Origin of the sequence: Streptomyces sp. NPDC094034 (genome assembly GCF_040303865.1) — a bacterium.
Lineage (GTDB): Bacteria > Actinomycetota > Actinomycetes > Streptomycetales > Streptomycetaceae > Streptomyces.
Genome location: NZ_JBEOUD010000038.1, coordinates 1 through 57493, shown reverse-complemented (window position 1 = coordinate 57493; position 57493 = coordinate 1). Strand labels below are relative to the sequence as shown.

General features: G+C 67.5%; 46 protein-coding genes and 7 pseudogenes. 32 read left to right on the top strand and 21 right to left on the bottom strand.

The genetic code is table 11. The features are described from left to right. Positions 1–125 precede the first annotated feature (125 nt). From ABTZ59_RS27970 to ABTZ59_RS27955, 4 genes and pseudogenes are all read left to right on the top strand, one after another. On the top strand, positions 126–953 hold the full coding sequence (locus tag ABTZ59_RS27970) for a helix-turn-helix transcriptional regulator (RefSeq protein ID WP_351419032.1): 828 nt from the start codon (positions 126–128) through the stop codon (positions 951–953). 229 nt (positions 954–1182) lie between these two features. Then, positions 1183–1314 (top strand): annotated as a pseudogene (locus tag ABTZ59_RS27965) (IS5/IS1182 family transposase); the annotation flags it as partial. A 400-nt stretch (positions 1315–1714) separates the two neighbouring features. After that, positions 1715–8959 carry a hypothetical protein gene (locus ABTZ59_RS27960; protein ID WP_351419029.1) on the top strand — a complete coding sequence of 2415 codons (7245 nt, stop codon included), beginning with the start codon at positions 1715–1717 and terminating at the stop codon, positions 8957–8959. Next, the gene (locus tag ABTZ59_RS27955) at positions 8956–9324 is read left to right on the top strand and encodes a DUF6086 family protein (RefSeq protein ID WP_351419027.1); all 369 of its coding nucleotides are present in this window, start codon (positions 8956–8958) and stop codon (positions 9322–9324) included. The genes ABTZ59_RS27960 and ABTZ59_RS27955 overlap by 4 nt, the downstream gene beginning before the upstream one ends. Positions 9325–9391: 67 nt before the next feature. On the opposite strand, the gene ABTZ59_RS27950 is transcribed toward ABTZ59_RS27955, so the two are convergent. Beyond that, entirely contained in the window at positions 9392–10123 is a 732-nt protein-coding gene (locus tag ABTZ59_RS27950; protein WP_351419023.1) for a hypothetical protein, read from the bottom strand. Between the two features lie 530 nt (positions 10124–10653). Between ABTZ59_RS27950 and ABTZ59_RS27945 the strand changes: the two are divergent. Further along, a pseudogene (locus ABTZ59_RS27945) lies at positions 10654–10722 on the top strand (transposase); the annotation flags it as partial. 34 nt (positions 10723–10756) lie between these two features. Here the strand turns inward: ABTZ59_RS27945 and ABTZ59_RS27940 are convergent. Further along, positions 10757–11629, bottom strand: coding sequence for an aldo/keto reductase family oxidoreductase (locus tag ABTZ59_RS27940; protein WP_351419101.1), 873 nt, complete (start codon positions 11627–11629; stop codon positions 10757–10759). A 130-nt stretch (positions 11630–11759) separates the two neighbouring features. On the opposite strand from ABTZ59_RS27940, the gene ABTZ59_RS27935 reads away from it, so the two are divergent. Further along, positions 11760–12194 (top strand): winged helix-turn-helix transcriptional regulator, encoded by a 435-nt coding sequence (locus ABTZ59_RS27935; RefSeq protein ID WP_351419021.1) that lies wholly within the window; start codon positions 11760–11762, stop codon positions 12192–12194. Positions 12195–12453: 259 nt separating this feature from the next. Here ABTZ59_RS27935 and ABTZ59_RS27930 read toward each other — a convergent pair whose 3' ends face one another. Then, positions 12454–12960, bottom strand: coding sequence for a DUF6624 domain-containing protein (locus ABTZ59_RS27930; RefSeq protein WP_351419019.1), 507 nt, complete (start codon positions 12958–12960; stop codon positions 12454–12456). 123 nt (positions 12961–13083) lie between these two features. After that, a pseudogene (locus ABTZ59_RS27925) lies at positions 13084–13613 on the bottom strand (IS5 family transposase); the annotation flags it as partial. Here ABTZ59_RS27925 and ABTZ59_RS27920 point away from each other — a divergent pair. Continuing rightward, entirely contained in the window at positions 13501–14010 is a 510-nt protein-coding gene (locus ABTZ59_RS27920) for a transposase (RefSeq protein WP_503003766.1), read from the top strand. The pseudogene ABTZ59_RS27925 and the gene ABTZ59_RS27920 overlap by 113 nt on opposite strands. Before the next feature lie 5 nt (positions 14011–14015). On the opposite strand, the gene ABTZ59_RS27915 is transcribed toward ABTZ59_RS27920, so the two are convergent. Next, positions 14016–14564: a DUF4262 domain-containing protein gene (locus ABTZ59_RS27915; RefSeq protein ID WP_351419015.1), complete on the bottom strand. Its 549-nt coding sequence runs from the start codon at positions 14562–14564 to the stop codon at positions 14016–14018. A gap of 210 nt (positions 14565–14774) precedes the next feature. Here ABTZ59_RS27915 and ABTZ59_RS27910 point away from each other — a divergent pair, with 210 nt between their 5' ends. Further along, positions 14775–15299 carry a P-loop nucleotide/nucleoside kinase family protein gene (locus tag ABTZ59_RS27910; RefSeq protein ID WP_351419012.1) on the top strand — a complete coding sequence of 175 codons (525 nt, stop codon included), beginning with the start codon at positions 14775–14777 and terminating at the stop codon, positions 15297–15299. Positions 15300–15344: 45 nt separating this feature from the next. Here the strand turns inward: ABTZ59_RS27910 and ABTZ59_RS27905 are convergent. The 3 genes and pseudogenes from ABTZ59_RS27905 to ABTZ59_RS27895 form a co-directional block, all read right to left on the bottom strand. Next, positions 15345–15649 (bottom strand): annotated as a pseudogene (locus ABTZ59_RS27905) (ATP-binding protein); the annotation flags it as partial. A 384-nt stretch (positions 15650–16033) separates the two neighbouring features. After that, on the bottom strand, positions 16034–17959 hold the full coding sequence (locus ABTZ59_RS27900) for an exo-alpha-sialidase (protein WP_351419009.1): 1926 nt from the start codon (positions 17957–17959) through the stop codon (positions 16034–16036). 152 nt (positions 17960–18111) lie between these two features. Next, positions 18112–18678 (bottom strand): TetR-like C-terminal domain-containing protein, encoded by a 567-nt coding sequence (locus ABTZ59_RS27895; RefSeq protein WP_351419007.1) that lies wholly within the window; start codon positions 18676–18678, stop codon positions 18112–18114. Positions 18679–18756: 78 nt separating this feature from the next. Here ABTZ59_RS27895 and ABTZ59_RS27890 point away from each other — a divergent pair. From ABTZ59_RS27890 to ABTZ59_RS27880, 3 genes and pseudogenes are all read left to right on the top strand, one after another. Then, positions 18757–19398: pseudogene (locus ABTZ59_RS27890) on the top strand (oxidoreductase); the annotation flags it as partial. 331 nt (positions 19399–19729) lie between these two features. Further along, positions 19730–20899, top strand: a complete 1170-nt coding sequence (locus tag ABTZ59_RS27885) for an MFS transporter (protein WP_351419003.1) — start codon at positions 19730–19732, stop codon at positions 20897–20899. Positions 20900–20971: 72 nt separating this feature from the next. After that, the gene (locus ABTZ59_RS27880; RefSeq protein ID WP_351419000.1) at positions 20972–21772 is read left to right on the top strand and encodes an alpha/beta fold hydrolase; all 801 of its coding nucleotides are present in this window, start codon (positions 20972–20974) and stop codon (positions 21770–21772) included. A 432-nt stretch (positions 21773–22204) separates the two neighbouring features. On the opposite strand, the gene ABTZ59_RS27875 is transcribed toward ABTZ59_RS27880, so the two are convergent. After that, on the bottom strand, positions 22205–23059 hold the full coding sequence (locus ABTZ59_RS27875; protein ID WP_351418997.1) for an alpha/beta hydrolase: 855 nt from the start codon (positions 23057–23059) through the stop codon (positions 22205–22207). 661 nt (positions 23060–23720) lie between these two features. On the opposite strand from ABTZ59_RS27875, the gene paaI reads away from it, so the two are divergent. Beyond that, positions 23721–24182: a hydroxyphenylacetyl-CoA thioesterase PaaI gene (gene paaI, locus ABTZ59_RS27870; protein ID WP_503003765.1), complete on the top strand. Its 462-nt coding sequence runs from the start codon at positions 23721–23723 to the stop codon at positions 24180–24182. A 173-nt stretch (positions 24183–24355) separates the two neighbouring features. Here paaI and ABTZ59_RS27865 read toward each other — a convergent pair whose 3' ends face one another. Continuing rightward, complete coding sequence (locus tag ABTZ59_RS27865; protein ID WP_351418993.1) at positions 24356–24928, bottom strand: hypothetical protein; 573 nt, start codon at positions 24926–24928, stop codon at positions 24356–24358. Between the two features lie 146 nt (positions 24929–25074). Here ABTZ59_RS27865 and ABTZ59_RS27860 point away from each other — a divergent pair, with 146 nt between their 5' ends. Further along, positions 25075–25662 carry a TetR/AcrR family transcriptional regulator gene (locus tag ABTZ59_RS27860; RefSeq protein ID WP_351418991.1) on the top strand — a complete coding sequence of 196 codons (588 nt, stop codon included), beginning with the start codon at positions 25075–25077 and terminating at the stop codon, positions 25660–25662. A 143-nt stretch (positions 25663–25805) separates the two neighbouring features. Then, positions 25806–26306 (top strand): GNAT family N-acetyltransferase, encoded by a 501-nt coding sequence (locus ABTZ59_RS27855; RefSeq protein WP_351418988.1) that lies wholly within the window; start codon positions 25806–25808, stop codon positions 26304–26306. A 375-nt stretch (positions 26307–26681) separates the two neighbouring features. Here ABTZ59_RS27855 and ABTZ59_RS27850 read toward each other — a convergent pair whose 3' ends face one another. Continuing rightward, complete coding sequence (locus ABTZ59_RS27850) at positions 26682–27104, bottom strand: hypothetical protein (protein ID WP_351419095.1); 423 nt, start codon at positions 27102–27104, stop codon at positions 26682–26684. Positions 27105–27346: 242 nt separating this feature from the next. On the opposite strand from ABTZ59_RS27850, the gene ABTZ59_RS27845 reads away from it, so the two are divergent. Together ABTZ59_RS27845 and ABTZ59_RS27840 are read left to right on the top strand one after the other, a co-directional pair. Beyond that, positions 27347–27754 carry a hypothetical protein gene (locus ABTZ59_RS27845; protein WP_351418985.1) on the top strand — a complete coding sequence of 136 codons (408 nt, stop codon included), beginning with the start codon at positions 27347–27349 and terminating at the stop codon, positions 27752–27754. A gap of 401 nt (positions 27755–28155) precedes the next feature. Continuing rightward, positions 28156–28591 (top strand): annotated as a pseudogene (locus ABTZ59_RS27840) (transposase); the annotation flags it as partial. 70 nt (positions 28592–28661) lie between these two features. Here the strand turns inward: ABTZ59_RS27840 and ABTZ59_RS27835 are convergent. Continuing rightward, entirely contained in the window at positions 28662–29054 is a 393-nt protein-coding gene (locus ABTZ59_RS27835; RefSeq protein ID WP_351418983.1) for a winged helix-turn-helix transcriptional regulator, read from the bottom strand. A 106-nt stretch (positions 29055–29160) separates the two neighbouring features. On the opposite strand from ABTZ59_RS27835, the gene ABTZ59_RS27830 reads away from it, so the two are divergent. Next, positions 29161–29994, top strand: coding sequence for an enoyl-CoA hydratase/isomerase family protein (locus tag ABTZ59_RS27830; protein ID WP_351418981.1), 834 nt, complete (start codon positions 29161–29163; stop codon positions 29992–29994). A 263-nt stretch (positions 29995–30257) separates the two neighbouring features. Here ABTZ59_RS27830 and ABTZ59_RS27825 read toward each other — a convergent pair. Then, positions 30258–30341 (bottom strand): annotated as a pseudogene (locus ABTZ59_RS27825) (IS21-like element helper ATPase IstB); the annotation flags it as partial. A gap of 334 nt (positions 30342–30675) precedes the next feature. Between ABTZ59_RS27825 and ABTZ59_RS27820 the strand changes: the two are divergent. Then, positions 30676–31059, top strand: a complete 384-nt coding sequence (locus tag ABTZ59_RS27820) for a DUF6188 family protein (RefSeq protein ID WP_351418977.1) — start codon at positions 30676–30678, stop codon at positions 31057–31059. A 1125-nt stretch (positions 31060–32184) separates the two neighbouring features. Here ABTZ59_RS27820 and ABTZ59_RS27815 read toward each other — a convergent pair. The 6 genes from ABTZ59_RS27815 to ABTZ59_RS27790 all read right to left on the bottom strand — a co-directional run bounded on the left by ABTZ59_RS27815 (position 32185) and on the right by ABTZ59_RS27790 (position 39459). Further along, on the bottom strand, positions 32185–33252 hold the full coding sequence (locus ABTZ59_RS27815) for a LacI family DNA-binding transcriptional regulator (RefSeq protein ID WP_351418974.1): 1068 nt from the start codon (positions 33250–33252) through the stop codon (positions 32185–32187). A gap of 4 nt (positions 33253–33256) precedes the next feature. Further along, positions 33257–34162 (bottom strand): glycerophosphodiester phosphodiesterase family protein, encoded by a 906-nt coding sequence (locus ABTZ59_RS27810; RefSeq protein ID WP_351418970.1) that lies wholly within the window; start codon positions 34160–34162, stop codon positions 33257–33259. 12 nt (positions 34163–34174) lie between these two features. Further along, positions 34175–35968 (bottom strand): ABC transporter permease, encoded by a 1794-nt coding sequence (locus tag ABTZ59_RS27805; protein WP_351418967.1) that lies wholly within the window; start codon positions 35966–35968, stop codon positions 34175–34177. Next, entirely contained in the window at positions 35965–36993 is a 1029-nt protein-coding gene (locus ABTZ59_RS27800; RefSeq protein ID WP_351418965.1) for an ABC transporter ATP-binding protein, read from the bottom strand. Before ABTZ59_RS27800 ends, ABTZ59_RS27805 begins: the two co-directional genes overlap by 4 nt. Positions 36994–37029: 36 nt before the next feature. Next, positions 37030–38100 (bottom strand): extracellular solute-binding protein, encoded by a 1071-nt coding sequence (locus ABTZ59_RS27795; protein WP_351418961.1) that lies wholly within the window; start codon positions 38098–38100, stop codon positions 37030–37032. Between the two features lie 834 nt (positions 38101–38934). Further along, complete coding sequence (locus tag ABTZ59_RS27790) at positions 38935–39459, bottom strand: S1 RNA-binding domain-containing protein (RefSeq protein ID WP_351418957.1); 525 nt, start codon at positions 39457–39459, stop codon at positions 38935–38937. Positions 39460–39585: 126 nt separating this feature from the next. On the opposite strand from ABTZ59_RS27790, the gene ABTZ59_RS27785 reads away from it, so the two are divergent. Next, positions 39586–40008, top strand: coding sequence for a MarR family winged helix-turn-helix transcriptional regulator (locus ABTZ59_RS27785; protein ID WP_351418954.1), 423 nt, complete (start codon positions 39586–39588; stop codon positions 40006–40008). Next, positions 40005–41306 (top strand): MFS transporter, encoded by a 1302-nt coding sequence (locus tag ABTZ59_RS27780; RefSeq protein ID WP_351418951.1) that lies wholly within the window; start codon positions 40005–40007, stop codon positions 41304–41306. Before ABTZ59_RS27785 ends, ABTZ59_RS27780 begins: the two co-directional genes overlap by 4 nt. 50 nt (positions 41307–41356) lie before the next feature. Here ABTZ59_RS27780 and ABTZ59_RS27775 read toward each other — a convergent pair whose 3' ends face one another. Continuing rightward, positions 41357–41713 (bottom strand): tyrosine-type recombinase/integrase, encoded by a 357-nt coding sequence (locus ABTZ59_RS27775; RefSeq protein ID WP_351418948.1) that lies wholly within the window; start codon positions 41711–41713, stop codon positions 41357–41359. A 253-nt stretch (positions 41714–41966) separates the two neighbouring features. Further along, complete coding sequence (locus tag ABTZ59_RS27770) at positions 41967–43172, bottom strand: glycoside hydrolase family 113 protein (RefSeq protein ID WP_351418946.1); 1206 nt, start codon at positions 43170–43172, stop codon at positions 41967–41969. 598 nt (positions 43173–43770) lie between these two features. Here ABTZ59_RS27770 and ABTZ59_RS27765 point away from each other — a divergent pair. The 12 genes from ABTZ59_RS27765 to ABTZ59_RS27710 all read left to right on the top strand — a co-directional run bounded on the left by ABTZ59_RS27765 (position 43771) and on the right by ABTZ59_RS27710 (position 57437). Continuing rightward, positions 43771–44553 (top strand): GntR family transcriptional regulator, encoded by a 783-nt coding sequence (locus ABTZ59_RS27765; RefSeq protein ID WP_351418943.1) that lies wholly within the window; start codon positions 43771–43773, stop codon positions 44551–44553. A 28-nt stretch (positions 44554–44581) separates the two neighbouring features. Next, positions 44582–45088, top strand: a complete 507-nt coding sequence (locus tag ABTZ59_RS27760) for a VOC family protein (protein WP_351418940.1) — start codon at positions 44582–44584, stop codon at positions 45086–45088. Between the two features lie 231 nt (positions 45089–45319). After that, complete coding sequence (locus ABTZ59_RS27755; RefSeq protein WP_351418936.1) at positions 45320–46390, top strand: glycoside hydrolase family 113 protein; 1071 nt, start codon at positions 45320–45322, stop codon at positions 46388–46390. Between the two features lie 51 nt (positions 46391–46441). Further along, on the top strand, positions 46442–47275 hold the full coding sequence (locus ABTZ59_RS27750; protein WP_351418934.1) for an SDR family NAD(P)-dependent oxidoreductase: 834 nt from the start codon (positions 46442–46444) through the stop codon (positions 47273–47275). A gap of 97 nt (positions 47276–47372) precedes the next feature. Further along, the gene (locus ABTZ59_RS27745) at positions 47373–48182 is read left to right on the top strand and encodes an SDR family NAD(P)-dependent oxidoreductase (RefSeq protein WP_351418932.1); all 810 of its coding nucleotides are present in this window, start codon (positions 47373–47375) and stop codon (positions 48180–48182) included. Between the two features lie 5 nt (positions 48183–48187). Beyond that, positions 48188–49285, top strand: a complete 1098-nt coding sequence (locus tag ABTZ59_RS27740; protein ID WP_351418929.1) for a glycoside hydrolase family 113 protein — start codon at positions 48188–48190, stop codon at positions 49283–49285. A gap of 74 nt (positions 49286–49359) precedes the next feature. Further along, a complete protein-coding gene (locus ABTZ59_RS27735; RefSeq protein WP_351418927.1) occupies positions 49360–50526 on the top strand; it encodes a mandelate racemase/muconate lactonizing enzyme family protein in 1167 nt (388 codons plus the stop codon). A 22-nt stretch (positions 50527–50548) separates the two neighbouring features. Next, complete coding sequence (locus ABTZ59_RS27730) at positions 50549–51010, top strand: VOC family protein (protein ID WP_351418924.1); 462 nt, start codon at positions 50549–50551, stop codon at positions 51008–51010. Positions 51011–51107: 97 nt separating this feature from the next. Then, positions 51108–51872: an IclR family transcriptional regulator gene (locus ABTZ59_RS27725; RefSeq protein ID WP_351418920.1), complete on the top strand. Its 765-nt coding sequence runs from the start codon at positions 51108–51110 to the stop codon at positions 51870–51872. A 561-nt stretch (positions 51873–52433) separates the two neighbouring features. Beyond that, positions 52434–54644: a glycoside hydrolase family 2 TIM barrel-domain containing protein gene (locus ABTZ59_RS27720; RefSeq protein ID WP_351418917.1), complete on the top strand. Its 2211-nt coding sequence runs from the start codon at positions 52434–52436 to the stop codon at positions 54642–54644. Positions 54645–54711: 67 nt separating this feature from the next. Then, the gene (locus ABTZ59_RS27715; RefSeq protein WP_351418914.1) at positions 54712–56751 is read left to right on the top strand and encodes an alpha-ketoacid dehydrogenase subunit alpha/beta; all 2040 of its coding nucleotides are present in this window, start codon (positions 54712–54714) and stop codon (positions 56749–56751) included. Beyond that, complete coding sequence (locus tag ABTZ59_RS27710) at positions 56748–57437, top strand: muconolactone Delta-isomerase family protein (protein ID WP_351418911.1); 690 nt, start codon at positions 56748–56750, stop codon at positions 57435–57437. The genes ABTZ59_RS27715 and ABTZ59_RS27710 overlap by 4 nt, the downstream gene beginning before the upstream one ends. Positions 57438–57493 lie beyond the last annotated feature (56 nt).

The window sequence follows — 57493 nt, the reverse complement described above, 5'->3', positions numbered from 1 at the left end:
CACGGCGGGCCATCGGGGTACGTGGCGGCCGCCGTGGCCCCGATCTTGGAGATGCGCACACGTCTGGGACCTGCACAGACGCCACACACGGGCAACAGGCCGGGTTGCGCAGTAAGCTCCTTTGCGTGTACCAGCTCACAGACTCCCTCGGTGCTTTCCTTCGCGCCAGTCGCTCACGGCTGGAACCGGCGGACGTGGGGCTCCCCGCCGGCGGGGGCACCCGACGTGTGAAGGGTCTGCGCCGCGAGGAGGTCGCGGTGCTGGCGGGCGTGAGCGCCGATTACTACATCCGCCTGGAGCAGGGGCGCGAGAGCAATCCGTCCCCGAAGGTCGTCGACGCTCTTGGCCGCGCGCTCCGGATGGACGCGGACGGACGTACCCACCTGTTCCGCCTGGCCGGCATCAGCCCGCCGACGGAGGCCGGCAGCCTGCGCAACCAGGTTCACCCGGAGTTGCTGCGGCTCCTCGACGCGTTTCCTGCTTCCGCCGCCTATGTGATGGGTCCCGCGTTCGACATCCTGGCGAGTAACGCCATCGCGGACGCCCTCCTGTCCCCGTTCGACGGCGAGACCAGCATGCCGCGAATCCTCTTCGAGCACCCGCGGGCCCGCGAGGTCTTCCCGGACTGGCAGCTGATCACCAGCGCTACCGTGTACGCGCTGCACCTGAACGCCATCCGGTTCAGGGACGTGCCCGAGATCGACTTGCTTGTGCAGGAGCTTCTGGACGCGTCAGCCGAGTTCAGAGCTCTGTGGAACGACCACAGCGTCAGGGCTCTCACCCGAGCCTTCAAAGTATTCCTGCACCCGGACGTGGGTCGCATAGAACTTACGTACCAGAGTTTCGACGTTCGCGATGCACCGGGGCAGGAGCTGCTCGTCGGCTCCGCCGAGCCGGGCAGCCGAAGTGAGGAGGCTCTCGCCAGTCTCCTCGCCGCGGTCGCCCGGGCGTGAGCGATGCGGCGAGACCGACCTCGATACCGGACTCGCCATCGAACAGGACTGGTTCGCAGGACTGTTCGCCACCGAGGACCGTGAACCGGGCATGCGGGCATGCGGGCATGCGGAGCTTCGTGAAGAAAGCCCGGGCAGAGCACGGTTCGTGAGAGACGAGCTGACACGCGCCCCGAGCTCCTGGAGCGCTTCTGCGGCCAGAGCGGCACCGCAAGGTTCCTGCCCACGTCGTAGCCGCGTCGAGCGCACCTTCGCTCGCAAGAAGAGCTGGAAGATCCTCCGCGACTGCCGCCTGAAGGGAGGCGGCGGTCATCACGCCATGCTCGGCATAGTTCGCGTTCACAGCCTCGCGTTCGCCGGACGGACCGGCCCGAGGCGGCCAACCTCAACGCCGACGTGGCGGCCCAATTATGTGTACTTGATGCGGCCGGCGTCACTGCGTCGTGATCTGGGCGCCGAGAACGTCGTAGGTGAGCCACTCCCAGAGCATCTTGCCGATGGCCAGCGTGTCGGCGCTCGTCATCAGCTGTAACAATGCGATTACGTGACGGATCGTTTTGTCCGCACTGGTGAGATTCTGTGTGTCCTTGGTGAAGATTATTTGATCTTCACTTGTCGGGTGGGGCGTGGCATTGTCGCGGCGTAGCGGCAGTGCCGACTCGTGGGGGGGCGAGCACGTCGGCACGTGTCGTGTCGGGGGTGTCTGCTGTCATGCCCATGATTTGTTACTGCCGGCCGATCGAGAGATTGCCGGGCAGACCATGTCATTGTTCAGAGACGTCGGCAGACGCCGACGCCGCATCCGGTCCACGTTGACCAGGGCCACCAGTGCGACGGCGCTCGCGACCGCGTCCGCCGTTCTGCTGGCGCTGATCCAGGCCGCACCCGCCGCGGCCGACCCGGTGCCCGAGGAGGACACCGGTTACGACCGGAACAGCATCGGCCAGCAGCGGCGCCTCGACCGCTGTCTGACCGGGGTCGCGCTGCACGTCGGCGGCCCCCAGATGAAGGCCAAAGCCATCGAGGGCCTGACCGGCACCGATCAGCAACTCCGAGACGTCGTCGGGGACATCGGCTGGATCGGCTTCGGCCCCCTCGGCCAGGCCGCCGACAGCGACGAGGAGGCCGGGAGCGAGTACGCCGACGCGGACAGGGCCCGCACCGAAGGCCTCGACGCGGCCAACAAGCGCTACCGCGAATCGGCTTGGGCCAGCGAAGACATGGAGTGGCACGCGCCCGAGTTCGGCGAGGACGTCACCCACTTCACCCTCGTCACCCAGAAGGAACTCGCCTGGCGCCTCGGCTGGGACGGCCACAGCAACGCCAGCTCCGAGGCCGTCGCCCGCGCCAGGGCAATCACCGAGGAGAACCGGGGCAAGGACACCTGGCACGACTGGTCCGCGGACGACATGCTGCGGGACAGCGAGATCAACAACACTCGCTACTCGCGCGGTACGACCTCCAGCGACATCGCGTCCTACCTGCGTCGCGGCGGCTTCGCGGCCGAGGCGCCCGCCAAGGACTCCGCCGAGTACCGCGTCGAGGTCGAGGACCTGAAGCAGGCCTGGGCCGCCTGCGACCACCAGAACCCGGTCGACCCGAGGCGCGCGCTCAATGAGCCGGTCATGACCGCGATGGTCGAATGGGAGCTGGAGTACGGCGGACAGGCCGCGCAACGCGCCACGATCATCCAGGCGGAGGCCGACGCCTACGCCGAGACGCGGGCCTCCGCCGACAATCTGGTCGAGGCCATCGGCCAGGCCTGGCTCGCCGAGCAGATCCTGACCTGGCAGAAGTACTGGCAGGACGAACTGGCGCAGGACCCGGACACCATCTTCGACAAACCCGACCAGGCGATGTACGACCAGGCCACGGCCGACCTCGCCCGCTACCGCTCCAACGTGGCGGCCCTGGTCACCTCGGCCAAGGGACACGCTGCCTCGGCCGCCACCGCGGCCCAGAAAGCCGCGACCGCCCAGCAGGAAGCGTGGGCAATCGCCGACGCCACCCATGTGCCGCGTGGCCGCGGTCTGATGTACGCCCAGCAGTCGGTCCAGGTCGCCCGCGCCTCCAGCGCGGCCGCCGCGGCCGCCGCGAAGGCGACCGAGACCGCGCTCTCCGCCGCCAACGCGACCATCGCCGACGCGGACGCGCTGCTCGCCAAGGCGCAGACCGATTCGCACGCGATCAACACGGAGTTCCGCCGTGTCGCCGCCGAGGAGGCCGCCTCCCAGGCGAAGGCCGCCGCCGACAGCGCCGAGGCCAACGCCACGGCCGCCGCCGGCAGCGCGACCACCGCCAAGGCCGCCCGTACGACGGCCGAGAAGCAGCGGGACAAGGCCGAGACCGGCGCCGCCACCGCCGCCACCGAGCGCGCCAAGGCCCAGGCAGAGCACGCCACCGCCGTCGCCTCCCGGGCCACGGCCGCCGCCGAGCGCGCCAAGGCGCAGGAGGCCGAGGAGCGGGCGGCGACGCAGCAGACCACGGCCAGGAACGCCGACAGAGCCGCGGAGACCGGGGCCACGGACGCCGCGGCGAAGCGCAAGACCGCCGACGAGAAGGCGAAGGCCGCCCAGAGCGCACGCGAGAAGGCGACCGCGGCCCTCCTGGACAAGCAGGCCACCGCGGCCCGCGCCGCCGCCCTCGAAGCCGCGGCCCGCGCCGCCGAGGGCAGCGGGGCCGCCACCGAGACCCGCGCCGCCGCCACCGCCGCCCGTACGTCCGCGAACGAGGCCGCTGAGGCCGCCACCGCGGCACAGACCGCTGCGGCCCAGGCCACCACGGCCGCCGTCGCCGCCCGCTCCGCCGCCACCACAGCGGAGGGCGCCGCCGAGCGCGCCCAGGCCAACGCGAGCAACGCGTGGTCGGCGTACCACTCCTCCAACAGCGCCGCCTCCACCGCGCGCGCCGCCGCGGCCACCGCCCTGGACGCGTCGCAGGACGCCGCGATCCGTGCGGACAACGCCGCCACGGCGTCGGAGAACGCGACCGAGCTGGCCAAGAAGGCCGAACAGGATGCCGTCACGGCAGAGACCGGTGCCGCCGAGGCGGTGAAGTCGGCCGGGACCGCGGTCGGCCGTGCCTACGCCGCAGGTCAGGCCGCGCTCGCCGCCCGCGACAGTGCCATGGAGGCGGTCGCCGTCGCCGGCGAGGCCATCGTCGTCGGCACTCCGTACCAGGAGAAGGACAGCGCCGCCGCGTTCGCCGTGCTCGTCGGCCAGTCGTCGAAGACGATCGCCCAGCAGCAGGCGGCTGCCGCCAAAGCCAAGGCCGTCGAGGCGGCGGCCGCCGCCGAGGCCGCGCAGCAGGCGGCCGCCCAGGCCCAGGGCGACGCGAAGCTCGCGGCCGAGGCCGCTGCCCGCGCCGCCGAGGACTCGGCCCGCGCCGTCGAGGCCGTGACCCGCGCCCAGGCGTCCGTTGCCGAGGCCGCCGACGCGCAGAAGGGCGCCAAGTCCGCCGCCGACACCGCTGACGACTACGCCCAACAGGCCGGGAACGACGCCGTCGGCGCCCGCCTCACCGCGGACGGGGTGAGCAGCGTCGCCCAGGAGGCAGACCGCGAGGCCACCGACGCGGAGCGGCACGCCGCCGAGGCGAACGAGAAGGCGGGCCGGGCCGGCGACGCGGCCAAGGACGCCGCGGACAAGGCGATTCAGGCAGAGCAGGACGCCAAGGCCGCCGAGGACAAGGCCACCGACGCGGAGGGCGACAGCACCAGAGCCGAGGAGGCCGCAGAGCAGGCCGAGCAGCAGCAGCGCGAGAAGAACGAGACCGCCCACGAGGACGCGCTCGCCGAGGGCACCACACCCATCAAGGGCGGGGCGAACAACTGGCCGAAGCTCGGCGAGCGCGAGGCGAAGATCCTCCTCGATGCCTGCGGTCAGACCTGCGTGGACGACTACCGGGAGGCTCTCGCCGCGGTCTCCGTGAACGTCGTCGAGTGGGCCACCGCCAACGGCGGGCAGATCCTCTTCGAACAGCTCGACGCCGCCGAGGCCAAGGAGTGCCTGGCCAAGTCCGACGTCGAGGAGTGCCTCTGGTCGCTGGTCGACATCCCCTCGTCCGCGGTGATCGTGGGCCGCATGCCCGCGCTCGCCCAGGCGATCGAGAAGGTCTCCACCGGCATGCGGAAGATTTTCACCGATGCCGACAACGCCCTGCGCCGGCTCAACGAGCTGACCGCTGTCATCAGTGACGTCCGCAGCACTCCGCGCCTCGACAGGTGCCTCGCCGGAGTCGCTCTGCACGCGGGCGGTGCCAAGATGAAGGCCAAGGCCATCGAGGGCCTGGCGGGCACCAACGACCAACTGCACGCCGTGATCGGCGATGTCGGCTGGATCGGGTTCATGCCCCTGGGGCAGGCCAGTGACCTGGACAAGCAGGCCGGTTACGCCTATAGGGACACCGTCGCGGCCCGTAAGGCGCTCCTGGAGGACGCCAACCGCCCGTACGCGATGAGCTCGTTCAGCGACAAGATCACGCTGCACGCACCGGAGTTCGGCGCCGACATCCTCGGCTACACCCTCTCCACGCAGGCGAAGCTGGCCGACCGCCTCGGATGGGACGCTCACACCAACGCCGGCCCGGAGGCGATCGCCAAGGCCCGTGAGCTGACCGAGCAGAACCGGGGCAAGGACGACTGGCACGACTGGTCCGCGGACATCATGCTGCGGGACTCCAGCCTGAACAACACCCGTTGGTCCGGCGGCACCACCTCTGCCGACATCGCCACCTACCTGCGGCACGGCGGCTTCCCCAACCAGAAGGTCACCGAGGGCACGGCGGCGTTCCGCGTCGAGGTCGAGAACCTCAAGCAGGCGTGGGCCTCGTGCAACCACCAGGACCCGGTGGACCCGCGCAACGCACTGAGCGAGGCCGTCTCCCAGGCCTCGGCCGAGTGGGAGGCGGAGTACGCCGCCCAGGCCGCCCCACGCGCCGTGATCATGCGGGCGGAAGCCGACGCCGCCGCCGCGACGCGCTCCGCCGCCGACACTATGGTCGAGGCCATCGGCCAGGCGTGGCTCGCCGATCAGATCCTGCTCTGGCAGCAGTACTGGCACGACGAACTCAAGACCGACCCGGACAGCATCCACAAACCGAAGCAGGCCCTGTTCGACAAGGCGAAGACGGACCTGGCGAAGGCCCGTGGCACAGTCCAGGCCCTGGTCACCACCGTCAACGAGCAGGCCGGCCTGGCCGCCGCCGCCGCACAGCGCGCGGCCACGGCCCAACAGGACGCCTGGGCCATCGCGGACGCGGCCGGGCTGCCGCGTGGCCGCGGTCTGATGTACGCCCAGCAGTCGGTCCAGGTCGCCCGCGCCTCGGGCGCGGCCGCCACGGCCGCCGCGAAGGCGACCGAGACGGCGCTGAACGCGACGAAGGCCACGGTCTCGACGTCCCAGACCCTGCTGGCCCTGGCTCAGACCCAGGCGCACGCGCTGAACACCGAGTTCCGCCGCATCGCCGCCCAGGAGGCCGCCTCCCAGGCGAAGGCCGCGGCGGACAGCGCCGATGAGCAGGCTGCCGAGGCCGAGGCGAATCTGAAGATCGCCAAGGCTGCTCAGAGCACCGCGGAGAAGGAGGAGCAGGAGGCCAGGACGGCCGCGGCCACGGCGCAGAGCCAGCGGGCCGTCGCCGAGTTGGAGCGCGCCAAGGCCGCGGCCGCTCGTTCGACCGCCGAGTCGGAGCGCGCCAAGGCGGGCGCCGCCGAGGACCGGGCCCAGAGCGAACGGACCCGCGCCGGCGACGCGCTGAACGACGCCAACGAGGCCGGCGGCACGGCGGCCTCGAAGCGGGCCGCGGCCGAGCGGGCCGAGTTGGACGCCGCGGACGCGCGGGACCGCGCGGTCGAGGCCGAGAACCACCAGCGCACCACGGAATCCAGGGCCGCGGCCCTGGAAGCGGCCGCGGCTGCGGCAGAGGGTACGCAGGCGGCCGGGGAGACCCGTGCGGCGGCCACCGAGGCCCGTACGGCGGCGAACGAAGCGGCGTCCGCGGCCAGGGGGGCTCGTACGGCGGCCAATGAGGCGTCTCAGGCGGCCGTCAACGCCCGGGCAGCGGCCACCGAGGCGAAGGTCGCCGCGGCCAACTCCAACGAGGCCGCGGACAAGGCGTGGTCCGCGTATTACACGGCCCAGGGGTCGGCGGCGTCCGCCCACTCCGCGGCGGCCGACGCCATCGACGCCTCTGCGGCCGCGGCACTGAACGCGAAGAAGGCCGAGGAGGACTCCAAGAAGGCGTCCGCCGCGGCGGACGTCGCGAAGAAGGAGGCGGCGGCGGCCCACACCGAGGCGGTCAAGACCGCCGAGTGGGCGGCCAAGACCGCCGGCTACGCCTACGCCACCGCCCAGGCGGCGAGCGCGGCACGGGACACCGCGACCCAGGTCGTCAAGCCGGCCCAGGAAGCCATCGGAGTCGGCACTCCGTACCAGGAGACCGACGCGGCGGCGGCCTTCGCGGTGCTCACCGGCCAGGGCGCGCTGACCCTCTCGCAGCAGCAGGCGGCGGCGGCCGAGGCCAAGGCGGTCCAGGCGGCCGCGTACTCGGCGACCGCCCAGCGCCTCGCCGAGCAGGCGGCGGCCGACGACAAGCTGGCGGCCGAGGCGGCTGCGGCGGCGGCCAAGGACGCGGAGCGCGCGGCACGCGCCGTGCAGCGCGCCCAAACCGCGGCGGCGGGGGCGGAGAAGGCGGCCCAGGCCGCTCAGGCCGCCGCCGAGCGGGCCGACGGCTATGCCATGCAGGCGGGTACGGACGCCGTGTACGCGTCGTTCGCCGCCGGCGAGGCGACCGCCGACGCGGCTGCGGCCGACCGGGAGGCCACCGAGGCGGAACGGGACGCGGTGAGCGCTCGTGCCGCGGCCGACGACGCCCAGACGGACGCCAGGACGGCCGGCCGCATCGCGACGGTCTCGGAGAACGACGCCGTCCGAGCGGAGACCGCGGCGGCCAACGCGCGGGAGTCCGCCGTCCAGGCGGACGCCGCGGCCGACCGGGCCGAGAAGGAGGAACGCGAGCGCCTGGCGGAAGAGCGCAAGCGGGCGGTGGAATTGGGTGACACAGGTGTTCTCTTCGACCCCGGTATCCCGCTGACCGCCGAGGAACAGGCCATCCTCATGGAGGCGTGCGGACAGCAGTGCGTCGACGACTACAAGGCCGCGTTCGCCGCGGTGTCGCAGACCGTCGTCGACTGGATCAAGGCCAACGGCGCCGATGTGCTCCTGGAGCTCATCGGGGTCAACGACCTCAAGCGCTGCTTCGGCGAGGGCGACGTCGAGAGCTGCCTGTGGACCCTGGTCAACGTCGCCAGCCTGGTCGTGGTCGTGGGCAAGCTGCCCGCGGTGGCCAAGGCGATCGCGACGGTGACCGCAGGGGTCTCGAAGTTCTTCTCGCGCGCCGAGTGGGGCAAGAAGACCATCGAGCGGCTCCGGAAGGTCATCGACAACTTCAAGAAGGAGCCGGAGGGCAAGCCGGACCGCACGCCGGACTGCCTCAGCCTCCCGGGCACCAGGTCCGCGGCCAGGTCGGGTGTCTCCGCGATGGGCTTCTCCGCCGCGACCTCGGCCGGCGATCCGATCGACTGCGACGAGATCGACGTTCTCGACGGGCACCTGGGGCGCAAGCGCCTCGGCTCCGACATGAGGTACCACCTGAAGGAGGGCGACACCGAGATCCAGATCGACAACCCCAACGACCTCTCCGACACGATCACGGACATCGATCTCGTACGTGGCAGCGTGCTCTGGGAGAACAAGACCGTGACCGCACGGAAACTGACGCAGGAACAACTGCAGAAGTGGGTGGACAAGCACGTCGGGAAGAAGATCGCCGGCTACAAGCGGGCACGCCCCTTCCTCAAGGGATACGAGGACGCGCCCGTCGGAATCCGGTTCGAGGACCCGGCGATCCTCCAGATCAACCCGGGCCTCAAGGATCTCGTGGCCCAGCGAATGAAGGAACTCAGAGCGATCCACCCGGACGTGGACATCCGTCTAGACTGGCCGTCATGAGCTACACCTTCGATATCGGCGACGACACGATCTGGGGCCCGGCCAATTCCGTCGCACGTATCTTCCTGGGAACAGTGAGGACGCTCTCGGAGGAATACCGAATCCCGTCCGGAGTCGGGGACGACCTCATGGGAATGGTGGAAATCGATCCCGCGGCGTTCCCCGCTTTCGTGCAGCGGGTTCTCACCGAACGGGCGCAGAGCCTGCACATGTACAAAAGCATGATGCTGGACGGAATTCTGCCGATCCTTATCGCCATGGCGGACCGAGGAAAGCTGGGACTCTCCGCCCGTACGCCCGAGGAGGGTGCCTACCTCGAAGAAGTGAGGGCACGGAAGCTGCCGATGCTCGCACCGTCCGACTAGCCGAAACCGCATGAGAACGCCCGGCCGGGGACCCCGGCCGGGCGTTCTCACGTGAGTGACGCGAAGGTCAACCCAACTGGTCCAACTGCGCCTTGACGACTGCCTCCGGGATCGCGCTCTTCTGCGGGTCCAGCATGTTGACGCCGTAGAAGACGGCGAGCACGCCGTCCTTGCGGACCACGGTGTACGTCATGGGGACACTCTGCTTGGCGACGACACTGGTGATGCGGTAGCCGAGGGACTCGTCGCCCAGGCCGGGCGCCTTCACCGGCTTGACCGCCGTGTAGCTCAGGCCCAGGGTCTTGAAGCCGCCGGGGCACTCCTCCAGGGAGGTCCGCAGGTCCGCCATGACTTTCTGGGCGTTCTTCTCCGAGTGGGCGGCGAGCCACATCGAGCCGATGGTGGCGTTCGTCGCCTCGGTGGGTTCGAGGGAGCGGTGTTCCACGCTCACCGCGGGTATGTGGGTGAATCCGCCGGCGAGACTCGCGAGTGGCTGGCACTCGGACTTGTCGGCCTTCATGTCCCGGCCCGCCTCGACTTCCGCCTCGGCGACCTTCTTGACCTCGAATCCGTTCTTCTTTCCTGAGAGCGTGGTCTTTTCGAGGGTCTGCGGGTCCATCGCGCCGATGCGCTTGGCCTCGGCGGCTGCCTCGCCGTCGGCGCCCGTCTCGCCGGGCGTGCTCTTCGCGCTTGCCGTCGGCTTCTTCTCGTCGGATTCTGCCGATTCACCGCTGCACGCGGATACCGCGAGCAGGGCCGGCAATACGGCGGCGATCGGAAGGACCCTACGCAGTCTCATGTTCTTTTTCTTTCCTGGCATCTCTCGCGGATAAAGAATGAGGAAAATGATCTTACCGGCGGCAGGGAGTATTCCTCATTACGTTTTGGTGTCGGTCGGTTCCGTTCGGTGCGCAGTCGAGCCGGAAAGCTCGGTCAACCCCGACCGCACGCCTTGTCGACCAGGACGCCCGTTCTGTCCTTGACGCGCACTCGGGCGGGGGCTGGTGCCGTGGATCGCAAGGCGGAGGAGGGAGCCGACGCGGAGCGTCGGCGACCGACGACAACGCGGCGAGGCGCGGTGCCGAGGCACGCGAGCCCGGCAAGATCCGAACGAAAGGCCCCAGGGCGGCGGGACGATGGAATGCGGCGTCGACCATGCCGGTCAGCTCGGCAACCGAGGCGCCGGCACGCAGTGTTCCGTCCTGGTCCAGGGCGGGGTTGCCAGACCTGTTCGGGCAGGGCCCGGACCGCGCGGCGGACTGGCCTGGTGACCGCGAGCGGATCTTCACCGCCCCGGTGGCCCAGGTCGACGCCGACGAGGACCTCAACTGGGCCGTCTCGGTGGACTCCACGATCGTACGTGCCCACCAGCACGCGGCCGGGGCCCGTAAAGAGGGCCCCGGCCGGCGAACCGGACGACCATCTGTGTTGTTCAGTGGGCGATGCCGTTCAGTTCGGCCACATCCTCGTCCGAGAGGGAGAGACCGGCGCCTGCGATGTTCTCGCGCAGGTGGGCGGTGGACGAAGTACCCGGGATGAGCAGGATGTTCGGCGAGCGCCGCATCAGCCAGGCCAGCGCGACCGACATGGGCGTCGCCGCCAGTCGGTTCGCGACCTGCGAGAGAGCCTCGGACTGTAGCGGCGTGAAGCCTCCCAGAGGGAAGAACGGCACGTAGGCGATGCCATCGGCGGCGAGGTGGTCTACGAGGTCGTCGTCGTGGCGGTGGGCGAGGTTGTACATGTTCTGCACGCACACGATCGGGGCGATGCTGCGCGCCTCGGCGACCTGCTCCCCGGTGACATTGCTGACGCCGAGGTGGCGGATCAGGCCCTCTTGCTGGAGGCCGACGAGCGTCTCGAATGCTTCGGTGATCGAGCCGGGCTCGGGACCCTGAGCGTCGCCCATGCGCATGTTGACCAGGTCGAGGGTCTCGACGCCGAGGGATTCGAGGTTCCCGTGGACCTGCTTGCGCAGGTCTTCGGGGCGCCGGGCCGTGGGCCAGCCGCCCTGCGCGTCGCGGGTCGCACCCACCTTGGTGGCGATGAACAGCGGCTCCGAGTAGGGGTGCAGCGCTTCACGGATCAGCTCATTCGTGATGCGCGGTCCGTAGGCGTCGCTGGTGTCGATGTGGCTGATCCCGAGGCTGACTGCCTCGCGCAGCACGGCCAGGGCGCCGTCACGGTCGGCGGGCGGCCCCATGACCCACGGGCCGGCGAGCTGCATCGCGCCGTAGCCGAACCGGGTGACGGACGCGTCACCCAGCGTCCAGGTTCCGCCGGGAAGAGGTGCGGAGGGCGTGTTCATCGTGATGCCTTTCACTTCATACCAGGGGTGGTGGATCCAGCCCCCTTGCACCAGTGTTGGAGAGTAACTTCCTGCCGGGAAGTAGGCACTCTGAAGTGCGTAACAACCCAGAAGGTGACAGGCGAGACCAGTGACGACGACGAAGGCCGACAAGAAGGCACAGGCCAAGGCGGAGTACAACGCGTTCCTGGCGGTGTGCCCCAGCCGTCAGCTCCTCGACCGGATCTCGGACAAGTGGGTCGTCCTGATCCTGTGCGCACTGGGCGGTGACACACCCGAACAGCCCGGCGCATCGCACGCCCCGAAGGCGATGCGCTACTCCGAGCTGGCCCGGCTGCTGGCCGGCGTCAGCCAGAAGATGTTGACCCAGACCCTACGGGCTCTCGAACGCGACGGCTTGCTCACCCGCACCGTGACACCCACAGTCCCTGTCACCGTCACGTACGAGCTGACTGACCTCGGCCTCTCACTCCACCACCTGACACGCGGGCTCAGACAGTGGGCCCAGACCCACATGGAACAAGTCCTCGCCAATCGCGAAGGGCACGACGCACGAACTTCCTAGCGTGGACGGCGTACTCCGTCTCTGCTACGGGCTGAGTTCTGCCTGCCATGAGTGACGTGCGGCGGACGCGGGGCAAGTCAAGCCCCTATTTCCGGACCGGGCGCCACGACCGGGCCTATGACCGGAACAACAAGCGGATGACCCAAACGAAACAGCCTGGGCGCAATGTCGTTCGGTTAGGGCGTGTCCGGCGGATCAATGCCCCACAGTAGGTGGGCCTTGGGCAATGATCCGACGACACACAACTGGCGACTGGTCGTCAGGTCATCGCGAACTTGGCAACGTACTCGTCGAAGGGCTCGATGCCGACTTCTGCACGGAGTTCGTCCATGCGCTCGGGCTCTTCGCAAGGCCACGGAACCGGTGATCCGTCCTTCACGCCGGCGATCTGAGTGCCGTAGACCTGCTTGCGGCCCTCATTGACCAGCGTGCGGTCGCGCAGAAAGGCCAGCTCGCGCGGGCTGGCCGAGCCGGCCGACACCGCCTGCTCCATCAGCTGGAGGGCGCGCCGCTGGACGTCGAGCTGCCGGTCGGCGTGCTGGGCGATAAGCCACGCCGCGCGGGCGGCTTCCTCGCCGACCAGTTCGGCAGTCGGCCAGCCGTACCGATCCATGATCTCGCCGAGTCGGTCGCCGTGCCGTGCGGTCAGCCATCGCCACGCCAACTGCTCGGCTGGGTCGTCGCTGTTCGCGCGGACTGAGGACTGGTGATCTGCCACGGCCATGTCGGTGAGTTCCACCGCCAGTGCGGCAACGTCGTGCGTCACTCTCGACTCCCTGGTTGCGTCGGTGCGTTGTGCTCGTCGACGGCAACCCTAAAGGCGCAAATCAGGTGTAAAGATCATTCCGGAGAACGGTGACAGGCACCTCTCCACACTCGGATAATGGATCTATGCCCAAAGCCAGAGCCGGACCGCTGCGACGGTCACGGTGCCCTGGAAGACGTAGGCACGCTTGTCGAATCTCGTGGCCACGGCCCGGAAGTTCTTGAGGGCGCTGATCGTCCGCTCCACTTCGTTCCTGTTCGTTCCTGTTCGTTCCTGGGCCTGTAGACCGCCTTGTCGAAGCCGGTGGGCCGCCCGCCATGGCTCCCGCGGCGCTTGCGGTTGGCCCGCTGGCTCTTCGGCTCGGGGATGGTGTGCTTGATCTGCCGTCGCCGCAGGTAGGGGCGGTTGCGGCGGGAGGAGTACGCCTTATCGCCGCCGAGATGGTCCGGCCGGGTGCGCGGGCGTCCACCGCCGAGCCGGCCGACCCGGATGCGTTCCATGACAGGGATGAGCTGCGGGGCATCGCCCCACTGGCCCAGGGTGATCCGCAGGGCCACCGGCCGGCGTCCGCCTTCCCCGGCAAGGTGGATCTTGCATATCAGGCCGCCCTGGGAGCGCCCCAGCCCCTCGCCGGGGCGGTGCTGCCGGGGCGTTCACCCCGCCACCCTGAGTGAGGAAGACCGCGTCGGCCTGAAGGACCTCCTGACCCGCTGTCCCGAACTGGACACGGCCGCGGGACACGTCCGCGACTTCGGCGAGATACTCACCGGCCGCCTCGGCGCCACGCTCCTTGCCTGGATCGACGCCGTCGACGCCAGCCAGCAGCCCGGGCTCACCGGATTCGCACTCCACCTGCTCCGAGACCTCAACGCCGTGACCGCCGGCCTCACCCTGGAGTGGAGCTCGGGCAGCATCGAAGGCGCCGTGAACCGCATCAAAAAAATCAAGAGACAGCTCTACGGCCGAGCCGGATTCGAACTCCTACGCAAGATGATCTTGCTTCAGCAGTGCATCGCCCCGGTGCCGGCTCGCCGCTTCCCAGCACCTTGAGATCATCAGAGTTCGGTCGTCCAGATTCCGACAGGATGGTCACTCGGAGGCAGCCACAACTGAGGCTGTGACTCGCGATGCCTCTCGTCAGCCTGCTCATCCCAGTGGAAACGGCCCTCGGCATCAGGCCACCCGACTTGCAGCACGGGGAGAGGCGGCCGCCGGTAGAACCCGATGGCCTGCCCGAAGAAGGTCCGGTACCAGCCGCGATCAACCTGCCTGAGCGCGACTCGATGACCGGCAACAACATCAGGATGGCGCTGGCCCTCCGCCAGCGCTTCACCCGCGGCAGACTTCTCTCCGAGCGTGTTGAGCATATGGTGCATGGCATGGACATCGTGCCCGAACATGACGAGTTCAGATCCGCCGTGAGTGTGCGCGAGGCCGATCGTGTAGGCGAATCCAGGACCGATCTCGTCTTCGGGAACCATCACGACGTGCCATCCGTGCTGCTGCACATGTTCGATGACCGTCAGATCCATGCGGTCCGCTTCGTCCCGATCGCCGTAGTCGTGGCAGAGGACACAGCGGCACCGGAACTGATCACCAGTCATGTGCGGAGGGTACGAGGCGAGCGTTCACGTCGAGCAACCGGGGTTTGGACCCCTCAATCGAACAGCGCCGTCACCCTCCGCGACATCTCCCCAAGATCTGTGCCAGAACCGAGTTTTGATGTCGCTCCGGCGGCGGCGCGGGTTCGGTTCAGGGGCTGTGTGAAGGGATGACCGGGAGCTGGGCAAGGCGATCCGCGTAGGGTTCGACGCGTGATTATCTGGCTGAATGGCACCTTCGGTGCGGGCAAGACCACGACCGCCAAGGAACTGACCTCGCGTATTCCGGACTCCAGGCTCTTCGACGCCGAGAAGGTCGGGGAGATGCTCTGGCACGTGCTCGGGGTTCCCGAACGTGACTTTCAGGATTTTCCGCCGTGGCGAGGGCTCGTGGTGGAGACCGCACGGCAGGTTCTCGACTACGTGGGTGGCACTCTGGTGGTCACCCAGACGGTACTGGTCGAGCAGTATTGGCGGGAGATTCATGGTGGTTTGACTGAAGCTGGCATTCCTGTGCACCACTTCCTGCTGGACACGGACCAGGACACGCTGGTTGAACGTATCGAGACTGACAGCAAGCCTGAGAGCATCAGTGCTCGCCAGTGGCGCCTTGATCACTTGGGCGAGTATGAGCGCGCCCTGTCCTGGCTCCGTCGGGAAGCGCAAGTGATCGACACCACTGATGTCGTTCCCTCCCGCGTCGCGGAGATCGTCATGAAGAGGTTTCAAGTCGGCTGACTGGTCCGGCGGGACATCGGGTGGCTTGTCCTGTGGAAGCCTGGCTCAGCCGGCTTCCGCTCGTTCCGCCTGGGCTTTGGTATGGGCGAGGCGGTAGGACTCGGTGCCGGTCTGGATGATGGCGCAGTTGAAGGTCAGCCAGTCGACGATGGCCGCACAGAGCCGCGGATCGGCGAACGTGCACGTCTTCGTCCACCCGCTGAGACTTTCGCTCGAAGCGACCAGGACGCTGTATCAATGCATAAAAGATCGACACGGCCGTAGCGGGCGATCGTCTTGGTCAGCTGCTTCTCGTCGGCGGCTTCGACCAGTTCGTTGACGAGTTTGGTAGCTGGCACGTAGCGGACGCGTCCAGGTCAGCCCGCAGCATCCCGTCGATCAGCGACTTGTAGGGATCGAGCCGGGACTCCTTGCGCCGCTGCTTCTTCCGCGGCTCGGGCCACTGCCCGTCCAGAGGCCGCCGGACCGTCCTCCAGGTCACGTTGTGCGTGCGCCGAAGCGCACGCAGCGCCGTTCCCATCCGTTGATCCCGGCGGAACGCCGCGTACAACTCGCCCTTCGACTGCGAGTTACCCATGAGGCCCCCAGCCGGAGAAGCACACCTCACAGTCCCACCGCAAGCCCCCAAGTGACGTCAAACCAAACTGACATCGCAAACTCGGTCAGACGGTGGCTCCCACAGTCACATCGAAACGGCTCCCGCAGTCACGCGCATAACCACGATGGCCACGCCGTTACCAGAGACTGCTGAACGCGAGCCGGACACGTTCCTCGTTGTTGGCCACGTCGAGAGCGCCGCCGCGTACTTGGGCTGTCTCATCGGCAGTCAGTCCGCGGCCGAACACGCGAACATCGTCCAAACCGCCCTTGAACAACTGAGTTATGCCGACCGGCTGGTCCGGGAAGTCGGGGCGCGCTCCTACATAGACACTGAAGGGGCCGGACGGGGTGATGTCACCGGCGGGTGCGGACGAAGTGGAGTCGGGTCCGCCGTCCACCGACAGACGCAGCTGCCCGTGCTGGCGCGTGAACACCACGTGGTGCCAGGCACCGTCGCCGTACGAGGAGGGGGTTCGTACCTCGGCGTATTCCGTGCCCGTGTCGATCGCTGCCCGGACGAAGCCGCTGCCCGGCTCTGCCCGGAGCCAGAACTGCCGTTCGCCCGCTCCCATGCCGTACCCCCACAGGATCGGCAGTGGGCCGGTGGGGGCCGAGTACCTGAACCAGGCGGTTACCGTGAAGTCCGACGCGCCGAGCCGTAGGGACGGCCCGCAGTTCACGAGCCGCAGGTAGTCGTCCCGCCCGTCGAAGTCCAGCGCTTTGCCGGAGCCCCTGGTGCCGAGTTGGGCATCGCCGTGGACGACGGCGTGGTTGGTGTTGCCGCTGGTGTCGCTGGTGCGGGGGAGGCGCAGTTCGGTCTGGGCGGCGTCCAGTTCGGGCTCGGTGAACGCGGTGAAGGCGACCGTGCCGTGCGGGGTGGTCGTGGCCGTCTCGTAGACCATGCCGATGGTGCCCGTCGGCAACAACGTGAGGTCGGAGTATCCGGCCCGGCCCGGGACCACCAGGGTGCCGACGGTCTGCCAGGTTCGGCCTTCGTCGTAGGAGGAGCGGATGGCCAACTCCCGGCGGTCCTCCAAGACGGAAGCGCCCAGGCGAGCCGGGGCCGAGAGCAGGATCCGGTCCCGGCCGGCTCCCTCGTCGGTGGCGCTGAGCCGGAGCAGCGAGCCGAAGACCGGCGGCGCGTCCAGGCCGGTCACCGGCACGAACGCGGAGGAGAAGGTCGCGCCCGCGTCCTCACTGGTGGCGGCCAGCCGGTGCGCGTTGGTCTCGCACGTCTGCGAACTCCGCGCGTTCACATGGAGAGTGCCGTCCGTCCGCTCCAGCACCGAGAGTTCGCCGGGACGGGCAGTGCCCACATCCGCCTCCGAGTGGGCACCGAGGGCCCAGGTGAGGCCTCCGTCGTCGCTGTAGTAAAGCTGTCCGCCACCTTGTCCCTGCGTGGTCGTGTGATCCCCCGGTACCACGAGCCGCCCCGCGTGCGCGCCTCGGGTCAACTGGATCCCGTGGCCCGGGCCGACGGACACCCACCTCCATCCTGCGGGCTTCAGGTGTGCCAGCCCGGCTCCTTGCTGCCAGGTCGCCCCGTCGTCCAGGCTGTGCAGCACGCGCAGTTCGCGGGCGCCCCTGCTGCGAGTGCCGTCGGCGTTCTGGGTCCAGTCGCTGGTGGCGTACAGCAGGGAGATGCGGCCGGTTCGAGCGTCCACGACGGGGGCGGGATTACCGTACGCCCATTCATCGTCCGCACCCGCGAGGACAGTCAGTGGGCCCCAGGTCCGCCCGCCGTCAGTCGACCGCTTCATGACCAGGTCGATGTGTCCCACGTCACTGCAGTCGGTCACTCTGCCCTCGGCGAAGGCCAGCAGCGCACCGGAGCGATCGGTGACCAGCGCGGGAATGCGGAAACAGGAGTAACCCTCGCTGCGAACCGCGAAGGGCGTGGACAGCTTCGCCGGAAATGCGGCGGCAGCCGCGGGCGGTAGTGGCACGAGGGCCACCGCCATGAGCACGACCAGCATGAGGAAGGCGAGAACCGGACGGCGTGGCGGCGCACCGGCCAGCGCGCGTGGCGCTGTCCGTAGGCGCGAATGACCATGTGACATGGCACGAATCATGCCAGCAGCCAGTCCGTCCGAGCTTGTTTCCTTCCCCAATGCCAAGAAACCAAGGGCGAGTTGCCGGCGCAGCGCGGCAGCCGACGGATCGGATCAGCCGACCACTGGATGGCAGGGCGGCATCGGCGATCGGCGCCGTGTCAGTCGGGCAGCAGGTGAGACACGAGGCCGTCTGTCCATTCCGAGGTGAGGGGTTCGTTTGTGAAGACGGCCCGGTAGTAAAGCGGAGCCAGTATGGCGTCCGTAGTCCGTTCCAGGGTCGGGCACTGGTGACCTCGGGCCTGCGCGTGCTCCAGGATGGCCTCAAGCTGTCGCTGCCGCTCGCCCCGGCATGCGGCCGCGCCCGCTTCTCCGCCCGTGCCGACAGTGGCGCGCACCAGGGCCAGGGTGTCCGGGTCGCTGAGGTCCTTGGCGAGGTCGGACGCGTACCGCTCAAGGTCCCCGCGCAGACTTCCGGTGTCCGGCACCACGATGTCGCCGGAGAAGCGACTGGACGCGACATCGGCGAACAGTTCGCTGATCGCCCCCCAGCGTCGATAGACCGTGGTGGCGTGCACACCGGCGCGAGCGGCCACGACCGGGATCGTCAGTTCGGTGGCTTCGTCTCTCAGCAGTTCCGTGACGGCCTGGTGGACGGCCGCACGGACCCGGGCAGAGCGGCCGCCAGGGCGGCTCTCGGTGCGGCGCGGGGTGGTCGTAGTTGGCATGTGACCAGTATTGCATTGGACGCTGCTTTTTTATCGCACACTTCGCTGCGTTTGTGGTACGTTCGGCCCGTTAACGCAATGACCACTGCGAGGCGTGGGCCTCAGGAAGTGAGTCCAACCGTGTCCAGCACAGCGTTCAGGGGCTTGGAGATGGAGCCCCTGCAACTGCGGGAAGTCACGGTGCCCAACCGTGTGTGGATGTCCCCGATGGCCCAGTACTCCGCGGCCGCGGACGGCAAGCCGACCGATTGGCACCTCGTGCACTACGGTGCGCGAGCAGTCGGCGGCGCCGGGCTGATCATGATCGAGGCCACAGCTGTTGGCCCGTCCCACCGATGCACCGCGGCTGACCTCGGGCTTTGGAATGAAGAGCAGGCCACCGCACACCGGCGCCTGACCTCATTCATCTCCGAGCAGGGCACCGTCCCGGCCATTCAGCTCCAGGCTGCCGGCAGAAAGGGATCCCACAAGCTTCCCTGGGACGGGCTGGGGCAGAACGACCCCGTCCATGTGACGGATGGCGGATGGAATACGAAGGCACCGTCGGCCGTCCCCTTCGGTGACCTGAGCCTTCCACAGGAAGCAAGCCACGCCGACATCGACGAGGTTGTCGCGGACTTCGCCCACTCGGCCAAGATGGCTCACCTGGCGGGTTACCAGGCGGTCGAGATTCAGGCGTCTCACGGGTACATCCTTCACGCGTTCCTGTCACCCTTGTCCAATCACCGGACGGACACACACGGCGGAAGCCTTCAGCACCGGATGCGCTTCCCCCTGCGCGGTGTTCTTGGGGCGCGCTCTGCTGCGCGATCCCTACATCGTCCTGTACCACCGCCGCGACGACCCCTCGTCCTGGCCGAACCAGTACTACCGAGCCCTGTGAGATCAGAGCAGCGGCCGGAGAAGTGAGAAGGAAAGTCCCATGGTGACCAGACACCGCGCTGCCGCGGGCCCCAAGACTTGGAGGTCTGAGGGCACAGGTCCACAACACACGCCTTCCGATCACGGTTCGCATCGTGATCGGAGTGTGAGGAAGGGCGGCTTCGCTGCTGTGGGCGCCGTTTTCATCCTCTTCCTCGCCGCGTCCAGCGCGCCGTCTCCGCTCTACGTGATCTATCAGCAGCAGTGGCATTTTGCCGCGTGGGCGCTGACTGTCGTCTTCGCCCTCTACGTACTCGGCATGCTGGGCTCGCTGCTGGTCCTCGGGGGGCTGTCGGACCATCTCGGCCGCCGGCCGGTGCTCGCGACCGCGATCGCGCTGGAAGTGGTCGCCCTGGTCCTCTTTCTGGTCGCGGGGAACGTGTTCGTCCTGTCCGCCGCGCGCGTATTGCAGGGCATCGCGACCGGTGCCGCGACTACAACTTTGAGCGCCATGCTCGTCGATCTCGAACCAGCGCGCGGCCGGGCCGGCGTTGTTACCTCCATAGCGCCCTTGAGCGGACTGGCGGTCGGCGCTTTGGGCAGCGGCGCGCTCGTGGAGTTCGCTCCCGCACCGACCAAGCTGGTCTACGCACTGCTGCTCGCCGGAATGGCGGCGGCAGCGGTAGTGGTCGCACTCACTCCCGAGACCTCGCCCCGCCGCCGCGGCGCCGCCGCGTCGCTGCGCCCGCGGATCGCAATGCCCGCCTACCTGCGCGCGGATCTCGTGCCACTGGTACCCGCGGGAATCGCGGCCTGGGCCCTCGCCGGGATGTACCTCTCCCTCGGCCCATCCGTCGCGGCGCAGTTGCTGGGACTGCACAGCCACCTGATCGGCGGCGTCGTCGTGACCCTCCTGGCCGGCACCGGAGCAGTCGCGATCGCCCTGCTGCGTACCCGGCCGGCGTCCTCGCTGCTCGTTCCCTCGTCCACTCTGCTCGGGGTCGGTACCCTGATATCACTCGTCGGAGTAGCTCAGGACCTCGCCTGGCTTGCCGCCGTCGGCACAGTCATCGCGGGAATCGGCTTCGGCGCGTCAGCGCTGGCAACCTTCGGCACCTTGGCCCGCGTCGCCAGGCCGGACGAGCGCGGCGCCGTGTTCGCCCTGGCGAACGTCATCAACTATCTGGGAAACAGCGTGCCCGCCGTACTCGGCGGAATCGCCACCACCAGCATCGGACTGAGGCCGGCCGCCGGCATCTACGCACTCGCCATCGTAGCCATCACCTTCTCCGCCCTCGTCCTGCGCCTCAACCAGGTACGAAGAGAACGCCACACAGCCACCACCCCCCTCAGCAGCTGAGACACCCCACAGCAAAACCACACTCACCAGTACAGCTATTCAACAAATTTCAGCACCGAAGAAGGAAACAACGTGACCACCACCAGGCCCAAGAAGAACCTTGAGGTTCAGCGGGGCGACCACACGACCATCCGGTACACGGCCAGTGGCCCCACCACAGGGCCGACCCTCGTGCTCATCCATGGATGGGGCGTCAACCGAACCGACTTCGACGCGATCACCGATCATCTGCCCGACAATGTTCGCGTCCTCGCCATCGACCTGGCCGAGCACGGCGAGTCGCGGTCGACGCGAAACGTCTGGACGATCGAGGAATTCGCCCTCGACGTGGCCGCCGTGCTGGAAGCCGAGTCGACGGACACAGCGACCGTGGCCGGCCACTCGCTCGGCGGCGCGGTCGCCGTCGAAGCCGCTCGGCTGCTCCCTGACACGATTTCACACGTGGTCGCCCTCGACGCGCTGCACTACCTGGGCCTGTTCCCGGCGCAGAGCGCGGAAGCAGTCGCGGCAATGAGGAACCTGTTCCGTGAAAACTTCGCCGAAGGCGTGCGCGGCCTGGTCGAGGGTGGATCGCCGGCCGGTACCGACGAGACCGTCAAGGATGCCTACTTCAAGAGGATGGTCGCCGTGCGTCAGCCCGCCGGCCTGCACGCCATCGAAGGCCTGGTGGACTGGGACATGGACGCCGTGCTGCGGGAGACCAAGCAGCCCATCACAGTTTTCGCGGTACGAGAACTGACTGATCAGGAAGCAATCGACCGATACGGAGACCGCTTCAACATCGTGCTCATCGACCTTGGCAGCCACCACTTCCAGGTTGAGTCACCCGAAGGAACGGCAAAGCTCCTGACGGGCGTTGTGGAATCGAGGTGACGTAGGGCGCGTCAAAACCGCTGCCTCGTGTGAGGTGGCGGTCTTGGCGTATCTACGAATGTCCACCGAGCCAATCCGCGACCGCCTCGGGCCTTTCGTTTGGATCTTGCCGGGCTCGCGTGCCCTGGCACCGCGCCTCGCCGCGTTGTCGTCAGTCTTCCCCGAGGTCTCGGCTTCGCTCGACCAGGGGAGACCCCACCCGCTCCGCGTGGGCTCCCTCCTCCGCCTTGCGATCCACGGCACCAACGGCGACATCAGCCGCTGACGCGGCGGGCGCTCCCTGATCCGGCCTGATCCAAACGAAAGGCCCTAGGCCTCGACGAGCCTGTGCCGGTCAGTACGGCGAGCAGTGCCGCAGGCACCAAATCGCGGCACTGACCAGGAGTGCCGTCTCCCCTCGCGGCGGTTGGGCAGAGGCGCGGTGTTCGGCGCTTACTGGGGACGGCAGGTCCTGAGGTAGCTGAGGAACGATGCCTGCAGCCCGGTCACGTGCGTTTCGTGCATGACTGCGCTGGTGACGGCTCCGCCGTGTGAGGTGAGGCGGTGAAGGAAGGTGGCCGTGTTCTTTGTGAGGTTCTGGTAGATCTCCATGTCCCCCAGAAGCTCTCGTTCGTTGAAGGTCACGTGAAGCTTGGCGGCGGGCCGGTTGTCACCCAGCGCTTGGAGGTGGGCGAAGACCTGGCTGTCTTCACTGGCGACGCCGGGGCTGCCCGCTCCGATGCTTTCGAAGAGCGTGCCGCCGGTGAGCCAGGTGTAGAGGCTGAAGAGTCCGGCGTAGGAATAGCCGAAGAGGCCGTGACCGCTCGGGGCTGTGCTGTAGTCGCGTTCGATCCGCGGGTGCAGTTCCGCGGTCAGGAAGTTCAGGAACGCGTCGGCGCGGCTGTCGCTCAATTCAGCGAGGTAGGCGTCGGCTTGCTCGCGAGTCATCGTGCCCGCTTGGACTCCCATCTCCACGGCATCGATGAACTCCTTGGTGATGGGTTCGCCGGGGGGCACGAGGTCGCGGTTGCGCAACCGTTCCCAGTGCGCTGCCTCTTCGCCTGCGTAACCCACACTGACTTGGATGTAGGGCTGGATCCGTTGCATGGGATCCATCTGGGTGATGATGAGGGGGGCGGTCATGCCGACGGCCCAGTTGCCGTCGAGTACGTACACGACCGGCGCTTGCGCAGCGGCGGGGTCGTAGCCCGGTGGCGTGGTGACCCAGATGCCATAGTCGTGCCCACCGCTGGAACGCGTCTCGAAGTAGTCGGTGTTGGCGAGGCAGCCCTGCCACATGGTGCTCATCGGAGGTCCTTAGCAATTCGGCCGGCCTGGATAACAAGGACGGCGTTGGTGGGGTCAGCGAACGGTTCCGGGGCTTCGAGCGAGTTGCCGTTCCAGAGCAACAAGATCTGCCTGCGCGCCGGCATCGAGCGTCGCGCTTGCCGTGGCTACCGTCACCATTGCCGCAATACGCGGCCTACTCCTGCAGGAAGTCCTGATTCCGGCAATCTGCCCACAGGACGCGGTCACCTTGATCCTGCGCATGAGCAAGGGGCAATCCGCCCGGTAGTTCCGAACCGGACGGCCGCATTCTCGTCGAGGCGCGCGGCTTCCGTGCTGTTGTCCTGCCTGACAGATCCGTCAGGCAGGACAACAACCGTTGCCCGCCGCGCCGTCGCGTTCGGGTTTCACGGGCGTGCGCCGCGCCCGCGCCCCACCGTCAACTCCTCGCTGCCGCCAGCTTCGACGGCATCACAAAGGCCCCGGCCCGGCGCAGGGCTCACCGTGACCACAACACGCGTCAACATAGTCCCGCCTGGCGGCTTTTGGACCTCCACCGGCGCTCCCCAGTGGCACTCCGAGGCGCACATTTCACTCTTGACAGGCAGCCATGCGGCTTGATTGGTTGACTTCCACTACACGGTGACCGACTGTTCGGTCGGTATGCGAGGTGGTGGAATGTGTGAACCAGGCCACTGACCGGGACGCCAGACCGGCGCGGGTGATGTTCGCCGCGGACCAGGCCTCCCGCAGCCTCGGCATGGAACTCGTGGACGACGGCGACGGGTCTGCCACCCTGCGGATGACCGTGACAGAGTCGATGATCAACGGGCACGGAATCGCCCACGGCGGTTACCTGTTCCTGCTCGCCGACACCGCGTTTGCCTGTGCCTGCAACAGCCGCGGCCACGTCACCGTCGCGGCGGCGGTCGCCATCGACTTCATCACTCCGGCCTACGAGGGCGACGTCCTGCTCGCAACCGCGCGCGAGCGCACACGATTTGGCCGCAGCGGCATCTACGACATCAGCATCCTTCGCGGCGACGAAGTGATCGCGGAGGTCCGCGGGCGCAGCCGCAGCATCCGGAACGCGGCGAACTCCTCGACCTCGACCGATTCCGAGGAATCGTCACTGGACAGGTGACGCGGCGGCCCCGAGGTTCCAGTGGTCGCTTCAGCGGGTGGCCGCAAGGGCGAGACCGCAGACTGCGGAGCATGGGGCACGCGTCCCCGCCCCCCTGAGGGGTGGCGGGGACGGGGCAGTCCGCTGGCGATAAACGGGGCAGTGCCTCCGGGCCTGGCCTTTTTGGGACCAGGTCAAGCTGACATCTTCCGGCCGGCCGACCCAAGGCGGAGCGCGGAGACGAGGAAGAAGACGCCACCGAGGAAGGCGTAGCCGGCAAGAGTGGCGAGAGTGGCACCGTCCTTGCCGCTCTGGGCGATGAAGCTCGCGCCGGCGAGGGTGGAGATGGCGCCGCTGGCGATCATGGCCCACTGCCCGCTCGTCCGGCGCCGGGCGACTCCCATGGCGAGCTGGAGGATGCCGGCAGCGATGGCCCAGGCACCCCAGATGCGCAGGACAGCCGGGATTCCGGAGGCGACGGCGAGAGCGACGCCCGTGCTGACGCTGAGCGCGATGTTCGCGTACAGCCTCTTCGCGGCGCCGCCGTCGGCCCCGGCCGACCGCAGGTCGCCCACCGCGCAGGCCGCGTCGAACAGCGGGTAGAGCACCAGGAGCGTCACACTGAGCGGTCCCAATGTGTCGGCTGCCACGAAGAGGAGGGCCGTCCAGACGGCGGCGAACGCGAAGCGCAGGAGATACAGCTTGCGCAGGGCCATCGCGGGGGCGAGGGAGACGGCGTCGGTGTTGTTGTCGACGAAGGTGTCCATGGCGAGTCCGGCTTCCGTGAGTCCTGATCGAGGGCAGTGTGATACCAAACGAGCGAGGGAGAACGTTCGGTCTCATCCACTATCGACTGCCCTGCGCCTGCCGTCAAGACCGAACGTTCTCCCTCACCTTTGGTAGGCTGCGCCCCATGAGTCGGAGTACAAAAGGTGACGCCCCGTCCGAGGCCCGTACGAGGCTGCTCAACACAGCGACCAGGATTTTCTACTCGGAGGGCATCCACTCCGTCGGTGTTGACCGGATCATCGAGGAAGCCCAGGTCACCCGAGCCACGCTGTACCGGCACTTCTCGGGCAAGGAAGATCTTGTCCTCGCCTATCTCGACCAGGCGGACCAAGGCATCAGGGCCCAACTGACGGCCGCCCAGGACAACGGCCAGAACGCGAGCGACAAAGTACGCGCCGTCGCCCGTTCTATCGCCGACGGCATCCGGTCCGCGGGCTTCCGTGGCTGCGCCTTTCTCAATGCCGTGACCGAGTATCCCGACCCGGAACACCCGATCCACCAGGCCGTCCTGGCGCATCGGCAGTGGTTCCTGGACACCGTCACAGATCTGCTGGCGCACATCGGTGACACACCCGCCGAAGCGGCGGGCCGGCACTTCGCCATGCTCCGGGACGGAGCAATGGCCGCGGGTTGCCTCTTCGATTCCGAACTGATCACCGAGACTTTCTTGGAGGGCGTCGAAGGGATCGTGCAGGCGCGCTCTGCGGCCTGAGTAGGTGCTTTTGATCCTGCGTCGAGAAGCGATCCTGGAGAGGGACACCGCTCGGGATCGGTGATCTTGTGCAGGTTGAAGACTGCCAGCAGGATGGGCCTTGAGCGTTCAGCGGAAGGCAGGCAGTTGTGGCTGGTCATTGGGTGAAACTCGAACTTGACGTTGCCGAATTCGACCAGGACTGCTTCGAGCGGTATGTGGCGAAGTGTCAGTCCCAGGGTTTGCGCTTCATGACTCTCGCGGATCTGGGAGACACGCCGGAGCATCGCAGGGCCCTGTATGAGCTCAACAAGGAGTGCTCTGGCGACATACCGGAAAGAGGAGATTTCTACACTTTTGATGAGTATGTCGAGCGGCGCTTTGAGGCGGCATCCTACGATCCGCGCGGTGTCGTGATCGCCTTGGACGGCGAAGCCTGGGTCGGCATGGCGGCGACGTCGAGACATGAGGACTTCATGTTCAACGAGATGACTGGTGTGAGAGCCGGGTATCGAGGTCGGGGTATCTCGATTGCCATGAAGACGTTCGGGATGGCTTTCGTAGAGGAGTGCGGAGCGAGCAGGGTCCGCACCTTTCATCATCCGGCCAACACGAGCGCGATTGCCATGAATCGGAAGATGGGCTTCGTCGACGCGGTCGACTGAGCGGTGCCTCCTCGGCTTCGGTCACCCAGACTTCGTCCACTGGCTCGTTCGGGGGTTCTTGCGGGTGAGGCGTCGGTCATCATGGTGATGAGTGCCCAGTTCAGGTGTGCTTCGGAGTGCTGGGGAAGTCGTACAGAGTCGCGTGCGTTGCGGCGGGCGTGCAGGCGCCAGCCGATCGTGCGCTCGACTTTCCAGCGGCGGGGCAGGACGGCGAAGCCCTTGGTGCCCTTGGGGCGGGAGACGGCGCGCAGGGCGAGCCAGAGGCGGTCGCGGGCCCAGTCCACGTGGTCGTCGGCGTAGCCGCGGTCGCCCCAGACCTAACGAGCTCGTGCACGGTGAGCGGTGAGACGACGCGAACTTCAGTGTGACTTGGGTTCACGTCTGCTGTGTCGGGTTGAGGTCCACGGTCTGCTGGTGACAGCAGGCCCGCGATCGCAGGTCCGTCGGATAGGAGCCTGACCAGCGCAAATTGGCGTGCTTAGGTGATGACCGCACAGCTTGCGGGCCGTGCTGGGCTGCACCACAACACGCGGCCTTCGCCGTCCGTGACCACCATGAACTTGACAGCGTTCTGCTTGTTCTTGCCAGGGATGAACTTGTCGCGGTCCTTGCGTCCGGCGGGGGCCGGCGGACGCGGATCTCGGTGCTGTCGATGATGCCGGTCGTGCCACTCGTGCCCAGATGGTCGATGACCTCGGCCAGAGATCGCAGTCGCACGTCGGGGCTGACGGTGCAGCCTCGCTCGGCGAGCAGGGGCCGCACTTCACCGATGGCCCGGGTGATGGTGGAGCGGTCCACTCCGAACCCGCAGGCCAGCACGTTATGGGTAGCCACCGTGAGAGCCTGTTTTGAAGCCCGTAGCAGCAGGTCAAAGGATGTCAGTCCGGAATGGGAGCTTTGCGTAAGCGTTCGGGGAACGGTCACGGTGATAGCTCCCCGAACGGAAGATCTGAGCCTGGTGTGACGGGAGAGGAAGGGGCTGCTGACGACGTGGTGGTGGGGCCGGATCCCGCATGGCGCGGGGGTGGAAAGATGCGCTCATGGAGTTGGCGGACAGTGGCCGTGAGGTCGTGTACTACGTGCGGTTCCAGTCGCCGCACCGAAACAGACGGGGGTACTTCACCGGCGTCTTCGGGCTCATCAACACCCTGGCGCGGGAGGGGAAGCTCACGGCGGAGCAGGAAGCCTTCCGCCGGGGCAACAACAGCTGGTACAACGCCGCGTACACCGACCCCTCGACTGTCGACGCCACTGTCTACGACCACGAGATCAACCCCGGTGCCGCAGCATGGTTCAAGCCGTCGGCCACGCATTTGCTTGAGCGGGTTCCGGGCTACCTCCAAGTTTTGGCCGCCCACGGCGTCGAATGCCAGCTCGTGCGCTCCGCAGATCCAGGGCGGATCATCTATGAAGACGACTTCCAGGTCGTGGTCATACCCCACCCCTGACCTCCCACCGTTAGTACCTGTGTTCGATCCCCGGTTCTGAGTAGCTTTGGGCCCTAGGCTGGCTTGGTGCCCAAGGACGCCGAGGAGGCCGGAGAACGGGTGTGGGCCGAAAAGCTGAACCGGGGCATGCAGCAGATCCATTCCTGGCGGGTGGACATGCTGACCCGAGCGCCCGTGTCTCTGAGGCGGTCTTCGAGTGACCACCCAACCGAGGACGGCGGGGCCGGCAAGCACTCCGACCTGGGCATTTCCCGTCGATCTTGCCTTCTACGACCGTCGCGGCCTGCTCACTGAGGCTGAAGCAGAAGCACTCGCTGCGCTTGGGATTGACCAGCTCCGGCGCGATGGCCTCAACCCCGACGCGGCGTCTCTTCGGACGATCGCGCGGTTGGTGCGGCCCTAACAGCCGCAAGCGACACCTGGTCGTGGACACCAAGGGCCTGCCGCTGTTCGTCATGGTCACCCCAGCCGACATGACCGACCGCAACGCGGCCAAGGAAGTTCTCTTCCGACTCCGCCTGACGCACGCCGAGATCACCATCGTCTGGGCCGATTCCGCCTATGCCGGAAAGCTCGTCGACTGGGCGAAACAGCGCCTCAACCTCACGATCAAGCCCGTCAGCCGTCCCAAGGACGCCTCCGGCTTCGTCGTGCTGCCCCGGCCGCTGGGTCGTTGAAAGGTCGCTCGCCTGGATGATACAAGCCCGCCGCCACGCGAGAGACTACGAACGGCTCATCCAGCACTCCGAGACCCTGATCACCTGGGCCGCCATCACCCTCATGACCAGGCGCCTCGCCCGCAACGGCGCCACCCCCAGATGGACAAGGAAGCCGAAGCAGGCAAGCTGAGCCCTGCTCGTTTATGGCACTGCGGTCCACCCGCACATCGACATCACTGAACAGGAAATTAAACGTCAGCCCTGGTGTCATACGCCCGCTGGCAGTCCTGGATCTCTCCGCTGTGCTCGACGGTCCAGTCGTAGAGCCGGCCGAACGGCTCGCGCAGGGACTGGCCCAGAGGTGTGAGCGAGTATTCGACGCCGACCGGTGAGGTCGGCAGCACCGTGCGCTGAATCATGCCGTTGCGCTCGAGACGGCGCAGTGTCTGGGTGAGGACACGTTGCGTGACGCCCTCCAGACCTCGCTTCAGTTCATTGAACCGGGTGGGCCGCTCCAGCAGCGCCATCACCATCATCGACCACTTGTCCGCTATCTGGTCGAGGATCGGTCGGCTGGGGCAGTCCCCCCGGAAAACCGTCCGTGTTTCGGCGTCAACGCCGTGCAGACCGGTGTCCTTCATGATCCTAGGTGCTCCCAAAGTGCGTTCTTGACCATCTAGGCGTCGTCGCCGACGGTAGGTATGCATCGCAAACCTACATGCCCAACGGTAACCAACGGAGAACCTCATGACGAACGATGCCTACTCGACCCTGCGCGTGAGCAGCGAACACGGCGTCGCCCGGATCGTCCTCGACAATCCCCCAGTGAACGCGCTCGGAACGACGATGATGAGCGAGCTGCGGACAGTACTGACGGGCCTCAAGGACGACTCTTCCGTCCGCGTGATCGTCTTCTCGAGCGCCGACCCGGAATTCTTCATTGCTCACGTGGACATGCACATCGGGGAAGAGATGGACGTCCTCCAGGAACTCGCCGCATCCGCGCCAGCGGACGTCAACGCCTTCCAGGCGATGGGTGAGCTGATCCGCCACCAGCCCCAGGTGACCATCGTGAAGCTCGCCGGGAAGGCCCGCGGAGGCGGAGCGGAATTCGTGGCCGCAGCGGACATGACATTCGCCGCCATCGAGACCGCTGGACTCGGTCAGATCGAAGCGCTCATGGGCATCATCCCCGGCGGAGGCGGAACGCAGTACCTCCGGGACCGCGTGGGTCGCAACCGCGCGCTGGAAGTGATCCTCACCGCAGACTTGTTCGATGCCGAGACCGCAGCGTCCTACGGATGGATTAACCGGGCCCTGCCGGCCGACGAGCTCGACGAGTACGTCGACCGTATCGCCCGTAACATCGCCGCGCTGCCCGACGGTGTCATCGCAGCAGCCAAGCACTCGCTGCCCGCCGACGACTTCACGGAAGGACTCCTCCGTGAGAACGACGCCTGGGCTTCTACGTTCAGTCTGCCAGCCGCTCAGCACCTGATCAGCGGGGGCCTGCAGGACGGGGCACAAACACCGGCCGGCGAACGCGACCTTGAGGGACTGATGCCTGGCGTCGCGCGCTGACTGCCGGACGGGCACATGACACATCGCTGAACAGCGCCACTGCCGTCCTGTTCCTCCATCAAGCCATTGAGCTTCCCATTCGGGTCCGGAAACACGCACTTACCAGCTCACCCATGTCGCCGAGGATGTCGCCACCGCGGTCGACTACGTCATCACTGCGGCCGAGATATGGCACGGCCGACTCTCTTCGTCGTCTCCGCAAGGTCGAACCCGTGGAGGTTCGCCGCCACCTCGGTACGGGTTCGCCGGAACAAGTGCGCTTTGCCGAAGGATTCGTTGGAGGCGATGGTGACGCTGTTCTTCTCCTCGCGTTCGGTCGGGGCCTGGAAGAGGAGTTCGGCGGGCCTGGGAGGAACCAAGTGGCTTCCCACGTTGGGAGCAGCCCCGGAACGTGTCCCCAGTCGCCCAGGTACGTGATCCGCATCGGCGTGAGACCGCCAGGTGCCTCAGGGACCTTCAGAGGCGAACTCTGGGGCGGGCTGGGATCCTTACCGTATGGCCGTCGTCCGGCAAGAGCACCGACCTGTCCGTCCACACCCGCGAGCGCCTGAACGCCGCCGCCAAACTGAATGCAAGACGCTCGGCTGTGAAACGCCAGCCGAGCGCCTGTCTACACTGCTCAAGACTCACGGGAGCGACGACACTCGGCAAATCTGCGGCAGGGGGGCAGTGAAAGTACCCGTGGAGCTGGTCGGCACTCGTGTCACGCGCACGGCCTTCGATCACCAGGTCCGGATCAGCTTCTCTGATCAGGCCCCAGACGGGGGCATCCGCGTCGATGGTGAGCTCGTCATCGAGGCACCGCTCACCCTCACAGACGCCTCGGGCCACCAGGCCCTTCTGACGCCGGCCACCGGGCCGTCCTTGGCACCGCTGCTCGCCCTGTTCGCCAGGGTCGTCACCGAAATCGCGGTCACCGGGCAGGGCACCCTGTCGCTCCGCTTCGATGACGGTACTCGGCTCAGCGTCGAGCCGGACCCCGACTACGAGTCGTGGAACCTCACCGGCTCGGGAATCGATCCCGTCCTGGTAGGCCCAGGCGGTGAAGTCGGCTGGTCACACTGATTACCGCCGCGACCGGCACCGTCGCGGCCCCTGCCGAAGAACCGTCGGCTGGACCGCGTCGAGTCCACCCGCATCACTGCGGCCGCCGCCCCCCCCAGTCGACTTGTCGGCAGGAACAGTGGGAGAGCTTCCTGCGCCGCCGGGGCTGCGGATGGGCTGGGCGGGGGAATCGGCACGCTTCGTATGACGCGGCCCGGCGGTCGAAGTCACTGTCCGCACTGGGTGGCCCTGCGGGCGTCCTGCCGCACCGCCTGCCCGGCGCGCGGCTTTGGCGATGTGACGACCGCAGCTGACCGCCAGGTATCAGAACGCTACGACTGCTGAAGCGGAGTCGTCGTTGAGGAGCCGGCGGGCAGTGCGAACAGGGGCCAGATGCCCGCCGGGCCGGGAGCCGACGCGTTGCTGGCCTCCTTCCACGCCGTCGGGCACGAACTGGCCGACGGCGAGCCGGGCCCGGCGAACGTGGTCACCGACCGGCAGATCGGGCTGTAACTGAAGAGGAAGGCGTCGGTGCTGCACTGGACGGTGTAGTTCCCGGAATCGCACATCTTCCGCGTGAGCTGTACGCGCAGAGGACTCAGTTTGGGCTTATGTCCGTCGGCACGCCCACGGGGGGGTTGCGCGGCTTCCAGGCCATCCATCGTTCTCACTGATGTGAGGGCGTGCCCGAACTCGGCGATCGCCCCGAGATCGGATCGTTTGTGCACTACCACGGTTGGCCTGAGACCCATCAGCCCCCAGATCAGCCCCCAGACCGAATCGCTCTGGCCCTTCTGCCGGCTTGCCCTCGTCTTCCAGATACTCGCCACGCACAAACCACAGATTGCGCAGGTTCCGGGTGTCCCCGGCGGCCTCGGCCCGCCGGGCGAGTCGCTCCGCGCCCCCCAATCCCCGACTCTCTCGCGCAGCCGCACCAGGTGCCTCATGGCTTCGGTGTCTCCGGTATCAACGGCCCGCCAGTACAGGCTGGCTGCGATGCGGTAACGCTCCCAACTACTGGCCGCGCCTGCCACCGCGTTGAGGCCTGCCGTGTTGGCGGCGTGGTCGCGGACGGCGATCCGGAAGGATTCTGGCGGGACGGCGCCGCCGCAGGCGGTGCGGGCCCACCGGCCTCCTGGCGGGCGGTCAGCTCGGGGGGCCGTGTCCCAGGGTGCGTCCTGGCACCAGCGTGCCGGGCAGCAACTCGTGTGTGATCTCCGTCCGGCCCGGATTGTCCAGCGTGGACTTCATGACCGTCACGGCGCGTTGGGCCGCCCGTTCCACCGGGATGCGCAGGGTGGTGAAGCCCAGGAGGTCGATGCCCTGCATGATTCCGTCGCATCCCGTGAGCGACAGGTCGTCAGGCACCCGCACGCCGGCCGCCTGGGCGTGGGGCAGGAAGGCGATCAGCCGCCAGTCCGAAGGGAACATGGCGGCGGTGATCCGTCCCGAGCGCCGCAGGGCGATGATCTCCTGCACGCCTTCGTCCCTCCGCCCGAAGGTGGGGGCGGGGATCGCGTGCACCTGGATCCCGCGGTTCCGCAGCCGGCGGGCCATCGCGACGCCACGCCGGTTCTCGGTTACGGAGTTCTCGGCGCTGGGTGTCACCACCGCCACCGCCCGGTGTCCGTGCTCCGCGACGGCGTCCGCGAGCTGGATCGCGTTGTCCTCCTCGTCGTAGGACACGCTGTTGATCCCGGGGTGCGCTTCCGGCCGTCCGACGACGACGACCGGTACCACGTCGAGGAACGGCACCAGCATCTCGGCGCGGATGACGCCGGTCGCCACGAACATTCCGCCGACGCGCAGCCCGAGGAGGCGGTTGAGCGCCTGGCGTTCGAAGTGGGCTCCCTCGGTCCGTGATGGGGCGACCGTCACCATCTGTAGTCCGGCCCGGCTGATATGGGACTGCAACTCGCTGAAGAGCAGGCCGTACGCGGGGTTCGTGGGGTCCCGCAGCAGCAGGCCGAGGATGTCGGAGCCGTGGGCGGCCAGGGATCGCGCCATCACGTTCGGTACGTAGCCGAGCTTCTCCGCCGCGGCGTAGACCGCGTCCCGGGTCCGCGGGGACACCGGCGTTGATCCGTAGAACACGCGGGACGCGGTGGCCCGCGACACGCCCGCCGCCGTGGCGACCGCTTCCATCGTGACGTTCAGGGGCGACGTCGAGTGGGACGTGTCCGGGGGGCCTTCGGCGCCTTCGTTTGCTCGCACCCGGTCACCTTATCCACCGCGGGCCGAGGGCCGGTTCGTAGCGAGGACCGTGGCGTCGGGGGGAGACCCCGCGCACCTGCTGCCGGTACTGGCAGAGCGGTCCCGGCCAGTCGGTCTGGATGATGTCGGCGCCGTGTTCCATGAGCCGTCCCCAGCCGTCGGCCGGGTCTTCGAAGAGGGAGGTGTTGTCGTCGTGGCCGGCGAAGAGCGGGACGCCGTTCGTGAGGTTGATGGCATTGAGCAGGCAGGCCAGCCCGGCCTCGTGCATCCGCGCGACGACCTCGGGCCCGGCCAGTTCGTCCTCGTGGCCCACGGCGATGAGTTCGACCCCGACCAGGTTGATGTCCGGATCACCGACTACGGCGTCGATGTCGGCGAGGGAGCGCACCATCGGGATGAACGGGTACTTGACCGGATGCCGCCGCAGCTTCTCCAGCCAGACCGCCTCGGCCGGACTCTTGAAGACCAACTGGGGCGCCACGTCGTAGCGGTCGACAAAAGGCAGCAGGTCATCCCAGTACCACCACGACCGGTCCACGTTGAACAGCACATCGCCGTGGAAGCGTTCGAGCACCGTGTCGAGTCCCGTCACGGGGGCGTCGTGCCCGACCCATCGATACCTCAGGGCGCGGATCGCCTCGGTCGTCATCGCGCGGATGTCGATGTCGCGGTCGAACGCCTGCCGCTCGCAGCCGTCGTGAAAGAGGAAGAAGTCCCCGTCCGTCGACTCCACGATGTCGATCTCGACCATGTCGGCGCCCTGCAGTAGGGCGGCCTGGACGGCTCTGTCGGTGTTCTCCGGTACGTCACCGAGGCCCGTGCCACGGTGCACGGCGACCAGCGGGGTGCGCTCGGCGAGGTGGGTGTTCAAAAGGGAGTTGATGTCCCGGTACTGCGCCTGCCCGAACATGGGTTCCTTCCGTCAGACGAGGGATGTGTCGTGTGTGTGTTGTGAGGGCGGGGCGACGGGCGTCACCGTCGCCTCCGGCCGGCGCCGCTCCCGCTTGCGGCGCGGCCCCGTCCCGCTGCCGCGGCCGTACACGAACCAGATGGCAAGGGTGGATATGATCATGAGCAGCACGGTGTAGACGAAGGTCAGCGCCGTGGCGTCGCTGTTCCCCTGGTTCTGGGTGGCGTTCTGGATGGCGATCCCGAGCGGTTGGTACAGCGGGTGGGCGAGGAACACCGCCGTGTCGTACTCGTCAAGCAGGCCGTTGAAGTTGAGCGCCGTGACGGCGGCGGCCGCCGGGAGCACGAGGGGCAGCAGCACCCGCCGGTACGTGTGGAACGTGTTCGCGCCGAGAATGGTCGCCGCCTCTTCGAGCGAGTCGGGGACGCCCGCGTACGCCGCCTTGAGCATGCGCAGCGTGAACGGGATCTTCGCGGTGATGTAGGCGATCACCAGTAGGCCGAGTGTGCCGGACAGGACGGCGCCGCCCACGAGGGCCTGCGGCACGGAGTATGTGATGATCAGCCCCAGGGCCATGAGTGTGCTCGGCAGCACCCACGGAATGTGCAGCAGGTACTCGACGGTGACTGTCACGACATTGACGAACTTCTGCAGGATCCTGGCGACGAACAGCATCGCGACGATGACGACGGTCGCGGTCACCGCCGCGTATCCGACGCTGACCACGAACGGCCACGAGGCCGACGCGTCCGTCAGCACCCGCTGGTAGTTGGCGAGCGTGAAGCTGCTCACGTCCGGCCGGCCTGACGCGATCGCCGCGGCGTCCGTGAACGAGAAGAATACGATGAGGAGCGGCGGGATCAGATAGAGGAGGAAGAGCGCGTAAGCGAGCACGTGCACAACGGCGTTCGCCACGGGATGGTCGATGCGCTGCTTCTTCAGAGCGGAGGGAACCTTAGAGACCGAGAAGTATGTTCCCCCGGCCTGTAGGCGGTTGAGGATCCCGAGCAGCAGCAGGGAGGCGGCGCCGAGGATGAGGGCGAGGGTGGCAGCGAGGTCGCGCGACGTGGGTATCCCGGAGAATGTGAGGATCATGGGGGTGATCGTCTGGAACTCCCGTCCACCGAGGACTTGGGGCGCCGCGAAGGCGCCGAGGCCGCCGAGGAAGGTCAGGATGGTGACGGCGAACAGCGTGGGCTTGAGTACGGGCAGCACGATCTGCCGCAGGATCCGCCAGGAGGAAGCGCCCATCTGACGTGCGGCCTCGACGGTCTGCTGGTCGATCCTCGCCATGGCGGACGAGAGGAAGAGCAGATGATGACCGGTACCGGTCAGGGTCATGACGACCACAACCGCGAGCATCCCCGAGAACCACGCCGGGTCCGTACCCGGCAAGACCGACGTCAGCAGCCGTGTGACGAAACCGTTCTCGCCGTAGACGAACGAGTAGCCCGAGACGGCCATCACGCCGCCATAGACGAGCGTCGTGGCGTACCCGAGCCACAGGAAGCGGGCGCCGCGGATGGTGAAGTAGCGCGTGACGAGCACGATGAAGACGCCGACGACGTTCACCGTGACAGAGAGGACGGCGGCCAGCAGGAAGCTGTTGCGCAGGGAGTCGAGCGCACGCTGTGAGGTCCAGAGCTTCTCGAAGGCGCGGGTGCTCAGGGAGCCCTCGGGGAAGAAGATCTGCCGCAGTGTGACGACGTTCGGGTAGATCAGGAACGTGCTGACGAACCACAGCAGCGCCACACCGATGACGATGACCAAGGGGGAGCGGAACATGGTCCGTGGTGAGCCGCTCATCGCGCGGCTCCGGCGTACTGCATGACGGATGCCGGGTCGAAGACGGCCTCGACCTCCTGCCCGGTCCGCAGCCGTGGCCCGTCACCCTCCTTCAGCACGATCCGGAAGCTGTCGTGCTCGGTCCGGAGGCGATACATGCTGTGCAGTCCGTGGTAGGTGCGTGAGGTGACCGTCCCTCGGACGGGGACGCCGGTCGTCGGCCGGCCCTCGTGCGCAAGGCCGATCTTCTCGATGCGTACGTAGGAGGGCTTGGCCGGGTCGAGCCCCGAGGCACCCTGTGCGGCCAGCGATCCCACGAGTTGGGGACTGAGCTTGTTCACCTCGCCGATGAACGTGCAGACGAACTCGCTCGCGGAGCGGTTGTAGACCTCCTCGGGCGTACCCACCTGCTCGATACGCCCGCGGTTGAGCACCGCGATGCGGTCACTCATCGACAGGGCTTCCTCCTGGTCGTGAGTGACGTAGACGGTGGTGATGCCGAACTGGCTCTGCAATTCCTTGAGCTGGAAGCGCAGTTGCTGACGCAGCTTCGCGTCGAGGTTCGACAGGGGCTCGTCGAGCAGCAGGACCTTGGGACGCAGGACGAGAGCGCGTGCTATGGCGACGCGCTGCTGCTGACCGCCGGAGAGTTCTGCCACGCCCTTGGCGAGTTGCTCCCGCGAGAGGCCGACTTGCTCGGCGATCTCGTCGACGCGACGGTCGACCTCCTGCGGGGGACGTTTGCGTACCCGCATGCCGAACGCGATGTTCTCGCGCGCGCTCATGCCGGGAAACAGGGCGTAGTTCTGGAAGACCATCCCCACCTCGCGCCTGCCGCTCGGAAGGTGGGTGATCTTCTGGCCGGCGAGGAGGATGTCGCCGGCGGTGAGCTCGACGAACCCGGCGAGTGCGCGGAGCGCGGTGGTCTTACCGCAGCCCGAGGGTCCGAGAAGGGTGAAGAACTCCCCCTCCTCGACCTGGAGGGAGAAGGAGGGCAGCGCCTCGAAGCCCTGGAACCTCACCGTGACGCGGTCAAAGGTGATCATGTCGTTCCTTGGTTGAGCGGGGGTGGACGGTGCGGATCACTTGGCGAGGTACTCAAGCTCGATCTTCTCGATCCACCGGTCGAGATTGCGCGCCACGAACGACCAGTCGATCTCCTGCGCGGTGAACGAATCGGTCGCCTTGATCGCTTCAGGGTTCGCTTTCGCCAGCGCTTCCTTGTCGGTGGGAGCGGTGAAGAACTTCTGCGACCAGGCGGCCTGGACGTCGGTGCCGCCGAACCAGTCGATGAACTTCTTCGCGGCGGCGGCCTTCTTCGTACCCTTCACGAGGCCGACCTGCTGAACGACCATCGGGACACCCGTTCGCGGCCGCACGGCCTCGGTTCGGATCTTGTACTGCTGCTCCCGGGTGGCCTTGCCGGACAGCCACATCTGGCCCGCGTCGACCTTGCCGGCGGCCATCCGCGCGTAGAGGTCGGTGCCCGTCACCGCGGGCGTGCCGTTGGCGAAGTAGTCCTTCACCGCCTCCCAGCCGGCCTGGCTGACGCCGAGGTCGCCCTTGTCGTCGCGGTAGCGGCTGAGGATGCCCGCGAGCACCATCTGGGTGGTGCCACCGCCGAGTTCGGCGGGGACCTCGTACTTCTTCTTGAACTGCTCCTTGGCCCACAGGTCCGACCAGTCGGCGGGGGCCTGGCTCTGGTCCGGGTAGGCCGCCTTGTTGTAGACGAGCATGACCGGTTCACGCACGATGGGCCAGAACTGCTTCCCGGTCGCATCGCCCAGCGAGGGGTCGACGTGGCCGGACCACGAGGGTGTGTAGCTGTCGAGGACCCGCGCCTCCTTCAGTTTCTCGAAGTAGACGTTGTTGAGGCCGAACGTGACGTCCGCCACCGGGTTGCTCTTCTCGGCGAGCAGCCGGTTCTGGACGTCACCGCCACCGAGATCGACGAGCTGCACGTCGAAGCCGGCCTTCTTCGCCTCGGCCTTGAGCCAGTCGCCCCGCCCGTCGGACACGGAGTTGCTGTAGACGACGAGGCTCTGCGAGCCACCGGACCCACCGGACCCACCGGAGGAGACCGGTGAGGAGCATCCGCTGATGATCAGGGCGGTGGCGAGCACGGCCACGGTGGCCGGGATTGTCTTACGCATCGATTCATTTCCGTTCCGGCCCTGTCGGCGTAGCACGGCGGGCCCTAGGTGACGCACACGCGATGAACGCGCGTTCATATGGATTGAACGCGCGTTCATTGGCGTGCGGCGGTCTGGAAGGTGAACTTCGGGCAGTCGACCGTCGAAGAGTGACGTGCGGCGCCGCCGTATCCGGAAGCGGAATGAGCTCCGTACGTCCACCGTGGGAGTACGGATTCAAGCCGGCACGGAGGGGCCAGGGAGGCCGAGGCGGCCGACGCCGGGCTGCGCTGCCTGGTGACGGGGGGCGACGCCGGGGGCAGCTTCGAGGAACTCGTTGCGGCCCGCGAGCCTGGTGTCGTCGTCGGCCAGGACAACAACAGGTGCGTCGTCCGCGCGATCTCACCTCGCCTGTCCGCCGCACTCGCCGAGGCCGAGCACTCCCAGTCGCGGGATGTCGCTGTCTCGTGGGCCGCGCGGCACGCGGAGGACCGGCGCGTCCATCGGCATGGAGATCGCCGACGTGATCCTTTGATCAGGCACGGCGGACAGCGGCCGTCCGAGCTCAGGTGGAGCTAATGCTGTGGCCGGAAAGGTTTGCCGGGGGCTCGCGGCGTCCGGTGCGGCGCATCGCAAGGCGGAGGATCGCGCTGGTACTGGGCGTACTCGCGCGACTCCGACAACAAGGCGGCGAGGTGCCGTGCCGGGCGTCGCGAGCCGGTGAACGTTTCCGGTCACGGCACTACTAGTGCTCTGACCGCATAGAGCACTGGGTTGAGGCGGATGCCTCTCTTTCACCGAGCAGGAGCTTCGAGATGCTCGGTGCAAGGGAACCGTCGTGGAAGCACGGAGGAGTCACTGGGGCCGGGAAGGGCTTTGCCGTCGGGAGAGCCCCAGCCTGCGCCGCTCTCGGTCGAGCTCGGTGACGACGACCGTGACCTCGTCGCCGACCTGGACGGCATCTGCCGGAGTTTGAACGGGTGACCGGGCGAGTTCTCGCAGATGGACCAGTCCTTCGATTCCGTCGGCGACCTGGACGAAGACGCCGAACGGGATCAGTTTGGTGACCCGGCCAGACAGTCTCTGCCCCACCGCGATGGTGTCGGCGAATACCTGAAAGGGGTCTGGCTGCGTGGCTTTCAAGGACAGTCTTGCCTCCAGGTTCCACGTGTCGAACTGGAGGAACTCGCATGAGGCGCGCTGTCCGACCCGCACGACGTCGGAGGCTGCCTCGAAACGTCGCCAGGACAGTTCAGCGAAGGAGATAAACCCGACGCCGGGGAAGACCGGATGGTCGGGTCCGTCGTCCAGCGCAACGAACACGCCGGGCGATCGCCGGCGCTGACCGCGGGCAGGGCGTCTTCCCGGTATTGGGGCCATTGATGCAGCCGTTGGCGCTGAGCGGTTGATCGCGACTGAATTACCGCAGCGCTGTTATATTAGCGCTGTGACATCTTCACAGCGCTACCCGACCCATGGCACTCCCTGCATGAGCTTCTGGCAGTCATGGATGCCGAGATCGAGCGGGTATACGTCGAGCGTGGCATCGAGGGGGTGCGGCCGCGGTTCGCCTATCCGCTGATCCGGCTCGCCCACACCGGACCGCTGACCATTCGCGAGCTTGCGAAGTCGCTGGACCGCTCGCACTCCGCGATCAGCCAGACCATCGCCGCCATGCGCAAGGAGGATCTGGTCACCTCCGAGCCGGGGCCTGACGCCCGCACCCGGCGGATCGACCTGACAGAGCGCGGCCGGTCGCTGGTGCCGTTCCTGGAGGCAGAGTGGCGCGCCACCCACGAGACTGTCGCCGAGTTGGACAGCGAGATCCCCCACGCGATGACCACCGTCGTCGAAGAGGTTCGGCGGGCGCTGGAACGCCGGTCGATGCGGCAGCGGATCCTCCACCACCTTGTCGAGCCACCGCGATGAGGGGGCGTGTCAGTCTCCGGCTCCTTGACACCCGCCCGCTGCGTGGCAGTCAGCCGTTTCGCGACCTGTGGATCGGCACCTCGGTCTCTCAAGTCGGTGGGCAGATAGCCAACGTGGCGGTGCTGGCCCAGGTCTGGGACCTGACCGGCAGCCCGGTAGGCACCGGTGCCATCGGGCTCGCCACCGGCCTGCCGATGGTGCTGTTCGGGCTGCTCGGCGGCACGTTGGCCGATACCGTTGACCGCCGTGCGGTGGTGCGGGCCACCACCGCAGGCCAACTGCTGGCCGCCGCCGCGCTGTGTGCCCAGGCCCTGGCGGACAACCGAAACGTGCTACTGCTGCTCGCCCTGGTCGCCGTGGGGACGAGTTGCAGTGCTCTCGGAGCTCCTGCCCGCCGTACCTTCCCGGTCCGGCTGTTGCCGGGCGACCAGGTCGCGGCCGGTCTTGCGTTGACCAACGTCTCCTTCCAGGCAGCGATGCTGGCCGGGCCCGCGATGGCTGGGCTGATCATCGCCCGCTGGGATCTCTCTGCCGCATACGCAGCCCAGGCCGGGGCCATGGTCGTCTCGCTGCTCGCGGTGATCCGCCTGCCTGTCATGCGGCCCGAAGGTGCCGACGCGGCGGGCGGCAGGCGCCGGCCGGAGCGCGGCGGTTGGCGGATCGTCCTGCGTCGCCCGACGCTGTGTGGCTCGATGGCCACTGACCTGTCCGCAACGCTGCTCGCCATGCCCATCGCGCTCTTCCCGCTGGTCAACGAGATCCGCTTCGGGGGTAACCCGCAGACCCTCGGCCTGTTCCTCTCGGCCGTCGCGGTCGGGGGGATCACGGCCGGTCTGCTCTCCGGTACGGTGACGCGCTGGCGCCGAGGCGGCGTGGTGCAGTTGTCCGCAGCCGGTGTCTGGGGCCTGGCCCTGGCCTGTTTCGGTCTGGCGGGGCCGTTGTGGCTGGCGCTCGGATGCCTGGCCGTGGCGGGCGCTGCCGACACCGTGTCTGTCGTCACCCGTAGTGCCCTGGTTCAACTGCAGACCCCGGACGCGTACCGGGGGCGGGTCTCCTCGGTGGAGCACGTCATCGGTGTCGCGGGCCCCGAACTCGGCAACTTCCGTGGTGGCCTGTTGGCGTCGGCCACCTCCGCCTCCTTCTCCCTGGTCTTCGGCGGACTGTCCGCCATACTGGCGATTGCCGCCGTGGCCGCGACCAACGCGCCCCTTCGCGCCTACCGCACACCGCCTGCTCCCGCGAAGCCGACCGTCCCTGGGGCCGCCGACGGGGCGAAGCCCGCTGGTCAGGTTTCCTGATTCGCCTCCAGCCTTCAGCCCGGTGGGAGGGGTCGCATTCGCAGGGCCCTTCAGCGGGTGCCCGCAGGCAGTGGCCGAGTTCGAGTTCGGTCTTGAAGAAGTTGGTCTTGAGCCCGTTCAGGGTGTCTTCGCCGATCCTTCTGCTCAGGAGCTCCTCGGCGGCAGGTCCCGCGATCCGTCCGTCCGTCGGCGGCGATGACGTTCTCGTACCGCTCCTTCAGGACGGGGTGGCTGATGTGGGAGTACGTGGCCGGCATCCGCGCGTTGCGGTGCCCGAGGACAGCCATGATGGTCTGGATCTGAGCGCCCCCTTCGGCGAGCTGGGTGCCGACCGTGTGGCGAAACCGGTGGGCGGTCACTGTGGGGTTGCCGTTGCCGTCGACGAGTCCAGCCTTGCGGCGTCGCACTCGGCGATTGTGCCGTCCACGAGCACGTACGCGGGCCGGCCCGGCGCAGGGCGCGGGTCAGGGACGGGGGCCTTGGCCGCGAGCAGTTCGGTGACGCTGCGAACGCGCTCCCCGGTACTACCCAACGCCGCTAACGCCACCGCCAGTTGATCCCAAACGCCACGACTAGGGACACCCGAACTATGCCTTGGCCGACGTGCCCGTAGTCATGCGAGGACGGGGTGAGGCGTGACACCGAAGCTCCCCTCGTTCGTCATCGCCCAGATCCTGCTTCCGTAGCGAAGCGGGCAAAGATCTTCGACACCCTTCGGAAACCCTCGGTCCGCTTCCACGGCGGCATCTGCTGGGAGCGGGGGTCGCTTGCTGGATAGGTGCTCACGATCGCGAAGTTCGCCATGTCCAAGTCCTTCGCACCGTCGCCTGTCGGCAGCGCCGGCTTGGAGAATTCGAACACGAACAGAGCGTCAACCTTTGCTTCTGTCATCAGGTCGATCTGCGTTTCGATGTACTCGGCCTGCTCGGCTTCGTCGCGCGTCGGGACGATGCCGTCCGCCCATATTCCTGTGCCGTCCGGGTTCGCACCCTGGAGCACGATGAAGCCTCCGGCGCCCCGTGCGCCGGCACCCGCGTACTTGCAGCACCCGAACTCCATGGAGGCGATCGGCTTGCCGTACTTGCGGTATCGCCTGAATGTCGCGCGGTACTCCTTCTCCGTCTGGCTGTCCCTGTACGCGTCGAGTCCGACGATGTCGAACGGACTCCAGTCGACGTCCTCCCAAAGCCCAGCCGCGTACGACACGACGCCGTGGAAGTTCCTGCGGACATCCGCCGCATAGGAGCGGAGAGTCACGTTGAGCAACTCGGCCTTCTCCACCAGGGTCTTCTGGGCCTCGGGCGAGCCCGGCGGCGTATACGCGAGGCGTGCTTGTTCGGCCAGCCACGCGCCCCTCTCCGCGTATGAAGCGCCGGGGTAGATACCGTCGGTGAAGATCGTGAGTTCGCATCCGACGAGGAAGACGATGTCCACTCCCTCGCGTCGCAGTCGCTCGGCCGCCTGTGCCGCCTCCGCGACGTAGGTCCCCGTCTCGTCGAGGCCCGCGTTCATCTTCCACGGGTTGAAGTAGACGGTCAGACCGGCAGCGTGGGCGATTCGCGTCGCGGTCACAAGCCGGTCGATCACTTCGCCCTCTATGCGGATGGCGTTGGCGTGGAGCTCGACAGCGATCGAGTTGATGTCGTACCGGACCAGAGCCTCATCGAAGGGTTCGACAGACAGGCCCTCCGGACCGAACCTCAGACCGACGTCGTAGACGACGCCATAGTGCCTCGGCCGATGCGGGGTGGGAGTAGGGCTTTCCGCGGGGGTCGATCCGCTGACGGTGTTGAGCGCAAACGGTAGGGCGACACCGCCGGCCGAGTACCGCAGCAGTTCCCTACGGGCGATCGGGGATGAAGCCATGCTTGCCTCCGCTCGTGACTACGTGCTGGCGTGACGCGCACGGTCCTCGACCGTGCCGGTATTGGTCTGGCGGGCTCCCGCATCGGCAAGTCCGATGCAGGACCGGGGCTCGGGCAGGTCGACGAAGCCGTGGGCCTCAGCAAAGCAACCTGCGACGAGTATTGCAATACTGTGAGATTGGGTTTCAAATAATTGAACCTGGATGGCGCGGTTCGCGGCCAACGGCTCGCCGGACGGCACTGGTGGGCCGGCCTGCCCAGGTGCTGAGCGCCCCAGTTTCGGATCCAGGATCCAGGAGTGCGATGCTGGCGTATGGTCCGGCCTGGTGTGCCTTGAGCTGGCCCGCAGGCGCCAGCCGAGGGCTTCGATTGCTGAGGGGGGTGCGTCGGCCTGGCGCGGTAAGGATGGGACTGACCAGCGGCTTTGGCGCGCTTGAGTCTTGGTGTGCTGACTGTCGAACGTAACCCGGTTGTCGCATCCGGGTATCGCCGACGCAACCTTGTCGCCCTAGCGCGAAGTGTTGACTCTCGGTGCTCAGGCATCCATGCTGGCCGGAGTTCGGCCGGATCCTGGATCCGAAAATTTCCACAGGAGTGAGATGTCTGTCGCAGTGAGCATGCTTCGGCAAGTCGGCACTGGTGCTTCGGCGCCGCGCGACCGGCGCGCGACTCGCGACTGGGTGCTGCGTCAGCTGTACGAGTGGATCTTCAGTGGTGACATCGAACCCGGGGTTCCCTTGTCGGAGACGGAGCTCGCCCAGCGCGTCGGAGTCAGTCGGCAGCCGATCCGTGAAGCCTTGCGCCAACTGGAGCGCGACGGTCTTATCGAGGAGGCGGCGGGCAACGGTGCTCGGGCAGTCGTGGTGTTCGAAGAGCGGCACATCGCGGAGATCTATTCGATCCGTGCTGCGCTGGAATCAGTGAGTTTCCGCGCAGCATGCGCCCGGATCACGGAGGAGCAACTTGCCGACCTGGAGCGAGTGCAGGCCGAGTTGGAAGGCAGGCTTCGCCACGGTGCGCCGGCCCCGGGCAAGTACGACGCGGCCCCCGACTTCCGCTTCCATGAAATCGTGGCCGAGGCCGCCGGAATGCCCCAGCTCCACGGCTTCCTGGTGAACGTATGGATCAAGACGTGGGCTCTCCTCAACCAGGTGCAGCTCGCCGGCACTTATCCCAACGAAAGCGAGATCGCTGACTCCTACCGGGATCGGCGACTGCTGCTCGACCTGCTGCGGGAGCGCGACGCGGAGCGGGCCGCGGCGGCGGTCGTGACGCATGTGAATCGCCGCAAGGACCAGCTGACAGCGGCCATCGAGTCAGGAAGGGGAGAATTTCGCCTTCCCGGTGTCATCTCACCCGGCCGCGCGGCGGTCTTCGCATGATTCCCCACGAGCGAGGGAGCGCTGAGTGATGGCAGTGCATGGTGTGCTGCACGTCGGACTCACCGTGTCCGACCTGGACCGGTCGTCCGACTGGTACTGCCGCGTGTTCGGCCTGAAGGAGGTGCACAGGCAGCCGGGTGACAACGACTACACCCGCACTCTGGTGGGCATCCCGGGCGCCGCGCTGCGGGTGGCCCAACTGGCGATGCCTGACCAAGAGGCAGTGTGGCCGTCCAGTCACACGATCGAGCTCATTGAATACGTCAGACAGCCTGGCGGCCGGGTGGCCCCACTTCCCAACGACGTCGGTGCGAGCCACCTTGCGTTCGTCGTCGACGACATCGACGCCATCTGCGCGCGGGTCACAGCTTCCGGTGGAGTCTTGCGTAACCCGCCGACCGAGGTGACGGCTGGCGTCAACCGCGGGAGCCGGGCCTGCTATCTGCACGACCCCGACGGCCACACCCTCGAACTCATGGAGTACGGCGTCGAGCGGGCCGCGGCGCTGCGGGCCCGGATGACAGCTGCTTCGTAAGCACATTGGCGAAGCCGCGGGGGAGCGGCGACCACGCTGTGCGGACCTGCGCTCAATACACGCACCGCCTGGTCGGCCACTCGCGGACGAGGGCGGTCGGCCGACCTTCATCGCTTTGCCCAAGGCCCGAAACCCAACTCTGCGCACATCCGAACCGGTAGCCACGACGCAGGTCCCGCGCACGCGCAGGGCTGAGCCTGCCATGACCCAACCTATCCAGGAGCGAGTCCCATGAAGTATCGCGGTGTTGTGTACGACGTTGGTCTGAGGTTCACGAAGGAGGCGCTGTCGGTCGACCCCTTCTCACGCGGGCTTGTCGAGCACGACATACGCGCGATCGCTGACACCCTGCACGCCAACGCGGTTCGGATCGAAGGGGAGGACATCGACCGGCTGGTCACCGCGACTCAGGTCGCGCACGCCTGCGGCCTCACCGTCTTCTTCAACCCGTGGAAGATGAACGCAGACGCCGACGAGACGCGCGTCTACCTGGCAGAGGCCGCCAAGGCGGCCGAGCAGCTCAGGAACGACGGCGTTGACATCGTCTTCGTGACCGGCTGCGAGTACACCATCTTCAGCGATGGGATCTACCCGGGCTCGACGTACATGGAGCGCGGAATGTGGCTCGGCGCCCAGATGCAGGGGGCGGCTTTCGGGGCGCCGGCCGCTCTGCCCGATCCTCTGCCGGAGAAGGCCAAGCTGCTCAACAAGGCCCTCAAGTCCTTCGCCGAGACCATCCGGGCTGACTTCCAAGGCCAGTTGACGTACTCCGCGGGAGCGTGGGAGGACGTCGACTGGGGACTGTTCGACCTCGTGGGGGTCGACTACTACCGTCGCGGCGAGACCGACCAGGAATACGTCACGGGCCTGGATCACTACCGGCATGGCAAGCCGCTCGCCGTCATGGAGGTCGGCTGCTGTGCCTACGAGGGGGCAGGAGCTCTTGGCGACGCGGGGTTCGCCGTACTGCAGGGCACGAACCCCGACGGCACCGGCATCTGGCGCGATGGAGTTGCTCCCACCCGCAGTGAGCGCGAGCAGGCCGACTACGTCGGGCGTCAGCTCGAACTCCTCAGCGGAGCAGGCGTCGACGCTGTCTTCATCTTCAACTTCTCCTTCCCCGCCATGCGCACAGGCGAGGGGCAGCGAGACCTCGACCGCGCCAACTTTGCCCTGGTCAAGACCTACCCGGAGGACGACCCGAGGTCCAAGGCCATGCCTCCTTGGGAGCCCAAGGAGGCGTTTCACCGGGTCGCCGATTTCTACCGTCGCGAGGCCGAAGCCGCCAAGCGGGCGGGCTGACCACACCACGGACACATGCGGCCGCAGGACTGCCACGCAGGGGAGGCAGTCGTGGAACAGCCGTGGCTGATCCACCGAACCGACGAACGGGAGCTGGACATGGATGGAGAGCTGGCGGGGCGGGTCGCGCTCGTCACCGGAGCCGCGGGAGGCATCGGCGAGGCGACCGCCCGCCGACTGGCCTCACTGGGCGCGCAGGTCGTCTGTGCCGACGTCCGTTTCGCCGAGGCCGCGGTGATTGCCTCGGAGATCGGCGACGCGGCCATCGCGATCAACCTGGATGTGACGGAGCGAGCGCAGTGGAATGGGGCCTTCGCCGCCGCGCGAAGCGCCTTCGGCCCCGTGAATATTCTGGTGAACAACGCCGGGGTGATGCCTTGTGGGTCGATCGCCGACACAACGGACGAGGACTTTGAGCGCGTCGTCGACGTCAACTTCCGCGGCCCATTCCTCGGCATGCGCACGGCAGGCCGCGAGATGCCCGAGACCGGGGGCGGCGTCATCGTCAATGTCGGCTCCGTCGTGGCGACAACACCAGTCGAGACGCTCGGCGTCTACGCGGCGACCAAGGGTGGTATCGCGGCAATGTCGAAGGTCGCGGCGATGGAGTTGGGCCCGAAGGGCGTACGCGTGTGCGTGGTACGCCCTGGCACCATCGCGACACCGATGAGCGGCCCGGACGCGCCGGAAGCCCCCTTCAACCGGGTCCTCGCCCTTGGCCGGATCGGTTATGCCTCCGACATCGCGGACGCCATCGCGTTCGCCGCCTCGGACCGCGCTTCCTACCTCACCGGCACAGAGATCACGGTCGACGGCGGCTGGACCGCCGGACGGTACGCCGCGGAAGTCGTGGGCGCGGGGGCTTCCCTCGGCGTCATGGCCTGAGCGGCCACAGATGGCTGCGGCAGCAGCAAGCTGTGGGCCGCGGGCCCACACCTGATCCGCTGCAAACCCAGCTTGAACTTCAACAGAGGACAGACACATGGCAGGAGAAAACGCAGGACCTGTCGCCCTGGTCATCGGCGGCGCGAGCGGGATCGGTGAGGCGACGGCCGATGAGCTGGCGCAGCAGGGGTGGCGCGTGGTCGTGGCCGACCGGGACACCGAGGGCGCCGAGCGCGTCGCCACCCGAAGAGGAAAGACGGGAACAACAGCCCATTCCGTCGGCGTGGATGTCACCAGCACTTCGTCGGTGGAAGCAGCGACGCGCGACGCGGCCGAGCGCTGGGATCGGCTCGACGCCGTGATCCCGTGCGCCGGCGTCATCGACCCGTCGCCGTCAGACACGCTTGCGGACGATGCGCTGCTTCGGATGCTCGACATCCACCTGGTCGGCACGATCCGCTGTGTGCGTGCGGCCTTCCCGTATCTGTGCGAGGCCGCCGAGCCGGCGATCGTCGCCATCTCTTCGGTGGCGGCACACATGGGTACGCCGCACCGTCTCTCCTACACCGCGGCCAAGGGCGGTATCGAGGCGATCGTACGGACCCTGGCGGTGGAGTGGGCTCCGTCCGGAATCCGGATCAACGCCGTCGCTCCTGGTTGGGTGAAGACACCCATGATCGCCACAGCGATCGATGCCGGTCGGCTTGACGTCAGCACGCTCGAAAAGCTCAGCCCGTTCGAGCGGTTGGCCGAGCCCGCCGAAGTCGCCAGGGCGATCGCCTTCCTGGCTTCACCTGCCGCCAGCTACGTAAGCGGTACCACGCTCCTCGTCGACGGAGCACTCACCGTGCGCGGGCCGTGGCCGCAGGGTGTCGTTCCACCTCCCGTCCGCAGACGCCACAGCTGAAATGAATGCCCACCACAGAGGAAGGCCAGATCATGAAGTACTACGGAGTCGTCTACGACGTCGGCTATCGGGTGTTGGGGGAGGACCCATCGTCCGTCGAGCCCTTCGTGCCGGACGTGGTCCGCAATGACATGCGGGTCATCGCGCACGACCTGCACGCGAACGCGGTGCGCGTCGAGGGGGAAGACCTCGACCGACTGATGCTCGCGAGCCGGGCGGCGATCGCTGAAGGACTCGCTGTCTTCTTCTCGCCGTGGAAGATGAACGTCGACCTCGCGGCCTCCAAGCAGTACGTCGCCGAGGCTGCGGCGCTGGCGGAGCAGCTCCGCCAGGACGGCGCGGACATCGTGTTCATCACCAACTGCGAGTACTCGATCTTCTGCGACGGCGTGTACCCCGGATCGGACATCTTCGAGCGCAGTGCGTGGGCGAAGGGCTACTTCGAGGGCGGCGCGCTGCCGCTGACACCGCAAGGACTGCACGACGATCTCAGCGAGCCGCACAGCCGGCTCAACGACGCTCTGCGCGAACTCGCGGCCACCGTACGGGAGTCGTTCCACGGACCGGTCACGTACTCCGCCGCGTCCTTCGAAGACGTCGACTGGACGATCTTCGACCTCACCGGCCCGAACTTCTACCGGGAGCGCCAGAGCGACGAAGAGTACCTCGCCGGGCTCGAATACTACCGCTCGTACGGAAACCCGGTGATCGTGCCGGAGTTCGGGAGCTGCACCTACGTTGGCGCGGCGGACCTGGGCGCCCGGGGCTGGCGGGTCGTGGAGGACGTACTCCCCGACGGCTCCGCCGTGTGGCAGAACGGCACCGTCCCCACGCGCAGCGAGCGTGAGCAGGCCGACTACATCGAGCGCCAGCTCACCTTTTACGAGGAACACGACGTCCACGCGGCATTCGTCTTCATCTTCTCCCAGATCAGCCGGCCCCGCGGAGAGGGACCGCGGGATCTCGACCTGGGTTCGTACGCACTCGTGCGGTTCTACCCGCCGGAGGACCCCCGAGCGCAGGACAACCAACCGTGGGAACGCAAGGAGTCCTTCCACCGAGTGGCCGAGATGTTCCAGAAACTGGGCGCCTCGAACGACTGAAGCCCGGCTCGGGTCCGCAGGGGGACCAGACCGAACCTGGTCCCCCTCGCCCCCCTCCAACATGGAGCCAAGCTATGACGCTGCAATCCGCGCGAGGCGAGAGCGCAATAACAGTTATCAATGGGGACGTCGGGCATCGCGTAGCGCTCGCAGAGATCATCGGCTGCTCACTTACGCTCCCCGCCCCAGTACGGCTTGGTGACGCCGTCTATGCCACTCGTGACTACGTAGCCCTGAGGCTCGTCGACGACACGGGCGCAGAAGGCTTCGCCTTCGGGTACACCCGGGGCACACCCCTCGCGGCCACGCTCAAGTCCATGCTCCGCCTGGTGGCCGGCACGAGGGTCGGTGACCGGCAGGGAACCCTCCAGCGGATCCTGTCGGCGAGCCCGGCCGTGCGGCCGTTGCTCGTCCGGGCGGCAAGCCTCGCCGACATCGCGCTGTGGGACCTTGCCGCGAAGCGCGCCGGTGCCCCGCTGGGCGACCTGCTCGGCGCCACCCGCGACCGGGTCCCGGTGATGCCCGTTGCCGGCTATTTCCGCGACGTACGTGGTGACGAGTCCGTCATCGAGGAGGTGACCGAACTGGAACGGTGTGGTCACCGGCAGATCAAACTCATGGTGGGCGACCTTGGTTCGCCGAAGTCGATCGCGTTCCTCAGCCGTGCCCGCGACGCGCTCAGGCCCGAGACACGGCTGGCAGTGGACGCGCATTACAGTCTCGCGACACTGCCCGAGGCCATCCGGACCGCCCGGCTGCTGGAGGACGTAGGCGTTGCTGTGCTCGAGGACCCCTTTGCGCCCATCGAATGGCGCAGACTTCGCGAGCTGCACCGCGGCACCGGGATCGAATTGGCTGCCGGCGAGGATGTCGTCGATCCGGTGCAGTACCTCGACCTCCTGGAGAGCGTCTCGGTGCTCCGGGTCGATCCGACGACATGCGGCGGGATCCGTGCGGCGCTCAGCGGGATCGAGGCGGCGAGCCTGCGCGGGGTCGACGTCATCCCCCATGTGTTCACCGCCGTCGCCACCCAGTTGGCCTGTGCCTACCCGATCGTCACCAGTGTCGAGCACATCTCGTCGGCGAGCGGCTCGGACCCCATCGACCGCTACTTCGACGGAGAGATCGAGATCGAAGCCGGCGAGGCGGTCGTGGACCGCAGGCCCGGTGTCGGCATCCACTTGGACTGGGAACGGCTCCGCCGCGATGCCGTATCCGTCGTCCGCATCGATGCGGCATGAGCCGCGACGGGAGTGCACGGTCATGACGGCAACATTCCGCCACTGCGGGCTCACCGTGAGCGACATCGGTCGGTCGCTCAAGTTCTGGCAGGACGCCCTCGGGCTCGAACTCGTGGCCCGGCAGTCACAGGACCGCGGCTATATCGAAGTCGTCACGCAGGAACCCGGCGCGCACGTACATCAGGCGCACCTGCGATTCCCCGGCAGCGACGACTTCATCGAGCTGCTGCAATACGTTTCCCCGTACGGCGAGCCCAAGAAGCTGCTGCCGCGTGATCCCGGCGGCGGGCACGTCGCGGTGACCTGCGACGACCTTCGGACGCTCCTCGCGCGACTTGAGGCGGCCGGCGGACGGCGATTCAGTGACCCCGTCGAACTCGACCGCGGAATCAACGCCGGCGCCCTCGTGGTGTATCTCCGCGACCCTGATGAACACATCGTGGAACTGGTCCAGCCCCCGCGCACGCCCGCTCAGTCTGGCTGATGGCGAGCAACGAGGCAGAGTCAACGCCGCCGCACGACGTGCATGGGAACCGGTCCGGCATCGCCAGCATCAAATGGTGAACGCTAGATTTAAGAGTATGACTGATCAAGGACCGCTCGACGAGCCCCGGAGCCAGACTCGTATTCAGTCCGTCAGCCGGGCGGTCGGGCTGTTGCTGGCCATCGCCGAGAGCCCCGACGGCGAGACGGCCAAGCACCTGGCCGACCGGGCCGGACTGTCGCCGGCTACGACCCATCACTTGCTCACTACGCTCTGGGCCGAAGGCATGCTCGTCAAAGACGAGTCCCGTGTATTCCGCCTCGGCCCGAAGGCCGCCGTCATCGCCGATGCCTACCAGCGAGCCGGCTGGGTGCCACCGGAGTACCGCAAGGCACTGCACTCGGTGGCGCGCAAGACCGGAGAAGCCGCGTACTTGGGCGTGTGGCGCAACGGCGGGGTTCAGGTGCTCGACAAGGTCGAGGGCGCGCATGCCGTGCGAGTCGTCGGGCTGGACGTCGGGTTCGACAAGGACGTGCATGCCCGTGCGAGCGGCAAGCTGCTCCTCGCGTTCGCGCCGCAGGAGGTTCGGGCCGCCGTGCTCGACAGGATCCGCCTTCGGCAGGTGACCGAGCACACGATCACGAGGAAGGCCGATCTGCTCGCCGAGTTCGAGGCCATCCGACAGGCGGGTCTCGCGTACGACCGCGAAGAGTTCCAGGAGGGCGTCACCTGCGTCAGCGTCCCGCTGAGGCGCGACGACGTGGTCGCCGCCTGCATCACCCTGTCCGCTCCCAGTCAGCGGTTCGACGCCACTGAGGATGTACTGGTCGCGGCGCTGCGGGAGGCGGCATCGGCTGTCTAGTGCTGTGGCCGGAAGGGTTTGCCGGGGGCTCGCGGCGTCCGGTGCGGTGCATCGCAAGGCGGAGGATCGCGCTCGTACTGGGCGTACTCGCGCGACTCCGATAACGCGGCGAGGTGCCGTGCCGGGCGTCGCGAGCCGGTGAACGTTTCCGGTCACAGCACCAGAGGACTCCTTGCGCCTCGATGGGGCCGCCCGGTCGTGATGCCCGGGCGGCCCTTTGCCGTTGGTGGTCCCGGACGTTGCCCGGCTGGCAGCGCAAGGCCGTCATGGGATCCTTCCCTGGCAACTTTCATTTCATGATTTGAAAACCTCTATCACTATCTTGTTTCTTCGGCTATGGTCTCAACACTGGTGCCGATCGTGCGACGAGAGCGGTGCAGACGGACGTTCATATGTGGGCACCCATGCTCCGAAGGCTCTGCGCCGCCGATGACCGGACATTGCGTCGAACCGCGGGCTCGACCGAGCCGTTCTACCGCGACCACATGGCGTCAACGACAAATCGCGAGACGTGTGCGCAGCTTCGCTACGCCGGCTCGCGTGGAGAGGAGCGCGTGAGGTATGCGCAGCATCATCAATCTCGACGGCGCCTGGACGGCGGCCGAAGGAAGCCTCGGAAAGGCCCCGGAGGCGTTCGACCACACCGTGCCGGTGCCGGGTCTGCTCGACATGGCCTCCCCCTCCTTCGCGGAGGTCGGGCTGCAGAGCAGCCTGCGCGAGGCCTTCTGGATGCGACGTGAGTTCGACCTCGACCGAGAGCCCGCGCCGCTGAACCTTCTACAGATCGGCAAGGCGCGCTACGGCACGAAGGTGATCCTCAACGGCGTGGAGATCGGCGAGCACCGCCCCAACCACACCGTGGGCGAGTTCGATCTCACCGGCGCGCTCCAGCGCGGTCGCAACGAACTACTCGTGCGGCTCGGACCGTGGCGCGACGAGGAGCCGACACCGGTGCCCGACGGACGTGACATAGAGGCGTACCTTGCTGTTCCCGGCATCTACGACTCGGTTGAACTGGTCCTCGCCGAGTATCCGTACATCGACGTGGTCAAGACCGCGCCGGACCTGGACGCCGGGTCGGTGCGGGTGCTCGCTCGGCTCCGCGCCGGAGACGAGCCGGCCGTGTTCACGCTGGCTGCCGTGGTTCGAGAGGCGGCCTCCGGCGACGAGCGCGGCAGCACGAACAGCGGTGAACTCTCGCTCGCGCCGCACGAGAGCCGCGAGGTGGAGTTGGAGGTGGCGCTGGAGTCGCCGCGGCTGTGGAGTCCCGAGGATCCGTTCCTGTATGTGCTGGACCTCAGTACCCCTGCCGATTCGTGCAGCGTCAGGTTCGGCATGCGGTCGTTCGTCTTCGACAGGGCATCCGGGTATGCGCTGCTCAACGGGCAGCGGTATCCCATGCGCGGATCGGCAGCCGCGATGTTCCGATTCTTCGAAGATCCAGACCGGGGCGGCAGGCCGTGGGATCCCACGTGGGTGCGTAGGCTGCATCGCCAGTTCAAGGCCATGCACTGGAACACCATCCGCTACGCCATCGGGTTCCCGCCCGACTTCTGGTACGACATCGCCGACGAGGAGGGCCTGCTCGTCATCGACGAGTTCCCGCTCTTCTACATCGACCTCTCCGACGACGCACCCGCCGTCGAAGCCGCTCGCGCCCTCGACCCGAGCGTGCGAGGCCACGGACTGCGCAGCATCACCGAAGGACAGCCGCGCACGACCGAACCGGCGAGGGTCCCATGGCCGGCGGTGCTGACCGCCGACGCGCTTGAGACCGAATTCTCCGAGTGGGTCGAGGGGCACTGCAATCACCCGTCGGTCGTGATGTGGGTCAGCAACTGCGAGGGGAGGTCCCCGGAGACCCGAATCCTCGTCGAGCGAATCCGCGAGCTTGACCCGCAGCATCGGCCCTGGGGCGACGGCTGGAGTGGCCCCCCTACCGACGCGGACCCCTACGTCGCGCACTGGTACCTGCAATGGAACGCCGCGATGCGCAAAGAGCCCGCCGGCATCGGAATGCTGTCGGGGATGCGCAAGACCGCGATCGGTTATCCACTCGGCGGCGCACCGCAGGAGCTGCTGCCGCATCTGCGCACGCCGAACAAGGACTTCGACGGCGTGCCGGTCAACACCGTCGGCAACGCCGTGCTGCTGGAGGAGTATGGCTGGCTGTGGCTCACCCGCGACGGCAAGCCCACGCGCCTCACCGAGCCGATCTATGAATCGCTGGACGGCTGGCCGGCCGCGACCGCCGACGAACGCCGCTACACGCGTGCGCGCCTCACGGCCGCGGAAACCGAGTTCTTCCGGTGCAACCGCACACTGGCAGGTCTGCTGCTGTTCTGTGCGCTGTCGAGTTCCCATGACCGGGTTTCGACCGCCGATGCCTTCACCGATGTCGAATCCCTGGACTACGAGCCTCACTTCCTCCGGTACGTACGCGACGCGTTCGCGCCGGTTGCCCTCATGGTCGATGTGTGGGATCGCCGACTCCGCGGCGGCATCCTCCACGAGATCCCGGTGGCCGCCATCAACGACCTGCCCGACGACTGGAACGGGGACCTGGTCGTACGCGTCCGGGACGCTGATTCGGGCGAGTTGGTCAGCGAGCAACGGCGCACCATCCGCATCCCGGCGTTGGGCCAGGAACGGCAGCACTTCGGCCTGACGACGGTGATCCCCGACGGCGAGCACCAGATCGTCGCGGAACTCACCGACGGCGAGGGCTACTCGGTGCGCAGCGTGCGCGACGTCCGCGTCGCTTCGGACTGACGCCGCGGGCTGTTCGCTTGCCGAACGGGTAAAGGCTGCGAATCCCGACTCCGATGACTTGAACTAAATGAATAGAACGTTCATAGTATTGAAACCCGAACGGTCTGCGTGCGGTGTACACCGCGTCCGTGGGCAAGTGAAAGAAGGGGCGATCGTGATCAAGCCGCTTGAGCTGTATCGGCGTATGGCCTTCATTCGGAGGTTCGAGGAGAAGGTCCTCGAACTGGGGCGGGAAGGGCACGTTGCCGGGTCCATCCACCTCTGCCTGGGACAGGAGGCGATCCCGGTCGGCGCCGTGGCCGCGTTGAAGGAGGGCGACCGCGTGCTGTCGACCTACCGCGGACACGGCTGGGCGCTCGCGGCGGGGGCCGATCCCTTCGCGGTCATGGCCGAGATCGCCCAGCGGGCCGAGGGCACCAATGGCGGCCGTTCGGGCTCGCCACTGCTGAGCGCACCCGAGGTCGGCTTCCTGGGGGAGAACTCCATCATCGGTGCGGGCCTGCCCATCGCCGATGGTGTCGCGATGGCCTCACAGATCCGCGGCGACGGAAAGGTCGTCCTCACCTCGCTCGGCGATGGAGCCATGAACCAAGGGGCGACGACCGAGGCGATGGTGTTCGCGGCGGCGAAGAACCTCCCTGTGATCTTCGTCTGCGAGAACAACGGCTGGTCGGAGATGACCCCGATCACTACGACGACGCGCGGTGAGCACCTCGCGACCAGGGCCCAGGGGCTTGGCATCGAGGCTCACATCGTCGATGGCAACGACCCCGTCGCCGTATGCGAGGCCGTGGCGGAAGCCGCAGCCGTGTGCCGGGATGGTCGCGGTCCGGTATTCGTCGAGTTCAAGACGGCGCGGCTGTCCGGTCATTACAACAAGGATGTGCAGCACTACCGTCCCGCCCAGGACATCGAGGAGGCGGAGGCCGCCGACCCGCTGAAGCGGTTCCGCGAACTCGAGGGGCTCTCGGGCGCCGAGGTCGAGCAGGTCGAGGCGGAGGTGGCCGAGCAGATCTCCGAGCTCGCCGAGCGTACCCGGCAGGCGCCGGCGCCGACGGGCGAAGACGCTCTGGAGCATCTCTACGCACCCGACCTGCCGCGCCCCACTACGCGCGCTGCTGTCGAGCCCAAGGAAGTGACGTACTTCAGGGCGGTCAACGAGGCGTTGAAGGACGCCATGGCGCGCCGCTCCGAGGTGCTCCTGTACGGCGAGGACGTCGGTGTCGCCGGCGGGATCTTCGGGGTGACCCGCAAACTCCAGAAGGAGTTCGGTGAGGAGCGGGTCTTCGACACGCCGATCGCCGAGGCTGCCATCCTCGGTTCGGCGGTCGGTGCCGCGATGGAGGGCATGCGCCCCGTGGTCGAGATCATGTGGGCTGACTTCGTCTTCGTCGCGCTCGATCAGATCGTCAACCAGGCGTCCAACGTGCGGTACATCAACCGCGGCAAGGTATCGGCGCCGCTGGTTGTCCGGATGCAGCAGGGAGTCACGCCCGGTTCCTGCGCGCAGCACTCCCAGAGTGTTGAGGCGATCCTCGCGCATGTCCCCGGCATCAAGGTCGGCCTGCCCGCCACACCTCAGGACGCCTACTCGATGACGCTCGCGGCGATCGAGGATCCTGACCCGGTCGTACTCATCGAACACCGGTCGATGTACCAGGACTCCGGACTCGTGCGGTTCGAAGGACCGTCGGAGATCGCCGCCGGGGCCCGGTTCCACCGCGACGGACACGACGTTGCCATCATCACGTGGGGCTCGATGGTCGCGCCGGCTCTCCGCGCGGCCCAGCAGCTTCAGGCCGAGGGGGTGCAGGCGACGGTTCTGGACCTGCGCTGGGTGCGCCCGCTGGACGAGGCGGCGATCGCTCGCGCCGTCAGCCAGTCCGGTGGACGGGTCGTGGTCGCACACGAGGCGTTCCTTCACGGGGGGTTCGGGGCCGAAGTCACGGCGATGATCACCGAGAACCACTTCGATCAGCTGCGGCATCCAGTGGTACGCGTGGGGACGCCCGATGTGCGGATGCCCTCCGCTCCCGCCCTGCAGGAGCTTCTCCTGCCCAACGCGGAGTCGATTGCGGCGGCTGCTCGCAAGGCAGTGGGAAAGTGACCGGCCTCGTCGAGTTCCTCGTCAATGTCGAGATCGACACCGGCGATCTCGACACCGCCACGCTGGACGAGCTCCGCGCCGAGGAAGCCCGGCGTGCCCGCGAGCTGGCGGCCGACGGCAGCATCTATGCGCTCTGGCGGATCGAGGGACGATGGGCGAACGCGGGCATCTGGCGCGCTCCTGATGAGAATGCGCTGCTGCGCAAGCTCGACAGCCTTCCCTTGCGGCCGTACATGCGGATCGAGTGGGCCCGGCTCACCGAGCACCCGAGTGATCCCAGGCTCACACGCGAGGGCGATATGACGGTGAAGTCGGCGCGCGGTCGGATTCCGCTCGATCCGCTGCCGTCGCTGAACCTGCGGAGGCGTGGTGGCAGTGTGCGAAGAGGGCGCACTGAGCTGGCGGCACTCCCTGTGTTGCAGGTTCGCGCGCGGGGTGAGCGACGTACGGCGTTGCCGGCGGCTGCGAGTACTAGGGCGTGTTGCGAAAGTAGCGCCGTCCGCCCGGAGGGCGGGCCTGGCGGCGTCTGGTGCGTGCGATCGCAAGGCGGAGGGTCTCCCCAGTACTGGACGTACTGGGGTGATCCCGACAACGCCGCGAGCGTGCGTGACAGGCGTCGCCAGGCAGGCGGGACTTTCGCAACACGCCCTAGTCTTCTGAGTCTGGAATTCTGTTCAGATGTGTAGGGTTGTGGGGTGGCGCGTACTGGGCGGCCGAAGGCCGAGTTGATCCTGTCGGACGA

Excerpts from the sequence above, each read along its gene's own strand:
- ABTZ59_RS27960 (WP_351419029.1), top strand. The coding sequence starts at position 1,715 with ATGTCATTGTTCAGAGACGTCGGCAGACGCCGACGCCGCATCCGGTCC.
- ABTZ59_RS27955 (WP_351419027.1), top strand. The coding sequence starts at position 8,956 with ATGAGCTACACCTTCGATATCGGCGACGACACGATCTGGGGCCCGGCC.
- ABTZ59_RS27950 (WP_351419023.1), bottom strand. The coding sequence starts at position 10,123 with ATGAGACTGCGTAGGGTCCTTCCGATCGCCGCCGTATTGCCGGCCCTG.
- ABTZ59_RS27940 (WP_351419101.1), bottom strand. The coding sequence starts at position 11,629 with ATGAACACGCCCTCCGCACCTCTTCCCGGCGGAACCTGGACGCTGGGT.
- ABTZ59_RS27915 (WP_351419015.1), bottom strand. The coding sequence starts at position 14,564 with ATGACTGGTGATCAGTTCCGGTGCCGCTGTGTCCTCTGCCACGACTAC.
- ABTZ59_RS27900 (WP_351419009.1), bottom strand. The coding sequence starts at position 17,959 with ATGTCACATGGTCATTCGCGCCTACGGACAGCGCCACGCGCGCTGGCC.
- ABTZ59_RS27895 (WP_351419007.1), bottom strand. The coding sequence starts at position 18,678 with ATGCCAACTACGACCACCCCGCGCCGCACCGAGAGCCGCCCTGGCGGC.
- ABTZ59_RS27875 (WP_351418997.1), bottom strand. The coding sequence starts at position 23,059 with ATGAGCACCATGTGGCAGGGCTGCCTCGCCAACACCGACTACTTCGAG.
- ABTZ59_RS27865 (WP_351418993.1), bottom strand. The coding sequence starts at position 24,928 with ATGGACACCTTCGTCGACAACAACACCGACGCCGTCTCCCTCGCCCCC.
- ABTZ59_RS27860 (WP_351418991.1), top strand. The coding sequence starts at position 25,075 with ATGAGTCGGAGTACAAAAGGTGACGCCCCGTCCGAGGCCCGTACGAGG.
- ABTZ59_RS27845 (WP_351418985.1), top strand. The coding sequence starts at position 27,347 with ATGGAGTTGGCGGACAGTGGCCGTGAGGTCGTGTACTACGTGCGGTTC.
- ABTZ59_RS27835 (WP_351418983.1), bottom strand. The coding sequence starts at position 29,054 with ATGAAGGACACCGGTCTGCACGGCGTTGACGCCGAAACACGGACGGTT.
- ABTZ59_RS27830 (WP_351418981.1), top strand. The coding sequence starts at position 29,161 with ATGACGAACGATGCCTACTCGACCCTGCGCGTGAGCAGCGAACACGGC.
- ABTZ59_RS27810 (WP_351418970.1), bottom strand. The coding sequence starts at position 34,162 with ATGTTCGGGCAGGCGCAGTACCGGGACATCAACTCCCTTTTGAACACC.
- ABTZ59_RS27805 (WP_351418967.1), bottom strand. The coding sequence starts at position 35,968 with ATGAGCGGCTCACCACGGACCATGTTCCGCTCCCCCTTGGTCATCGTC.
- ABTZ59_RS27800 (WP_351418965.1), bottom strand. The coding sequence starts at position 36,993 with ATGATCACCTTTGACCGCGTCACGGTGAGGTTCCAGGGCTTCGAGGCG.
- ABTZ59_RS27795 (WP_351418961.1), bottom strand. The coding sequence starts at position 38,100 with ATGCGTAAGACAATCCCGGCCACCGTGGCCGTGCTCGCCACCGCCCTG.
- ABTZ59_RS27790 (WP_351418957.1), bottom strand. The coding sequence starts at position 39,459 with ATGGCCCCAATACCGGGAAGACGCCCTGCCCGCGGTCAGCGCCGGCGA.
- ABTZ59_RS27785 (WP_351418954.1), top strand. The coding sequence starts at position 39,586 with ATGGATGCCGAGATCGAGCGGGTATACGTCGAGCGTGGCATCGAGGGG.
- ABTZ59_RS27780 (WP_351418951.1), top strand. The coding sequence starts at position 40,005 with ATGAGGGGGCGTGTCAGTCTCCGGCTCCTTGACACCCGCCCGCTGCGT.
- ABTZ59_RS27770 (WP_351418946.1), bottom strand. The coding sequence starts at position 43,172 with ATGGCTTCATCCCCGATCGCCCGTAGGGAACTGCTGCGGTACTCGGCC.
- ABTZ59_RS27765 (WP_351418943.1), top strand. The coding sequence starts at position 43,771 with ATGTCTGTCGCAGTGAGCATGCTTCGGCAAGTCGGCACTGGTGCTTCG.
- ABTZ59_RS27760 (WP_351418940.1), top strand. The coding sequence starts at position 44,582 with ATGGCAGTGCATGGTGTGCTGCACGTCGGACTCACCGTGTCCGACCTG.
- ABTZ59_RS27755 (WP_351418936.1), top strand. The coding sequence starts at position 45,320 with ATGAAGTATCGCGGTGTTGTGTACGACGTTGGTCTGAGGTTCACGAAG.
- ABTZ59_RS27745 (WP_351418932.1), top strand. The coding sequence starts at position 47,373 with ATGGCAGGAGAAAACGCAGGACCTGTCGCCCTGGTCATCGGCGGCGCG.
- ABTZ59_RS27740 (WP_351418929.1), top strand. The coding sequence starts at position 48,188 with ATGCCCACCACAGAGGAAGGCCAGATCATGAAGTACTACGGAGTCGTC.
- ABTZ59_RS27735 (WP_351418927.1), top strand. The coding sequence starts at position 49,360 with ATGACGCTGCAATCCGCGCGAGGCGAGAGCGCAATAACAGTTATCAAT.
- ABTZ59_RS27730 (WP_351418924.1), top strand. The coding sequence starts at position 50,549 with ATGACGGCAACATTCCGCCACTGCGGGCTCACCGTGAGCGACATCGGT.
- ABTZ59_RS27725 (WP_351418920.1), top strand. The coding sequence starts at position 51,108 with ATGACTGATCAAGGACCGCTCGACGAGCCCCGGAGCCAGACTCGTATT.
- ABTZ59_RS27720 (WP_351418917.1), top strand. The coding sequence starts at position 52,434 with ATGCGCAGCATCATCAATCTCGACGGCGCCTGGACGGCGGCCGAAGGA.
- ABTZ59_RS27715 (WP_351418914.1), top strand. The coding sequence starts at position 54,712 with ATGAATAGAACGTTCATAGTATTGAAACCCGAACGGTCTGCGTGCGGT.